The 57225-nt window shown below is 66.7% G+C and carries 50 protein-coding genes (2 of these 50 cut by a window edge); 31 read left to right on the top strand and 19 right to left on the bottom strand.

The window, feature by feature from the left end; translation table 11 throughout:
• On the bottom strand, window positions 1–1696 hold the 5' portion of the coding sequence (gene phaC, locus BM353_RS02625) for a class I poly(R)-hydroxyalkanoic acid synthase (RefSeq protein ID WP_092076296.1). The gene continues 101 nt to the left of window position 1, outside the view; the window shows 1696 of its 1797 coding nt (coding positions 1–1696); the start codon lies at window positions 1694–1696; its stop codon lies beyond the left edge, outside the window.
• 127 nt (window positions 1697–1823) lie between these two features.
• Here phaC and phaZ point away from each other — a divergent pair, with 127 nt between their 5' ends.
• From phaZ to urtE, 7 genes are all read left to right on the top strand, one after another.
• Window positions 1824–3146, top strand: a complete 1323-nt coding sequence (gene phaZ / locus BM353_RS02620) for a polyhydroxyalkanoate depolymerase (protein WP_092076294.1) — start codon at window positions 1824–1826, stop codon at window positions 3144–3146.
• Between the two features lie 2 nt (window positions 3147–3148).
• On the top strand, window positions 3149–3733 hold the full coding sequence (locus tag BM353_RS02615) for a DUF6151 family protein (RefSeq protein WP_092076292.1): 585 nt from the start codon (window positions 3149–3151) through the stop codon (window positions 3731–3733).
• Window positions 3734–4190: 457 nt separating this feature from the next.
• Window positions 4191–5453, top strand: a complete 1263-nt coding sequence (gene urtA / locus BM353_RS02610; RefSeq protein WP_245759542.1) for an urea ABC transporter substrate-binding protein — start codon at window positions 4191–4193, stop codon at window positions 5451–5453.
• A 95-nt stretch (window positions 5454–5548) separates the two neighbouring features.
• Window positions 5549–7555 carry an urea ABC transporter permease subunit UrtB gene (urtB, locus tag BM353_RS02605; RefSeq protein ID WP_092076288.1) on the top strand — a complete coding sequence of 669 codons (2007 nt, stop codon included), beginning with the start codon at window positions 5549–5551 and terminating at the stop codon, window positions 7553–7555.
• A gap of 3 nt (window positions 7556–7558) precedes the next feature.
• Entirely contained in the window at window positions 7559–8821 is a 1263-nt protein-coding gene (gene urtC / locus BM353_RS02600) for an urea ABC transporter permease subunit UrtC (protein ID WP_092076286.1), read from the top strand.
• A gap of 196 nt (window positions 8822–9017) precedes the next feature.
• Entirely contained in the window at window positions 9018–9758 is a 741-nt protein-coding gene (gene urtD / locus BM353_RS02595; RefSeq protein WP_092076284.1) for an urea ABC transporter ATP-binding protein UrtD, read from the top strand.
• Between the two features lie 2 nt (window positions 9759–9760).
• Complete coding sequence (urtE, locus tag BM353_RS02590) at window positions 9761–10456, top strand: urea ABC transporter ATP-binding subunit UrtE (RefSeq protein ID WP_092076282.1); 696 nt, start codon at window positions 9761–9763, stop codon at window positions 10454–10456.
• A gap of 3 nt (window positions 10457–10459) precedes the next feature.
• On the opposite strand, the gene BM353_RS02585 is transcribed toward urtE, so the two are convergent.
• Window positions 10460–11845 carry an FAD-binding oxidoreductase gene (locus BM353_RS02585; protein ID WP_092076280.1) on the bottom strand — a complete coding sequence of 462 codons (1386 nt, stop codon included), beginning with the start codon at window positions 11843–11845 and terminating at the stop codon, window positions 10460–10462.
• Window positions 11846–11954: 109 nt separating this feature from the next.
• On the bottom strand, window positions 11955–12989 hold the full coding sequence (locus tag BM353_RS02580) for a LacI family DNA-binding transcriptional regulator (RefSeq protein ID WP_092076278.1): 1035 nt from the start codon (window positions 12987–12989) through the stop codon (window positions 11955–11957).
• A 232-nt stretch (window positions 12990–13221) separates the two neighbouring features.
• Here BM353_RS02580 and BM353_RS02575 point away from each other — a divergent pair, with 232 nt between their 5' ends.
• The 9 genes from BM353_RS02575 (at window position 13222) to BM353_RS02535 (ending at window position 23160) form a co-directional block, all read left to right on the top strand.
• Complete coding sequence (locus BM353_RS02575) at window positions 13222–14457, top strand: ABC transporter substrate-binding protein (RefSeq protein WP_092076491.1); 1236 nt, start codon at window positions 13222–13224, stop codon at window positions 14455–14457.
• A gap of 153 nt (window positions 14458–14610) precedes the next feature.
• A complete protein-coding gene (locus BM353_RS02570) occupies window positions 14611–15465 on the top strand; it encodes a carbohydrate ABC transporter permease (protein WP_092076489.1) in 855 nt (284 codons plus the stop codon).
• Window positions 15458–16354, top strand: a complete 897-nt coding sequence (locus BM353_RS02565) for a carbohydrate ABC transporter permease (protein WP_092076276.1) — start codon at window positions 15458–15460, stop codon at window positions 16352–16354. The genes BM353_RS02570 and BM353_RS02565 overlap by 8 nt, the downstream gene beginning before the upstream one ends.
• A gap of 2 nt (window positions 16355–16356) precedes the next feature.
• Entirely contained in the window at window positions 16357–17448 is a 1092-nt protein-coding gene (locus tag BM353_RS02560; protein ID WP_092076274.1) for an ABC transporter ATP-binding protein, read from the top strand.
• A 28-nt stretch (window positions 17449–17476) separates the two neighbouring features.
• On the top strand, window positions 17477–18220 hold the full coding sequence (locus tag BM353_RS02555; protein WP_092076272.1) for a sugar phosphate isomerase/epimerase family protein: 744 nt from the start codon (window positions 17477–17479) through the stop codon (window positions 18218–18220).
• 10 nt (window positions 18221–18230) lie between these two features.
• The gene (locus BM353_RS02550) at window positions 18231–19352 is read left to right on the top strand and encodes a Gfo/Idh/MocA family protein (RefSeq protein WP_092076269.1); all 1122 of its coding nucleotides are present in this window, start codon (window positions 18231–18233) and stop codon (window positions 19350–19352) included.
• 8 nt (window positions 19353–19360) lie between these two features.
• Window positions 19361–20968, top strand: a complete 1608-nt coding sequence (locus BM353_RS02545; protein ID WP_092076267.1) for a glycoside hydrolase family 43 protein — start codon at window positions 19361–19363, stop codon at window positions 20966–20968.
• 12 nt (window positions 20969–20980) lie between these two features.
• On the top strand, window positions 20981–22039 hold the full coding sequence (locus tag BM353_RS02540; RefSeq protein ID WP_092076265.1) for a sugar phosphate isomerase/epimerase family protein: 1059 nt from the start codon (window positions 20981–20983) through the stop codon (window positions 22037–22039).
• Window positions 22039–23160, top strand: a complete 1122-nt coding sequence (locus tag BM353_RS02535; RefSeq protein ID WP_092076263.1) for a Gfo/Idh/MocA family protein — start codon at window positions 22039–22041, stop codon at window positions 23158–23160. Before BM353_RS02540 ends, BM353_RS02535 begins: the two co-directional genes overlap by 1 nt.
• A 17-nt stretch (window positions 23161–23177) precedes the next feature.
• Here the strand turns inward: BM353_RS02535 and BM353_RS02530 are convergent, their stop codons facing one another.
• Window positions 23178–23441 carry a DUF2312 domain-containing protein gene (locus BM353_RS02530; RefSeq protein ID WP_092076261.1) on the bottom strand — a complete coding sequence of 88 codons (264 nt, stop codon included), beginning with the start codon at window positions 23439–23441 and terminating at the stop codon, window positions 23178–23180.
• 136 nt (window positions 23442–23577) lie between these two features.
• Here BM353_RS02530 and BM353_RS02525 point away from each other — a divergent pair, with 136 nt between their 5' ends.
• Window positions 23578–23823, top strand: coding sequence for a hypothetical protein (locus BM353_RS02525; RefSeq protein ID WP_245759530.1), 246 nt, complete (start codon window positions 23578–23580; stop codon window positions 23821–23823).
• 42 nt (window positions 23824–23865) lie between these two features.
• A complete protein-coding gene (locus tag BM353_RS02520) occupies window positions 23866–24282 on the top strand; it encodes a protein tyrosine phosphatase family protein (RefSeq protein WP_092076259.1) in 417 nt (138 codons plus the stop codon).
• A gap of 51 nt (window positions 24283–24333) precedes the next feature.
• Here BM353_RS02520 and BM353_RS02515 read toward each other — a convergent pair whose 3' ends face one another.
• From BM353_RS02515 to BM353_RS02495, 5 genes are all read right to left on the bottom strand, one after another.
• Complete coding sequence (locus tag BM353_RS02515) at window positions 24334–25557, bottom strand: FliM/FliN family flagellar motor switch protein (RefSeq protein ID WP_177220436.1); 1224 nt, start codon at window positions 25555–25557, stop codon at window positions 24334–24336.
• A gap of 109 nt (window positions 25558–25666) precedes the next feature.
• Entirely contained in the window at window positions 25667–28360 is a 2694-nt protein-coding gene (locus tag BM353_RS02510; protein WP_092076255.1) for a sensor histidine kinase, read from the bottom strand.
• Window positions 28357–28590 (bottom strand): hypothetical protein, encoded by a 234-nt coding sequence (locus BM353_RS16545; RefSeq protein WP_143104087.1) that lies wholly within the window; start codon window positions 28588–28590, stop codon window positions 28357–28359. Before BM353_RS16545 ends, BM353_RS02510 begins: the two co-directional genes overlap by 4 nt.
• 141 nt (window positions 28591–28731) lie before the next feature.
• Entirely contained in the window at window positions 28732–29103 is a 372-nt protein-coding gene (locus BM353_RS02500; RefSeq protein WP_092076251.1) for a response regulator transcription factor, read from the bottom strand.
• Between the two features lie 87 nt (window positions 29104–29190).
• Window positions 29191–30492, bottom strand: coding sequence for a helix-turn-helix domain-containing protein (locus BM353_RS02495; RefSeq protein ID WP_092076249.1), 1302 nt, complete (start codon window positions 30490–30492; stop codon window positions 29191–29193).
• Window positions 30493–30709: 217 nt separating this feature from the next.
• Here BM353_RS02495 and BM353_RS02490 point away from each other — a divergent pair, with 217 nt between their 5' ends.
• The 6 genes from BM353_RS02490 to acs all read left to right on the top strand — a co-directional run bounded on the left by BM353_RS02490 (window position 30710) and on the right by acs (window position 37959).
• The gene (locus BM353_RS02490) at window positions 30710–32047 is read left to right on the top strand and encodes a substrate-binding protein (protein ID WP_092076247.1); all 1338 of its coding nucleotides are present in this window, start codon (window positions 30710–30712) and stop codon (window positions 32045–32047) included.
• A 103-nt stretch (window positions 32048–32150) separates the two neighbouring features.
• A complete protein-coding gene (locus BM353_RS02485; protein ID WP_092076245.1) occupies window positions 32151–33182 on the top strand; it encodes a branched-chain amino acid ABC transporter permease in 1032 nt (343 codons plus the stop codon).
• Window positions 33183–33185: 3 nt separating this feature from the next.
• Window positions 33186–34388 (top strand): branched-chain amino acid ABC transporter permease, encoded by a 1203-nt coding sequence (locus tag BM353_RS02480; protein ID WP_092076243.1) that lies wholly within the window; start codon window positions 33186–33188, stop codon window positions 34386–34388.
• An 11-nt stretch (window positions 34389–34399) separates the two neighbouring features.
• On the top strand, window positions 34400–35155 hold the full coding sequence (locus BM353_RS02475; RefSeq protein ID WP_092076241.1) for an ABC transporter ATP-binding protein: 756 nt from the start codon (window positions 34400–34402) through the stop codon (window positions 35153–35155).
• Between the two features lie 12 nt (window positions 35156–35167).
• The gene (locus BM353_RS02470) at window positions 35168–35923 is read left to right on the top strand and encodes an ABC transporter ATP-binding protein (protein WP_092076239.1); all 756 of its coding nucleotides are present in this window, start codon (window positions 35168–35170) and stop codon (window positions 35921–35923) included.
• An 86-nt stretch (window positions 35924–36009) separates the two neighbouring features.
• Entirely contained in the window at window positions 36010–37959 is a 1950-nt protein-coding gene (gene acs / locus BM353_RS02465) for an acetate--CoA ligase (protein ID WP_092076237.1), read from the top strand.
• Between the two features lie 38 nt (window positions 37960–37997).
• Here acs and BM353_RS02460 read toward each other — a convergent pair whose 3' ends face one another.
• Genes BM353_RS02460 through araD form a run of 3 tightly spaced genes read right to left on the bottom strand, consistent with a single transcriptional unit; the run spans window position 37998 to window position 41362 of the window.
• Window positions 37998–38645, bottom strand: coding sequence for a DUF998 domain-containing protein (locus tag BM353_RS02460; protein ID WP_092076235.1), 648 nt, complete (start codon window positions 38643–38645; stop codon window positions 37998–38000).
• Window positions 38646–38702: 57 nt separating this feature from the next.
• Window positions 38703–39620 carry a Gfo/Idh/MocA family protein gene (locus tag BM353_RS02455; RefSeq protein ID WP_092076233.1) on the bottom strand — a complete coding sequence of 306 codons (918 nt, stop codon included), beginning with the start codon at window positions 39618–39620 and terminating at the stop codon, window positions 38703–38705.
• Complete coding sequence (gene araD / locus BM353_RS02450; protein ID WP_092076231.1) at window positions 39620–41362, bottom strand: L-arabinonate dehydratase; 1743 nt, start codon at window positions 41360–41362, stop codon at window positions 39620–39622. Before araD ends, BM353_RS02455 begins: the two co-directional genes overlap by 1 nt.
• A gap of 200 nt (window positions 41363–41562) precedes the next feature.
• On the opposite strand from araD, the gene BM353_RS02445 reads away from it, so the two are divergent.
• Window positions 41563–42231, top strand: coding sequence for a class I SAM-dependent methyltransferase (locus BM353_RS02445; RefSeq protein WP_092076229.1), 669 nt, complete (start codon window positions 41563–41565; stop codon window positions 42229–42231).
• 114 nt (window positions 42232–42345) lie between these two features.
• Window positions 42346–43329, top strand: coding sequence for a hypothetical protein (locus tag BM353_RS02440; protein ID WP_092076227.1), 984 nt, complete (start codon window positions 42346–42348; stop codon window positions 43327–43329).
• 10 nt (window positions 43330–43339) lie between these two features.
• On the opposite strand, the gene BM353_RS02435 is transcribed toward BM353_RS02440, so the two are convergent.
• Entirely contained in the window at window positions 43340–44233 is an 894-nt protein-coding gene (locus BM353_RS02435) for an N-acetylmuramoyl-L-alanine amidase (protein ID WP_092076225.1), read from the bottom strand.
• 178 nt (window positions 44234–44411) lie between these two features.
• Here BM353_RS02435 and BM353_RS02430 point away from each other — a divergent pair, with 178 nt between their 5' ends.
• The gene (locus tag BM353_RS02430; RefSeq protein WP_092076223.1) at window positions 44412–45704 is read left to right on the top strand and encodes an O-acetylhomoserine aminocarboxypropyltransferase/cysteine synthase family protein; all 1293 of its coding nucleotides are present in this window, start codon (window positions 44412–44414) and stop codon (window positions 45702–45704) included.
• A 26-nt stretch (window positions 45705–45730) separates the two neighbouring features.
• Here the strand turns inward: BM353_RS02430 and BM353_RS02425 are convergent, their stop codons facing one another.
• Window positions 45731–46471: an SIMPL domain-containing protein gene (locus tag BM353_RS02425; protein WP_245759529.1), complete on the bottom strand. Its 741-nt coding sequence runs from the start codon at window positions 46469–46471 to the stop codon at window positions 45731–45733.
• Window positions 46472–46646: 175 nt separating this feature from the next.
• Between BM353_RS02425 and BM353_RS02420 the strand changes: the two genes are divergently transcribed.
• Window positions 46647–48827 (top strand): ICP22 family protein, encoded by a 2181-nt coding sequence (locus tag BM353_RS02420; protein WP_092076217.1) that lies wholly within the window; start codon window positions 46647–46649, stop codon window positions 48825–48827.
• Between the two features lie 152 nt (window positions 48828–48979).
• Entirely contained in the window at window positions 48980–50878 is a 1899-nt protein-coding gene (locus tag BM353_RS02415; protein ID WP_092076215.1) for a cation:proton antiporter domain-containing protein, read from the top strand.
• A gap of 94 nt (window positions 50879–50972) precedes the next feature.
• Here BM353_RS02415 and BM353_RS02410 read toward each other — a convergent pair whose 3' ends face one another.
• The 5 genes from BM353_RS02410 to BM353_RS02390 form a co-directional block, all read right to left on the bottom strand.
• Window positions 50973–51479 (bottom strand): CarD family transcriptional regulator, encoded by a 507-nt coding sequence (locus tag BM353_RS02410; RefSeq protein WP_092076213.1) that lies wholly within the window; start codon window positions 51477–51479, stop codon window positions 50973–50975.
• A gap of 322 nt (window positions 51480–51801) precedes the next feature.
• A complete protein-coding gene (gene fdxA / locus BM353_RS02405) occupies window positions 51802–52140 on the bottom strand; it encodes a ferredoxin FdxA (RefSeq protein ID WP_092076211.1) in 339 nt (112 codons plus the stop codon).
• A 52-nt stretch (window positions 52141–52192) separates the two neighbouring features.
• Window positions 52193–52573: an RNA-binding S4 domain-containing protein gene (locus BM353_RS02400; RefSeq protein ID WP_092076209.1), complete on the bottom strand. Its 381-nt coding sequence runs from the start codon at window positions 52571–52573 to the stop codon at window positions 52193–52195.
• 4 nt (window positions 52574–52577) lie between these two features.
• Complete coding sequence (locus BM353_RS02395) at window positions 52578–55520, bottom strand: helicase-related protein (RefSeq protein ID WP_092076207.1); 2943 nt, start codon at window positions 55518–55520, stop codon at window positions 52578–52580.
• A gap of 28 nt (window positions 55521–55548) precedes the next feature.
• The gene (locus BM353_RS02390) at window positions 55549–56058 is read right to left on the bottom strand and encodes a tetratricopeptide repeat protein (protein ID WP_092076205.1); all 510 of its coding nucleotides are present in this window, start codon (window positions 56056–56058) and stop codon (window positions 55549–55551) included.
• 125 nt (window positions 56059–56183) lie between these two features.
• On the opposite strand from BM353_RS02390, the gene BM353_RS02385 reads away from it, so the two are divergent.
• The gene (locus tag BM353_RS02385; protein WP_092076203.1) at window positions 56184–56471 is read left to right on the top strand and encodes an SCP2 sterol-binding domain-containing protein; all 288 of its coding nucleotides are present in this window, start codon (window positions 56184–56186) and stop codon (window positions 56469–56471) included.
• Window positions 56472–56475: 4 nt separating this feature from the next.
• Window positions 56476–57225, top strand: the 5' portion of a protein-coding gene (locus BM353_RS02380) for an alpha/beta fold hydrolase (RefSeq protein WP_092076201.1). The gene runs 216 nt beyond the window's last position; the window shows 750 of its 966 coding nt (coding positions 1–750); the start codon lies at window positions 56476–56478; its stop codon lies off the right edge, out of view.

Genomic DNA, 57225 nt, shown 5'->3' with positions numbered 1-57225 from the left:
GCCGCTTGAGCCAGGTGCCCCAGCGGGGCCACCACGAACCCTCGTGGAACTCGGCGGTCGCGCGCCAATCCTCGGCGCTGAGCGACATGTCGCCGTTGGTGTAGTGGCCGTATTTCTTCTTGGAGGGCGGGTTCACGATCCCCGCGATATGGCCCGACTGCGACAGGATGAAGGTCTTGGAGCGCGCGCCCATCGCACAGACGCCGCGATAGCTGTCGGCCCAGGCGGCGATGTGATCGGTCTCGCAGGCGATCGCGCAGACCGGCACATCCAGATCGCGCAGCCGCAGCCGGTGGCCCAGCAGCTCAAACCCGTCCTGGGCAAAGCGGTCCTGCTGGCAGAGGCCGCGCAGGTAATCCATCGTCATTTTCGCCGGAAGGTTCGTCCCGTCGCCATTCCAGAACAGCAGATCGAAGGCCGGGGGCGTCTCGCCCATCATGTAGCTGCGGATCGCGGGCCGGTAGATGAGATCGCCCGCCCGGAGGAAGGAAAACGTCCGCGACATGATGCTGGATTTCAAGATCCCCTCGCGTTCGACTTCGGCCCCGATCCCGTCGACGAAATCGTTCTGCAGGAAGGGCTGGAACTCGCCCTGATCGGAGAAATCGGTCAGCGTCGTGAAGAGGGTGGCCGAGCGCACCGGCGTTTCCCCGCGCGCCTTGAGCAGCGCCAGCGTGAGCGACAGCGTCGTCCCGGCGATGCAATAGCCCACCGCGTTGACCTGCTCCGTGCCGCAAATCGCGCGCGCCTCGCGGATCGCGGTCAGATACCCGTCCTCGACATAATCGGCGAGCCCGATGTCGCGATAGCTTGCATCGGGATTGACCCAGCTCACGAGGAAGAGCGTGAAGCCCTGTTCGGTGATCCAACGGATCAGGCTGTTCTTTTCCTTGAGGTCAAGAATGTAGAACTTGTTGATCCAGGGCGGGAAGAGGATGACGGGCGTCTCTTGGACCTGCTCGGTCGCCGGGGCGTATTGGATCAGCTCGAAGAGATGGTTGCGAAACACCACCTCGCCCGGCGTCGTCGCGATATTTCCGCCCACCTCGAAAGCGCTCTCATCGGCGAGCCGCACGGCGAAATCGCCGTTATTGGCCTCCAGATCGGAGATCAGGTTCTCCAGCCCCTTCACCAGGCTCTCGCCATCGGTCTCCACCGCTCGCTCCAGCGCATCGGGGTTGGTCCCGAGGAAGTTGGTCGGGCTCATCATGTCGATGATCTGCTGGGTGAAGAAGCGCAGCCGGTGCGCGTCACCCGGCTCCAGCTCGTCACAGGCCGCGCCCAGTGCCTGTTCGATGGCCTCGGCATTGCGCTGGTACTGCTGCTTGACGAAGTTGAAATAGGGGTTGGACTGCCACAGCGGGTTGGCAAAGCGCGGATCGTTCGGCCCGGGATCCTCCGGCGCGGCGAGGGTCCCCGACAGAAAGGCCTGTTGCGCCTCGACGTAGTGCCGCAGCGTGCGGCCCCAGTAGTCGAACTGTTGCTCGATGAGCCGCGCAGGGTGGAGCATCGCCTCCTGCCAATAGGCCTGACCCGCCCGCACAAAGAGATCCTGCTCCGGCCCCGAGAGCGCCGGATCGGAGGGCTGGTGCTTTGCAAGTGCAGCAACGAGCCGCTGCGACAGGGTTTCCATCTTGGCGAGATTTTCGTTGAGGCGGGCCAATGCTTCACCCTCTTTGTCACTTATCGTTGTCATAAATGCGTTTTCCCCCTATTCTCGCAGCTGCAGCATTCCCGTCCATCCACTGGAAACGCCGCGCCCCTATGGGCTCTCCCCCGTACGTGTACGCGGGCTATCCCGTGCAACTATAAAGGAGTTTTCCATGAAATACATGGCAACTTATGACCTCATGGAAACGATGCGCAACACCAATCAATGGCTCGGCGCAACAGCCAAGACAATGGCCTCCTACCCCGCGGTTGCCATGGTGCCGCATCCGGCGATCAAGTGGCTCGAGGCCTGGGGCGAGGTCACCGAGCGCAGTTTTGAGCGGATGGTCGCCAAGCCCGATTGGGGCATTCACTCCTTCACCTGCGAAGATGGCAAGGACCACCTCGTCACCGTCGAGACCGAGCTTGAACAACCCTTCGGCGATCTCATCCACTTCAAGGTGCTGGGCCGCGATCCCAAGCCGCGCCGGGTGCTGCTCGTGGCCCCCATGTCGGGCCATTACGCGACGCTGTTGCGCTCCACCGTGACCTCGCTTCTGCCCGATTGCGAGATCTACGTCACGGATTGGCACAACGCGCGCGACATTCCCGTCTCCGAAGGCAAGTTCGACATCGAGGACTACACGCTCTACCTCGTCGATTTTCTGCGCCATCTGGGCCCCGACACCCATGTGATCGCCGTCTGCCAGCCCGCGCCGCTGACCCTCGCCGCCACGGCCTATCTCGCCCAGGAAGACCCCACGGCGCAGCCGCGCTCGCTCACGCTCATCGGCGGGCCGATCGATCCCGACGCGACGCCGACGGACGTGACGGATTTCGGCCGCCGCGTCACCATGGGCCAGCTTGAGGGCACGATGATCCAGCGCGTGGGCTACAAGTATAAGGGCGTCGGGCGGCTGGTCTATCCGGGGCTCCTGCAGCTTGCCTCCTTCATCTCGATGAACGCCGAGACCCACAGCACCGCCTTCACCGATCAGATCCTGCGCGTTGCCCGCGGCGAGGCCGCCGATCACGACAAGCACAACCGCTTCTATGATGAGTACCTCGCGGTGATGGACATGCCGGCCGAATTCTACCTCTCCACCGTCGAGCGCATCTTCAAGGGGCGCGAAATCGCCGAGAACCGCTTCGTGGTCGACGGCGTTCCGGTCGACATCGGCGCGATCACCTCGGTCGCGGTCAAGACCGTCGAAGGCTCCAAGGATGATATCTCCGCCCCCGGGCAATGCGTGGCCGCGCTCGACCTCTGCACCGGACTGCCGGCCGAGAAGAAGGCGAGCCACCTCGAAGAAGGCGCGGGCCATTACGGAATTTTCGCCGGCCGCAGCTGGCGCAACAACATCCGCCCCCTTGTGCTCGAGTTCATCGACGCCAACGCCGGCGCGCCACGCGTCATCAGCGAGACCGGCCAAAAGGCCGACAGCAAGGCCGCGAACAAACCTGCTGGCAAGCCCACCAAGAAGTCGGCCGCCTGAGCATGGCCGTGCGCGGCGGGCGCGATGTCGGGTTTTCCTGCCGCTGCGGTGCGGTGGCGGGGCAGCTCACCGCGATCTCGCCGCGCGCGGGCACCCATCTGCGCTGCCATTGCGGCGATTGCCGAAGCGCCGCCCGGCATTTCGAGACCGAGCTGACCGAGGGCGCCGTCGCGCTGTTCCAGATGTCGCCGGACCGCGTGCGCTTCACACAAGGTCAGGCGAATCTCGCCATCCTGCGCCTTTCGCCCAGCGGGCTCTTTCGCTGGTACGCGGCCTGCTGCAACACCGCGCTGTGCAACACGCTGGCCCGCCCCCGGCTCGCTTTCGTCGGGATGATGGTGGACCGGCTCTACGATCCCGCCCCGCTCGGCAAGATCCGCACCATCGCCTCCCTGCCCGGCCCGCCCGGCAGCGCACCGCGCCACAAGGGGATGCCCAAGTTGGTCTGGGGCCTGATGACCCGCATGATCGCCGCCAATCTCTCCGATCGTTGGCGCGACACGCCGTTTTTCGATCCGGATACCGGCGCGCCCATCGTGACGGCGCAGATCATGCCCAAGGCAACCCGCGACGCGCTCCGCGCCTGACACCGGGCGGACGACTGGCGAAATCACGAGGGGCCGCAGGCGGGTGTCATGGGCCGCCACCCCGGAGGCGTCACGCCCGCGTCGCACCGCTGCGAAACCGCCAAGCAGCACTGCGGTTGCCGAAATTCATACCATTTTAAGCCTAATTTTTAATCACATCACCATTTTCGGCACATTTTTTAAGCATATCGCCCCGCCACCGCAGGCGATCCCCGCCCGCCATTCGGGATTGCCTTCCTCCAATTCCAGACCTGCCGAATAGTCCGGCTGGCTCCGCATGAGAGGTGTGCGGGGTCGGACGTGTGGCCGGGGCCGGAAAGCCGCCCAACACCACACGAGATGCAACATAAGTTGCGGGAGGTGCGGGCCAAGCCCGCGCGGGCTTGTACGCCGAACGTGCGGGTCGCCCGTGGCACAACTGACGGGACTGAAAACCATGTCGAAACTTCGGACACTCATGATGGGCGCGTCGCTCGCGGCACTCGGCGCAGGCGGTCAGGCGATGGCGCAAGACTGCCCGATCAAGGTCGGCGTTCTCCACTCGCTCTCCGGCACGATGGCGATCTCCGAGACCACGCTCAAAGACACGATGGTCATGCTCATCGACAAGCAAAACGAAAAAGGCGGCGTTCTGGGCTGCCAGCTCGAAGCCGTGATCAAGGACCCGGCCTCCGACTGGCCGCTCTTTGCCGAAAAGGCGCGTGAGCTGATCTCCAACGATGGCGTCGCCGTGACCTTCGGCAGCTGGACCTCCTCGAGCCGCAAGGCCGCGCTGCCCGTGCTCGAAGAGCTCAACGCGCTCTATTTCTACCCGGTTCAGTATGAAGGCGAGGAAAGCTCCAAAAACGTCTTCTACACCGGCGCGGCCCCCAACCAGCAGGCCATCCCCGCGACCGACTACTTCCTCGAAGAGCTTGGCGTCGAGAAATTCGCCCTTCTGGGGACCGACTACGTCTACCCGCGCACCACGAACCGCATTCTTGAAGCCTACCTCAAGGACAAGGGCATCGCCGAAGAGGACATCTTCGTCAACTACACCCCCTTCGGCCATTCCGACTGGGCGACGATCGTCGCGGACGTGATCAACCTCGGCGAAGACGGCAAGAAGGTCGGCGTGATCTCGACCATCAACGGCGATGCCAACATCGGCTTCTACAAGGAGCTCGCGGCCGCTGAGGTTTCCGCCGACGACATCCCCGTCGTGGCCTTCTCCGTGGGTGAAGAAGAGCTTTCGGGCCTCGACACCACCAACCTCGTCGGCCACCTCGCAGCGTGGAACTACTTCCAGTCCGCCGACACCGAGGCCAACGCCGCCTGGGTCGAGGAATGGAAAGCGCTGATGGGCGAAGATCGCGTCACCAACGACCCGATGGAAGCGCATTACATCGGCTTCAACATGTGGGTGAACGCTGTCGAGCAGGCCGGCACCACCGACGTGGATGCCGTGCGCGAAGCGATGTGGGGCCAGGAGTTCCCGAACCTGACCGGCGGCATGGCGGTCATGGGCACCGACCACCACCTCTCCAAGCCGGTGCTGATCGGCGAGATCCTCGAAGACGGCCAGTTCGACATCATCTCCGAAACCGATCCGGTTCCGGGCGATGCATGGACCGACTACCTGCCCGAATCCGCGGTGCTCGTGTCGGATTGGAAAGAACTCGGCTGCGGGATGTACAACACCGAGACCGAGACCTGCGTCCAGCTGACCTCGAACTACTGAGGCCGGACGACCGAACCCGGAGGGGCGTTCGCGCGCCCCTCCTCCCCCGCCCAAGGGCGGGCCCCTGCTGACACCGCGCGATCCGCGCGCGCGTCATGCCAAGACAGACCTATTGGGAAGCCGCCGTGACCTTTGGCCTCAAGACCCTGCTCGTCGCCGTGACGATGCTGTTTGCCAACCTGGCATCCGCGCAAGACCTCTCGCCCCTGCAGACGCTCCTTCAGGAGCATCGCGAGATCCTCGAAAAAAGCTCCCGCCGCACGATCGGCCCGGCGATCGACGCCATCGCCGACAGCGGGCTCGACGCCGCGCCGGAACTGCTCAGCCGCTGGCAGAACAAGGAGCTTTGGCAGCGCGAGGAGGACGGGCTCTTCTTCTACACCGAGGACGCGGGCAAGGATGCAGAAGGCGCCGCGCAGCTTCGGCTCATCGACATCGGCGACGGCAGCGAGACCGGGCTCGCCCCGAAATCGGCCATGGACCAGCTCAAGCCCAACAGCGGCATCCGCGGCATGATCGGCGCCGCGCTCGTCCGGTTCCAGCTCTCCAGCCCCGATGCGGCCGAGCGGATCGAGGCGCTTGACGCGATCTCGCGCGATCCCGAGGCCTCCCACCTCGCCGCGCTGTCGCGGGCCATCGACAACGAGCCCGACGCCGCGATCAAGGCCCGCAAGGAGCGGCAGCACCGCCTCCTCCAGATCCGCTTTGCCGAGGACACCGCGACGCGCATCGACGCCATCGAGAGCTTTGCCGGCGATCTCGGCGTGGACGTGCGCGCCGCGCTCAACCCGCTTGTCGTCACCCGCCGCGCCGTGGCCGAGACCCTGCCCGAAGATCCCGACATCGCCGCCACACTGACCCCCGGCAGCGCGCAGCTCACCCGGTTCGAGGCCTATGACATGCTGGTGAAGGAGGGGCTCGCGCCGCCGCTCATCGACCCCGCCGCGCAGAAAGCCGCGCTGGAGGCCAACATCGACGGCGGCGCTGTCGCCGGCATCCCGCTCGAAGAGCTCGACAGCAGCGCCGCGCGCGACCGCGCCTATGCCGTGCTCGTCACCCAAGGCGCCGTCGAGCCCGCCGCGACACTGGCCCAGATCGACGCCATCCTCGGCGCGCATGTCTTCTACGAGCGCTACACCGCCGCCGAGCCGCGCGTCGTCGCTTCCGCCCTCGCCACGCTCGTCTCCATCGACCGCTCCGTCGCCATCAACCAGGTCATCGATCTGGTGCTCGATGCGCTCTCGCTCGGCTCGATCTACTTCCTCGCCGCCATCGGCCTCGCCATCACCTTTGGCGTCATGGGCGTGATCAACATGGCCCATGGAGAGTTCATCATGATGGGCGCCTACACCGGCTACGTGGTCCAGCTCTTCATCCCTGACTACACGCTCTCGATCATCGTCGCCCTGCCGCTGGCCTTCGCGGTCACCTTCGCGGCGGGCGTGGCCATGGAGCGGCTCGTGGTGCGCTGGCTCTACCACCGCCCGCTGGAAACCCTGCTCGCGACCTTCGGCATCTCCATCGCGCTCCAGCAGCTTGCCAAGAACATCTTCGGCACCCAGGCCCGCCCGCTCACGTCGCCGGATTGGCTCGGCGGCGCGCTGGTGATCAACGACGTGGTCTCGATCTCCTACATCCGCATCGCGATCTTCGTGCTCGCGCTGCTGTTCCTCGGGCTGTTCCTGCTGGTCATGAACCGCACGCGGCTTGGCCTTGAGGTCCGCGCCGTGACGCAAAACCCGCGCATGGCGGCCTCGATGGGGATCAACCCCGACCGGATCAACATGCTGACCTTTGGCCTCGGCTCCGGCATCGCCGGGATCGCCGGCGTGGCCATCGGGCTCTATGCCAAGGTGACGTCCGAGCTGGGGCAGGATTACATCGTCCAGAGCTTCATGACCGTGGTCGTCGGCGGCGTCGGCAATATCTGGGGCACGCTGCTTGGCGCGGGGCTCATCGGCTTTTTGCAAAAGGGCATCGAGTGGTTCAACCCGTCCAACACGTTGGCGGCCCAGACCTACATGATCCTCTTCATCATCCTCTTCATCCAGTTCCGGCCAAAGGGCATCATCGCCCTCAAGGGCCGCGCGGCGGAGGCCTGAGCCATGAGCGACGCAACCCTCGCCCCCCGCCGTCCGCGCTTCATGCTGGTGGACAAGCCCTCGGTGCTGATCTTCCTCGCGGCCCTTGGCATCCTGACCCTCGTCGTCACGCTCCTGTCCGACGGGATGGGCACCGGCGCAATCTCGACCTCCTTCGTCAAGACGCTGGGCAAGACGCTCTGCCTCTGCCTCGTGGCGATCGCGATGGATCTGGTCTGGGGCTATTGCGGGATCCTGAGCCTCGGGCATTTCGCCTTCTTCGGGATCGGCGGCTATGCGATCGGCATGTGGCTCATGTACGAGCGCACCCGGCTCATCGTCGAGGAGAGCCTCGCGGGCGCCGTGCTGCCCCCCACCCCGCAGGAGGTGAGCGACGCGATTGCCGTCCAGATCTTTGGCGTCGTGGGTGCGTCCGAATTCCCGCCGATCTGGGCGCTGGCGCATTCCCTGCCGCTGCAACTCGCGGCGGTTGTGGTGGTCCCGGGCCTGCTTGCGCTGGTCTTCGGCTGGCTCGCCTTCCGCAGCCGCGTCACCGGGGTGTACCTGTCGATCCTCACCCAAGCCATGACCCTCGCCCTCTCGCTCTACCTCTTCCAGAACGAAAGCGGGCTGCGCGGCAACAACGGTCTTTCCGGCCTCCAGAACCTCCCCGGCCTCGATGACGTGCCGCAGGCGACGCTCTCGCTGTGGTTCTTCTGGGCCTCGGCTCTGGCCCTCGCGCTTGGCTATCTGCTGGCCAACTGGGTCGTCTCGGGCAAGTTCGGCAATGTCATCCGCGGCATCCGCGACGACGAGGCGCGCGTGCGCTTCCTCGGCTACTCGGTGGAGGGCTACAAGCTCTTCATCTTCACGCTCACGGCCGTCATCGCGGGCATCGCCGGCGCGCTCTACTACCCGCAGGCGGGCATCATCAACCCGGCCGAAATCGCGCCCATCGCGTCGATCTACCTCGCGGTCTGGGTCGCCATCGGCGGGCGCGGCCGGCTCTACGGCGCGGTGATCGGCGCCGGGTTCGTCAGCCTCGTCTCCACATGGTTCACCGGCGGGCAGGCCCCGGATGTGAACCTCGGTGTCTACACGATCAAATGGGTCGACTGGTGGACGGTCCTGCTCGGGCTCTCCTTCGTGCTGGTCACGCTCTTCGCGCCCAAGGGCATCGGCGGGCTGGTGGACTTGATCACCGAACGCCGCGCGCCCGACCGCCACGGCGCGGACCTCGGCCCCGATCAGGGCAGCTTCCGCGAAGATGAGGCGAGCAAGGAATGATGGTCTTGGCGCACGGCTTCATAGATTGGCGAGGGGCGACCAGCCCCGTGCCGCGCCCGACCTGTGCGCACACGGTTGAGCGTTCCGCCCGGCGGCACGCCGGGCAGCCCCCGACCGCCCCCATGGGCGGGGGCTTCTCCCCCGCCCGCGGCCGGGCGCTGCCCTCCCTTCCCCGCACAACCCCGGAGCCCCCCGCATGAGCACGCTTCTCGAAGTTTCCGGCGTCTCCAAGACCTTCGACGGGTTCAAGGCGATCAACAACCTGTCGTTCCAGATCGGCGCGCAGGAGCTGCGCGCTGTGATCGGCCCCAACGGCGCCGGCAAGACCACCTTCATGGACATCGTGACCGGCAAGACCCGGCCCGACGAGGGGCGCGTGATCTATGGTGACAAATCGGTCTCGCTGCTGAAGATGAGCGAAAGCGCCATCGCGCAGGCGGGCATCGGGCGCAAGTTCCAGCGGCCCACCGTCTTCGAGGATCAGAGCGTCTTCGACAACCTGATGATGGCGCTGCGCAACAAGCGCGGACCCGTCGCCGCGCTGTTCTACCGGCTGACCGACGCGGACCGCGCGCGCATCGAGACGCTCGCCGCCGACATCGGCCTCGCCGCCGCCCTGCCGCGCAAGGCGGGTGAGCTCAGCCACGGGCAGAAACAATGGCTGGAGATCGGGATGCTGCTCGCGCAGGAGCCCAAGCTGCTGCTCGTCGATGAGCCCGCCGCGGGCATGACCCCGGCCGAGCGCGAACACACCACGGACCTGCTGAAAGAGGCCGCCAAGACCCGCGCGGTGGTGGTGGTCGAGCATGACATGGAGTTCGTCCGGCGGCTCGACTGCAAGGTCACCGTGCTGCACGAGGGCTCGGTCCTCGCCGAAGGCTCGCTCGACCACGTGACCAAAAACCAAGACGTCATCGACGTTTATCTGGGGCGCTAGACATGCTGAGCACCGAAAACCTGACCCTGCACTATGGCGGCAGCCAGATCCTCCACGGCATCGACCTCACCGCGCAGGCGGGCGAGATCACCTGTGTCATGGGCACCAACGGCGTCGGCAAGACCTCGCTCCTGAAGGCCCTCTCGGGCACGCACCCCCGCTCGGGCGGGACCTACACGCTCGATGGCGAGACCATCGCCCGCGCCCCCGCCCATGCGCTGGCGCAAAAGGGCATCGGCTACGTGCCGCAGGGCCGCGACATCTTCCCCTTCCTCACGGTGCAGGAAAACCTCGAGACGGCCTATGCCTGCCTGCCGAAATCCGAGCACCGGATCCCCGAAGAGATCTTCGAGCTCTTCCCGATCCTCAAGGATTTCCTGCCCCGCCGCGGCGGCGATCTCTCGGGCGGTCAGCAGCAACAGCTCGCCATCGCGCGGGCGATGATCACCAAGCCCAAGGTGCTCCTGCTCGACGAGCCGACAGAGGGTATCCAGCCCAACATCATCCAGCAGATCGGCCGCGTCATCGCCTATCTGCGCGACCGGGGCGACATGGCGATCATCCTCGTGGAGCAGTATTTCAGCTTCGCCTACGAGATCGCAGATTGCTTTTACGTGTTGGAGCGCGGCGCGGTGAAGATGGAGGGCCGCAAGGGCGCGCTGGACAAGAGCGCGCTGCTCGCGGCCGTCTCGGTCTGAGGCTCAGATATCGAAGATCTTGCCCGGGTTCATGATGTTGCCCGGGTCGATCGCGACCTTGATCGCCGCCATCACATCGACCGCGTGCCCGAGCTCCTTGCGCAGGTAGGGCATCTTGCCCTGCCCGATCCCGTGTTCGCCGGTGCAGGTCCCATCGAGCGAGATCGCCAGCTCGTTGAGCCAGCTCACGTACTCCCGCGCCCGAGCGCGCTCGTCCTCGTCGTTCATGTCGATCAGCGGCAGGGTGTGGAAATTCCCGTCCCCCACATGGCCGACGATGGGCGCGACCAGCCCCAGGGACCCGGCCTTCTCCTGCGCCGCCGTGACCGCCTCGGCCAGCCGCGAGATCGGCACGCAGACATCCGTGGAGAACCCGACCGCCCCGGGCCGAAGCGCTATCGCCGCCCAATAGGCATCGTGCCGCGCCTGCCAGAGCGCGCTGCGCGCCTCGGGGCTGGTGGCCTCCTGAAAATCGGTTCCGCCGCAATCGGCGGCGATCTCGGCGAAGGTGGCGGTCTGTTCGGCGACGCCTTGCTCGGAGCCGTGGAATTCGAGAAAGAGCATCGGCGTCTCGGCGAGCGAGAGCTTGGAATAGGCGTTGACCGCCCGGACAAGATCCGCATCCAGCAGCTCGATTCGCGCCACCGGCACCCCCATGAGGATCGTCGCGATCACCGCGTCGCAGGCGGCGCCCACGGTCGGAAAGGCGCATGTCGCAGAGGCGACCGCCTCGGGGATGCCGTGCAGCCGCAGCGTCAGCTCGGTGATGATGCCCAGCGTGCCCTCCGCCCCGATCAGGAGCCGCGCGAGATCGTAGCCGGCGGAGGATTTGCGCGCCCGCGCGCCGGTCCGGATGATCTCGCCATTCGGCATGACCGCCTCCAGCGACAGGATATTGTCGCGCATCGTCCCATAGCGCACCGCGTTGGTGCCGCTGGCGCGGGTCGAGGCCATCCCGCCGAGCGAGGCGTCGGCGCCCGGGTCGATCGGAAAGAAGAGGCCCTGATCGCGCAGTTCGGTGTTGAGCTGCTTGCGCGTGACGCCGGGCTGGACCACGCAATCCATGTCCTCGGCATTGATCGACACGACCGCGTTCATCTGGCCCAGGTCGATCGAGATCCCGCCCCGCGCGGCGTTCACCTGCCCCTCAAGCGAGGTGCCCGCGCCGAAAGGTACAACCGGCACACCCTCGGCGGCGCAGGTCTTGACGATATGCGAGATCTCCTCGGCGCTGTGGGGAAAGACCACCGCATCGGGCGGCTGGGGGGGGACCCAGCTCGTGGTGTGCGCGTGCTGCTCGCAGATGGCGGCGCCGCTCTGCACCCGGTCGCCGTAGACCTCATGAAGACGTTCGATCACCCGCTCGACGGTCTGGCGGTCTTGGCTCATGCGCTGGTCTCCTTCCCTCGGCCGGTCCCGTCCGGCCCGGTCTCTTTAGGGCCGCAACGAGCCGGGTTCCTTGATGAATGTCAAGGCGCGTTGGCGGCGCCCAGGCCGATCAGCGGGGCGCGGCGGTGCTGCGCCGCACGACGAGCTCCGTGCCGACGAGCGCGATCTCCCCGGGGGCATCAGACGGCGCGCCCGCGCGATCCAGCCGCTCTTGCAGGAGCTCGGCGGCGCGCAGGCCAAGCTGGCGCCGGTCCTGCCGGATCGTGGTCAGGGGCGGCTGGCAGTAGGCGGCGATCTCCACATCGTCAAACCCCATGACGGACATGTCCTCGGGCACGCGCAGCCCCCGTTCGGTCAGCTCGGAGATGAGCCCGAAGGCCACCATGTCGGAGGCGCAGAACACCGCGCTCGGCCGGTTCGGCAGCTCCAGAAGCGCCGCAGCCGCGGCCCGCCCGGCCTCCAGCGAGAACTCCCCCGCGATGATCCATTCGGGCGGCAAATCGAGCCCGAGGGCCGCGCATTCCGCCGCCATTCCCGCCCGCCGCGCCTCGGTCAGCACGTTGTCGGCCGGTCCCTTGACGTGGGCAATCCGGCGGTGGCCGAGCCCGTGCAAATGGCGCACCGCCAGCGCCGCGCCCGCGCGGTTGTCACTGCGCACGGAGGCAAAGCTTGGCTCGGGGCTCCATTCACAGGCAAAGACGATCCGATCGGCGAACTGGCTGGCGCGGAACCGCGCGAGGACACCCGGATCGAGCCCGCCGTCGAGACAGATCATCCCGTCGATCCGCCCGTCCATGAAATAATCGAGGTAGTCGTGCCCCGCCGCGGCCGGATCGCGGCTGTCGGTGATGAGCACCGAATAGCCGCTGTTTTGAAACCGGGCGCTGATGGCGGCGAGGATGTGCGAAAAGAACGGATTGCCAAGATTGGGCACCAGCACAAGCACCGCCCCCGCCCGGCGCGTGCGCAGGTTTCGGGCCGCGCGATTCACCCGGTAGCCGGTCTCGCGGATCGCCGCGATCACGCTCTCGCGGGTGCGCTCGGAGAGGATATCGGGGTTGCTCAGCGCCCGGCTCACCGTCGCAGTGGAGACCCCGGCAACCCGCGCAACATCCCGAATTGACGCGTTTTTCTTACCTTCCAACCCTCGTCTCCCAACCCAAGCTGATGGCGGCGATGCCTTGTGTCTTGACTCGATTCACATCGTGAGCCTAGAAATGTAAACGTTTACAGATACGGCGCGCAAGGGTGCAGCGCGTCAAACAGAAGAGTGGAGCCAGAAGCCCACCGAATAATGTAAACGATTACAACGCGGGTTTGAGGAGACCCGTTCGCATTCAATCGGGGTCCCAATGATGGCCCCACGGGAGGATATCATGACACGACTTCGCAAGCTTCTTGCGACATCCACGGCGCTTGTCGTCGGGGGGATGGCCCATGGCGCCGAGATCGAGGTGACCCATTGGTGGACATCGGGCGGCGAGGCCGCGGCGGTGGCCGAATTCGCCAAGGCCTTCAACGAAAAGACCGATCACACCTGGGTCGATGGCGCGATCGCCGGCGGCTCCGGCGCGGCCAACCCGGTGATCTCGAACCGGATCCTGGGCGGCGAGCCGATGGGCGCCACGATGATGAACACCGGGCGCGATTCCGAAGAGATGGTCGACGAGGGGCTGATGCTCGACATCACCGACGTGGTGGAGGCGAGCGGTATCCTCGACGTGGAATCCGCGCCGGGGCTCTTCGAGAACTGCAAGTTCGACGGCAAGTATTACTGCGTGGTGGTGAACATCCACTCCTGGCAGTGGATGTGGACCTCGCGCAAGGCGTTCGAGGATGCCGGCGTCGAGCCGCCCACCAACTGGGATGAATTCGTCGCCGCCGCGCCGGCGCTGGAAGCGGCGGGCAAGATCCCGCTCGCCATGGGCCAGCAGTCCTGGCAATCGTCGGGCGCCTTTGGCGTGCTGCAGGTCGGGCTCGGCGGGGTCGATCACTGGCTCAGCGTCTACCGCGACCGGGACATGGCGGCGATCGAGGGCGACGAAATGCGCCGCATCATCGAAGCCTTTGCCGAGGCCCGCACTCTCGCGGCCGGCAGCACCGTGCAGGACTGGAACCAGGCGACCAACATGGTCATCACCGACCAGGCCGGCGCGCAGATCATGGGCGACTGGGCGCAGGGCGAGTTCTCCGTCGCGGGCGAGGTCGCGGGGCAGGACTACGACTGCCTGCCCGGTCTTGGCTTCTTCGACGTGCTCTCGACGGGCGGCGACAGTTTCTACTTCCCCGTCAACGATGACCCGGAGGTGACCGCGGCCCAGAAGGAGCTTGCGGCGCTGCTGATCTCGCCGGAGGTTCAGGTCGCGTTCAATCTCAAGAAAGGCTCGCTGCCGGTGCGCAACGACGTCGATCTGGAGGCCGCGAACGACTGCATGAAGAAGGGTCTGGAGATCCTCAAGGCGGGCAACATCATGCCCGACGGAGAGCAGATGAACGACCCCGACACAGAAGGGCAGCTCGAAGACCTCTGGGTGGAGTTCTGGTTCGATCATTCGATCACCGCCGAGGACGCCCACGAGCGGTTCATCGATATCATGGCGCGCGCCGAATAAGCGCCGCCACACCGCCAGCCCCCCACCCCGGGGCTGGCGGCTCGACCGACCCGAACCCCAGAGCAGCAACAAGGAGCACGTCGCGTGAGCAGCACCGACAGCGTGCCCGGTGGCCGGCGCCCTGCGCGCCCGCCCCGCCGGCTGACCCGCAACATGACCGCCAAGGTCGCCTCGATTCCCATGGTGCTGACCGCCCTGGTCATCTTCGTGGGCTGTACGGTCTGGAGCATCGTCTATTCCTTCACCAAGACGCGCTCGATCCCCAAGCTCGAGTTCGTCGGCTTCGACCAGTACGAGCGGCTCTGGAGCACCAACCGCTGGCTCGTCTCGATCGAGAACCTTGCGATCTACGGGCTCTGTTCGATGGTCTTTTCGCTGGTAATCGGCTTCGTTCTCGCCGCCCTGCTGGACCAAAAGATCCGCTTCGAAAACACCTTCCGGACGATCCTGCTCTATCCCTTCGCACTGTCGTTCATCGTCACCGGTCTCGTCTGGCAGTGGATCCTCAACCCGAATTTCGGGATCCAGAAAGTGGTGCAGGATCTGGGCTTCGAGAATTTTGCCTTCAACCCGCTGAGCAACGCCGACACGGTCATCTACGGCGTGCTGATCGCCGGGCTCTGGCAGGGCACGGGGCTGATCATGGTGCTCATGCTCGCGGGGCTGCGCGGCATCGACGGGGAGGTCTGGAAGGCCTCACGCGTGGACGGAATCCCGGCCTGGAAGACCTATATCTTCATCGTCATCCCGATGATGAAACCGGTCTTCATCACCACGCTGGTGATCATCGCCTCCGGCATCATCAAGGTCTATGACCTCGTCGTCGCCCAGACCTCGGGCGGGCCCGGCATCGCCTCGGAGGTGCCCGCGAAATACGTCTACGATTTCATGTTCGGCCGCCGCAATCTCGGCCAGGCGCTCGCCGGCTCGACGATGATGCTCGTCACCGTGCTGATCGTCCTGATCCCCTGGGCCTACCTCGAATTCGGGAGCAAGAAACGTGGCTGATCTCGCACTCTCTGGCCCCGCTGGCCCGCGCCCGAAAAATCGCTTCTCGCGGGCCAACATTTTCATCTACGGCACGCTGCTGCTGGTCTCGGTCTACTACCTGCTGCCGCTCTATGTTATGGTCGTCACCTCCCTCAAGGGGATGCCCGAAATCCGGCTCGGCAACATCTTCTCGCCGCCCGTGGACATCACCTTCGAGCCTTGGATCAAGGCCTGGTCCTCGGCCTGCACCGGGCTCAATTGCGACGGGCTCTCGCGCGGCTTCTGGAACTCGGTGCGGATCACGATCCCCTCGGTGATCCTGTCGATCGCGGTGGCCTCGGTGAATGGCTACGCGCTCGCCAACTGGCGCTTCCGCGGCGCGGATCTGTTCTTCACCATCCTCATCTTCGGCGCCTTCATCCCCTATCAGGTGATGATCTGGCCGATCGTGATCCTCCTGCGCGAAATGGGTCTCTACACGACGCTGACCGGCCTCGTGCTCGTCCATACCATCTTCGGGATGCCGATCCTGACCCTGCTCTTCCGCAACTACTTCACCTCGCTGCCCGAAGAGCTCTTCAAGGCCGCGCGGGTCGATGGGGCGGGGTTCTGGGGGATCTATTTCCGCATCATGCTGCCCATGTCCCTGCCGATCTTCGTCGTGGCGATGATCCTGCAAGTCACTGGGATCTGGAACGATTTCCTCTTCGGCGTGGTCTACACCAAACCCGACACCTACCCAATGACGGTCCAACTCAACAACATCGTCAACTCGGTGCAGGGGGTGAAGGAATACAACGTCAACATGGCCGCGACCCTGCTCACCGGGCTTGTCCCGCTGATCATCTATTTCGTCTCCGGCAAACTCTTTGTGCGCGGCATTGCGGCCGGCGCGGTGAAAGGCTGACCATGGCTGACCAGACATCCGTTTCCATCCGCAACCTCGATCTCAGCTTCGGCGCCGTGGAGGTGCTCAAGGACCTCAACCTCGACATCGGCGCGGGCGAGTTCCTCGTCCTGCTGGGCTCCTCGGGCTGCGGCAAGTCGACCCTGCTCAACTGCATCGCCGGGCTGCTCGAGATCAACGCGGGCCAGATCCACATCAACGGGCGCAACGTGACGTGGGAAGAGCCGTCGGCGCGGGGCATCGGCATGGTGTTCCAGTCCTACGCGCTCTACCCGCAGATGACGGTGCGCGGCAATCTCAGCTTCGGGCTCCGCAACGCGCGCGTGCCCAAAGCCGAGATCGCGCGCCGGGTGAAGGAAGCGGCGGAGATCCTCCAGATCGAGCCGCTGCTGGACCGCAAACCCGCCGCCCTGTCCGGCGGGCAGCGCCAGCGGGTGGCCATCGGGCGGGCGCTTGTGCGGCATGTGGATGTCTTCCTCTTCGACGAGCCGCTCTCGAACCTCGACGCCAAGCTGCGCGCAGATCTGCGGGTCGAACTCAAACGGCTCCATGACCGGCTCGGCAACACCATGATCTACGTCACCCACGACCAGATCGAGGCCATGACCCTCGCCGACCGCATCGCCATCATGCGCGGCGGCAGGATCATGCAGCTTGCGAGCCCCGGCGAGATCTACAACCGCCCCGCCAACCGCTACGTGGCCGATTTCATCGGCTCGCCCTCGATGAACTTCTATGAGGGGCACCTGACGCAAGACGCGCAGGTTTTCGAGAGCGGCGACTTCCGCGTCCCGCTCGCCGCCTACCCGTTCGACAGCGCCCAGCCCGGCGGACGGCCCGTCACGCTCGGCATCCGGCCCGAGCATGTGCTCACCGGCCCGATGGCAAAGACCGCCCCCGTGGCGATGGGCGCGACGGTGGAAATGGTCGAGCCGATGGGATCGGACACGCTCGTCTGGGCCCGCGTGGCCGGTCTGCCCCTGCGCCTGCGCATGGATGGCCAGGCCGCCGTCGCCCCGGGCGATCAGCTCGACATCGGCCTCGATCTCGCGCGCGCCGCCCTCTTCGACGCCAAGACCGAGCTTCGCCTCTGACCTCACCACCCGCAAAAGGCCACACCCGATGACCCTCTCTTTCCAACTCTACTCCGCGCGAAATTTCACCCCCTGGGACAGCGTCTTCACCCGCCTCGCCGAGCTCGGCTACACCCAGGTCGAAGGGTTCGGCGCGAATTACGAGGACGCCGGCGCAACCCGCGCGGCGCTGGATGCCGCGGGGCTTTCGATGCCTTCGGCCCATTTCGGGATCGGCGATCTCGAAACCCGCTTCGACTGGGCGATGGACACCGCCCGCACCCTCGGCGTTACCCGCCTCTTCGCGCCCTATCTTGACGCGTCCGAGCGGCCCGGGACGGCTGACGGCTGGCGCGCGTTCGCGCAAAGGCTCGCCGAGATGGGCGCGCGCGTCTCCGAGGCCGGGCTGCGTTTTGGCTGGCACAACCATGACTTCGAATTCACCCCGCTTGAGGGCGGCACGATCCCGATGCAGGTGATCCTCGACGAGGCGCCGCAAATCGATTGGGAGGCCGATATCGCCTGGATCCTGCGCGGCGGGCAGGATCCTCGCGACTGGATCTCCCGGTTCGGGCCCCGCATCACCGCGGCCCATGTCAAGGACATCGCGCCTCAAGGCGAGAACGCGGGCGAAGACGGCTGGGCGGATGTGGGCCACGGCGTGATGGACTGGCCTTCCCTCGCCGCCGATCTGCGCGCCGCAGATGTCTCCCTCTTCGTTCTGGAGCATGACAACCCCAATGATTTCAACCGCTTCGCATCGCGTTCGATCGAAGCCTTCCGCGCATTCTGAGGCCCGCGACATGACAGAGACACTTGGCATCGGCATCATCGGTTGCGGCAATATCTCGGCGGCCTACATGAAACTCGCGCCGCTCTTTCGCGGGCTGGAGATGCGCGCCTGCGCCGACATGAGCCCCGCCGCTGCAGAGGCCCGCGCCGCCGAGTTTGGCCTGCGCGCCGAGACGGTAGAGGGGCTGCTGGCGTCGGACGATATCGACATCGTCGTCAACCTCACGGTGCCGATGGCGCATTTCGCGGTTTCCAGACAGGTGCTGGAGGCGGGCAAACATGTCTACTCCGAAAAGCCCTTCGTTCTGAGCGCGCCGGAAGGGGCCGAGCTGGCAAAGCTGGCCGCCGCAAAGGGGCGCCGCGTGGGCTCGGCCCCGGACACCTTCCTCGGCGGAGCGCATCAACTCGCGCGGCGGCTGGTCGATGAGGGCGCGGTCGGCAAGATCACCTCGGGGACCTGTTTCGTGCAATCCCCCGGGATGGAGATGTGGCACCCCAACCCCGACTTCTTCTTTCAGGCGGGCGGCGGGCCGATCCTCGATCTCGGTCCCTATTACATCTCCAACCTCGTCCAGCTTCTCGGCCCGGTCGCGCGGGTCTGCGCCATGGCCTCCTCGGGCTCGGAGTACCGCACCATCACCTCGGAGCCGCGCCACGGCGAGAAGATCAAGGTCGAGACCCCGACCACGATCCACGCCATCCTCCAGTTCCACTCCGGCGCCCAGATCACCTATTGCGCGAGCTGGGATGTCTGGGATCACGGGCATTCCAACATGGAGCTCTACGGGCAGGAGGGGACATTGCACGTCCCCGATCCGAATTTCTTCGGCGGTGATCTGCGCGTCACCAACCGCAATGAGCCCGCCGAGATCCCGGCGGACTGGTCGCATCCCTTCTCCATCCCCAACGATGGCGAGAACGCGAATTACCGGACGGCGGGGCTCGCCGACATGGCGCTGGCGATCCTTGAAGACCGGCCGCATCGCTGCGGGCTCGACTTCGCGCTTCACGTGGTCGATGTGATGACGGCCATCCTCGCCTCGGGCGAGACCGGCACGTTCCAGACCCTCACCACCCGCTGCGAGCGGCCCGCCCCCCTGGGCCCCGACGCCGCGCGGGCGCTTCTGGCCTGAGGCGCGCGATGATCCGCAACCCGATCCTGCCCGGCTTCAACCCCGATCCGTCGATCTGCCGGGCGGGCGAGACCTATTACATCGCGACCTCGACCTTCGAGTGGTATCCGGGCGTCCAGATCCACCGCTCGGACGATCTGGTCAAATGGGAGCTCTGCGCCCGCCCGCTCAGCCGCGCCAGCCAGCTGGACATGCGCGGAAACCCCGACAGTTGCGGCGTCTGGGCGCCTTGTCTGAGCCATGCGGATGGGCTCTTCTGGCTGGTTTACACCGACGTCAAACGGCTCGATGGCAACTTCAAGGACGCGCATAATTACATCGTCACCGCGCCCAGCATCGAGGGGCCGTGGAGCGAGCCGACCTATGTCAATTCCTCCGGCTTCGACCCCTCGCTGTTTCATGATGACGACGGGCGGAAGTGGTTTCTCAACCTGCGCTGGAAGCACCTGTCGGACTCGATCGGCGGACACCCGACGAACCCGGCCTTTGACGGCATCCTGCTGCAGGAATGGTCGCCCGAAACGGGGCTCACCGGGGATGTCCGCTGCATCTTCGAGGGCAGCCCGCTCGGCCTCGCCGAGGGGCCGCATCTGCACAAGCGCGGGGGCTGGTATTATCTCACCGTCGCCGAGGGCGGTACTGGCTATGACCACGCTGTGACCATGGCCCGTTCGCGCGACATCGCCGGCCCCTATGAGCTGCACCCTGACACGCATCTGATCACCGCGCGCAATGCGCCGGAGGCGCCGCTCCAACGCGCGGGCCACGGGCAGATCGTCGAGACACCAGAGGGCGAGACCTATCACACCCATCTCTGCGCGCGCCCCCTGCCCGGCCGGTTCTCGCCGCTGGGCCGTGAGACGGCGATCCAGAAATGTGTCTGGGGCGCGGATGGCTGGCTCTATCTGGCGCAGGGCGGACAGGTGCCGGCGGTTGAGGTCGAGAGCCCCTCGCCCGCCGAGCCCAAGGCGCCGGTGATCCTCCACCGTGACTTCACCGGGCCTGAGCTGCCGCCCGAATTCCAATGGCTCCGCACCCCGCAGCCCGAGCGCCTCTTTGCCCTCACCGGGAGCGCCGTGCGCCTCTTCGGGCGCGAAAGCATCGGCTCGTGGTTCGAGCAATCGCTCGTCGCCCGGCGGCAGGAACACCTGAGCTACCGCGCCGAAACCACGCTCCAGAACTTCGCCCCGGACAGCTACCAACAGGCCGCCGGGCTCACGACCTACTACAACCGCCACAAGTTCCACTTTGCCGCCGTGAGCCGAACCAGGGAACACGGGCGTTGCCTCATGCTGCTCTCCTGCCCCGGGGTCTGGCCCGACGCGCCGCTGAGTTTCCCTGCCGAGCCGCTTGAGCTCGAAGACGGCCCGGTCCGGCTTGCGGTTGACGTCGCGGGCGCGGTGCAGCAATTCCACGTGGCAGAGCATGGCGGCGACTGGCGGCCCTTCGGGCCTGCGCTCGATGCCTCGGTCATCTCCGACGAGAGCGGGCGCGGCGAGCATGGCTCCTTCACCGGGGCCTTCGTCGGCATGGCCGCCTTCGACATTACCGGCCGGGCCAGCCCCGCCGATTTCACCGGTTTCACCTACCACCCCCGCCCCTACGGGGCTCAATAAGAAAGCGCAGCCATGGCCTCATTGATCAAGGGACCGGCCCTTTTCCTCGCCCAGTTCGCGGGCGATGACGCCCCGTTCAACACGCTGGCGGGCATCACCAAATGGGCCGCGGGCCTCGGCTACAAAGGGGTCCAGATCCCCACCTTCGACGCCCGCCTGTTCGACCTCGACCGCGCCGCCGAGAGCCAGGACTATTGCGACGAGGTGCTCGGCATCTGCGCCGAGGCGGGCGTCGCCGTGACCGAGCTTTCGGTCCACCTGCAGAGCCAGCTCGTGGCGGTGAATCCGGCCTATAACACGGCCTTCGACGCCTTCGCGCCCGAAACGGTGCACGGCAACCCCACGGCGCGGCAGGACTGGGCCGTCGATCAGGTGAAAAAGGCGGCGCTTGCGTCCCGCCGCTTGGGGCTCGATCATCTGGTGGGCTTCACCGGCTCGCTCGCCTTCCCCTACCTCTATCCCTGGCCGCAGCGCCCGGCAGGGCTCATCGAGGAGGCCTTCGACGAGCTTGGCCGCCGCTGGTCGCCCATCCTCGATTGCTACGCCGACCACGGCGTCGATCTGGGCTACGAGGTCCACCCGGGCGAAGATGTCTTCGACGGCGCCACGTGGGAGATGTTTCTCGACGCGGTGAAGGGCCACGAGGCCGCGCGGATCAACTATGACCCGTCGCATTTCGTGCTCCAGCAGCTCGATTACCTCGCCTTCATCGACCTCTACCACGACCGCATCAACGCGTTTCACGTCAAGGACGCCGAGTTCAATCCCGACGGGCGGCAGGGGGTCTATTCCGGCTACCAGCCCTGGACCGACCGCGCCGGGCGCTTCCGCTCGCTCGGCGACGGGCAGGTTGATTTCAAGGCGATCTTCTCCAAGCTGGCGCAATACGGCTACGACAGCTGGGCCGTGCTGGAATGGGAGTGCTGCCTCAAATCCCCCGAACAGGGGGCGGCCGAGGGCGCGCCCTTCATCGCCAACCACATCATCGAGGTGACCGGCAAAAGCTTTGACGATTTCGCCGGCGGCGAGACCGACCGCGCGCAGATCGCCGCCATGCTGGGGCTGGCGTGATGCGGCGGCTCAGGCTTGGGATGGTCGGCGGCGGGCAAGGCGCGTTCATCGGCGGGGTCCACCGGCTGGCCGCGCGGCTCGACGGGCAGTGGGAGCTGGTGGCCGGGGCGCTGAGTTCCGATGCGGAGCGCGCGCGCGCCTCGGCGGAGGACCTCGGGATCGCGCCGGACCGCGCCTACTCCGATTTCGAGGAGATGGCCCGGGCCGAAGCTGCGCGCGAAGACGGGATCGACGCCGTCGCGATCGTCACGCCCAACCACATGCACGCCGCCCCCGCCATCGCCTTCCTCAGGGCCGGAATTCACGTCCTCTGCGACAAGCCGATGGCCGCGACGCAGGAGCAGGCCGAGGCCATGGCCGAGGCGCAGCGCGCGCGCGGCAAGCACCTGATCATCACCTACAACTACACCGCCTACCCGCTCATCCGGCAGGCGCGCGAGATGATCGCCGCCGGCGAGCTCGGCGAGATCCGGCAGGTCATGGTGGAATATGCCCAGGACTGGCTCGCCGAGGATGTCAGCAACAAACAGGCCGACTGGCGCACCGATCCGGCGCGCTCCGGCGCGGGGGGCTGCATCGGCGATATCGGAACGCACGCGTTCAACCTTGCTGGGGTCGTGACCGGCCTCACGGCCACCGAACTGGCCGCCGATCTCGATGCCTTCGTGCCGGGCCGGAAGGTGGATGACAACGCCCATATCCTGCTGCGGTTCAAAGGTGGCGCCAAGGGGATGCTCTGGGCCAGCCAGGTCGCCGTGGGCCATGAAAACGGGCTGCGGCTCCGCGTCCACGGAACTAAAGGCGGGATCGACTGGGCGCAGGAAAACCCCAACGAGATGTGGTTCACCCGGCTGGGCGGCCCGCGCCAACGCCTCACCCGGGGCGGGCCGGGCGCGACCGAGGCGGGCCTTGCCAGCTTGCGCATTCCGCCGGGCCATCCGGAGGGCTATCTGGAAGGTTTCGCCACGCTCTATGCCGAAGCCGCCGCGCTCATCCGCGGCGAGAGCGTTGGCGCGGCCCTGCCCGGGGTGGGCGACGGTCTCGCCGGGATGCGCTTCATCGCCGCCTGCATCGCCTCATCGGCCGCCGGGGGGGCGTGGCAGAGCCTCACCCCGGACTAAACCGCCTCGGGGCGGGCTCACCCCATCCCGAGCGCTTCCTTGTACATCTCCAACACGGCCTCTTCCTCGGCGATATCATCCGGCTCGCGCTTGCGCAGCGCGATCACCTTGCGCATGACCTTGGTGTCATAGCCGCGCGATTTCGCCTCCGCCATGACCTCTTTTTGCTGGTCGGCGATGTCCTTCTTTTCCTGCTCCAGCCGCTCGAAACGTTCGATGAACTGGCGCAGCTCGTCTGCGGTCACGCGGTAGGTCGCGTCGCTTGTGGGGATGTCGTCCATGACGGCCTCTGTCTGAATTTTCTCGAAGTCGTGCTTCGATACCGACCCCGGCCCCGCGCCGCAAGCGCTCCCTTGCCTCCCGGTCCGGGTTGCGCGGAGTTGCGCAGCCCCCCGCGATGGGCTATGGCGCGGCGCGATGGACCACCGGGGGCAGCGCGAGGATGGCATGGACAGTCTGATCTGGATCGGCGCGGGCATTTCGCTTCTGGGGCTCCTCGGGCTCGTCTGGTGCATCCTGCGCGTCTTTCGCGCCCGCCGCGAAAAGCTGAGCGACGAGGAGATGCGCCTGGTTCTGTCGCGGGTGCTGCCGGCCAACATGGGCTCGCTCTTTTTGTCGGTGATCGGGCTGATGGTGGTGATCCTCGGGATCTGGCTCGGCTGATCCGGACTGGACAGCGCCAACCGCACCGGCTACCCCGAAGCCATGGATATTCGACCGCTCACGCCCGACTACGCCGTCTCGCCACAGATCGCGCCCGAGGACCTTCCGGCCATCGCAGAGGCCGGGTTCACGGCGGTGATCTGCAACCGGCCCGACGCGGAAAACCCGCCCGATTGGCAAGCCGCCGCGATGCAGGACGCGGCAGAGGCCGCCGGGCTGCGGTTTCACGTCCTGCCCATCACCCATGACAGCATGACGCCGGAGCGGATCGCGCAGCAAAAGGCGCTCGTCGCGGAGAATGATGGCCCGGTGCTGGCCTATTGCGCCTCGGGCACGCGCTGCACGGTGATCTGGGCGCTTGGCGAGGCGGGGACGCGCGGCGCCGATGAGATCCTGCAGATCGCCGGGCGCGCAGGCTACGCGCTGGAGCCCCTGCGCCCGCGGCTCGAACAGGGCTGAGCAGACGGCGCGCGCGGGGCAAGCCCGCGGCCGCCAGAGTCCTGAAATTGTTCAGATATCGTCGAAGTCGATCTCGACGACCGCCATCGGCATGCCGATGTCATCCTCCGCGCCGCCCGCCGGTGCGGCGCCGGGCATGGGAAGGTCTTCCAGCTCGAAGGGTTCGGCGTCGGGCAATTCGAAATCGAAATCGAGATCGTCGGCCTCTTCGGCCTCCTCGACCGCTTCGGCCTCGCTGGCCAGATCTTCGAGCGGTTCCAGCGCGTCCAGAGGCTCCAGCGCCTCGGCGGGAGCGTCTTCCTCCGGTTCATCCAGCGGGATGTTGGGCAGTGCCGCGGCGGCTTTCGGCCCGTCGAGTTGGGGCAGCTCGCCCGCGGGCTCTCCAGCCTCGGGCGCCTTGACCTCGGGCGCCTGTTTCGCCGTGCCCGGCACGGGGCCGAACCGCAGGGCGCGGTATCCCTCAGCCTGACCCAGCCGGATCCGCGCGAGGACCGGCTCCTGGCCGGAATAGAGGGTCACGTTTTCCAGAGCTTCCGCCGGGAAAGGCAAGGTATCACCGGGGCGAAGCGAGGAAAGCTGCGCCAGCGGCAGGGCATATCGGTGGGCCACCGCGTGCAGCTCGCTCTGCGCCTGACCCACGGATTGCTCCAGACGCGCGGCCCAGACCGGATCGCGCGAACTCGCCTCGTCCTCCCCTGCATGAGCAGGTTTGGCCGGCAACGCGAAAAGGATCCGCCCGATGCGCGCGCCGAGGAAGATATCGACCTCCGCCTCGAAAATCCTGTAATCAAGCTCGGGCAGGTTCAGCCCCATGGACCGGACCGTCGGCACCCGCGCGCCGAACATGTAGCCCTGCGCCCAGAGGCCCGCATCCCCGGGCAGCCACCCGGCAAAGCGCTTGAGCAGATCGTTCAGGACCGGCTCGGCGATGGCGGCGTCGGTCCGGGTGACGGAGCGTGGGTGATTGTTGCGCGGCACGAAGCCCAGCGTCTGCATCTCGACAATGGCGATCGCGAGGCTGCGGTCGAGCATGATGCAGCCCAGAGCGCCGTCGGGCCCATCCAGCAGGATGAGCATTTCATCGTCCAGCAGCCGCTCCATGAGCGCGTGGTAGTTATCGACGATCTCGCGGACCTTGGTCGCGGCGAGCGGCAGGGAGATGGTCTCGTCGAAGGATTTCGACAGCGCAAGACGCAACGCCTTGCGCGGCGCGACCTCGCGATCTTCGAAATCGCGGCGCGCTACGGCAGCCTTTCGCTGCAATGCCGGGTTCACGCTGTTCAACGGTTCAACTGTCCTGATGGGTCCGGATTTTCCGGATCGGTCCTGGCTTTCCGCACCAGACTTCACCGAAATTGGTTACCAAGCGATTTATCGCGGCGATTTACTGCGCCGCCATTTGCGCCCGCAGCGGCAGGATGACGCGAAACGCCGCCCCCTCCTGCCCCGGCAGATAGCTCACCGAGCCGCCCAGCCGCGTCATGATCTCGCGGCAGATCGCGAGGCCGAGCCCCGCGCCGCCCGCCGCCTGGTCCGAGCCGACGCGCGCGAACTTCTCGAAGATCACGTTCTGTTTGTCGGCCGGGATGCCCGCGCCATTGTCGATGAAATCGATGACCACCGCATCGCCCTCGGTATGCACATCGATGCGCAGCTCGGGGCGCGGGGCGGCGCAGTATTTGCGCGCGTTGGCGATGAGATTGATGAAGACCTGCGAGAGCCGGTCGAGATCGGTGTGCAGAGCCACATCCTCGCGCGCCCGCTCGCGCCTCACGCGCAGATCATCGCCCATCGCGGTCGCGGCGCCCTGGGCATGATCGAGGACCTGGCCGAGCCTGCCGTCACGCAGGTTGAGCGTCACCTGCCCGTTTTCGAGCACGCTGAGGTCGAGCAGATCGTCCAGCAGCCGGGTCAGCCGCTGCGATTCGTCATGGATCACGCCCGCGAATTTCCCGGTCTGGCCCGGGTCCCCGTCGCCATCGCGCAGGATCTCGGAAAAGGCGCGGATCGAGGTCATCGGCGTGCGCAGCTCGTGGCTGATCTGCGACAGAAACGCGTCCTTCTGACGGCTCAGCTCGGTAAGCTTGTCATTGGCGCGGCGCAACTGCCGGGCGGTGCGGGCCAACTCCTCGGACTTGGCTTCGAGCTGGGTCGAATGCTCTTTCATCTGCGCCGATTCGTCGGCCACGGCCATCAGGTCCTCGACCGAAACCGAGGCCCGCCCGACGATCTGGGCGATCATGGCATGGGCCGTGGCCGCCCCGACCGAGCCGGAAAGCTCGCGCTCCAACCGGTTGATGAATTCCGGTGTGGTGTCGGGCAGATAGCCTTGCAATCCCTGGCGCGCGGATTCGGCCTGAAACAGGCGCTGCGCCTCCTGCGGGCCGATGATCCGCTGGGCCATGATCAACAGATCCTCGCTCTCGGCCGCGCTGCGCGACCAGCCCGGCGCATTGGCGGAGCGGTCGAAGACCCGCACGAATTGCGCGCCCTGAAGCCGTTCGATCGGATCGGGCGTCGTCACCAGCGAGACCAGCACGAAGACCAGCGCGTTGAGGGTCAGGGCCCAGACCAGCGCGTGGACAAGCGGGTCGAGCCCGCTGATGCCGAAGAGCGCCTGCGGATCGAGCCAGCCCTGCCCCAGCGGCCCCTGATCCAGAAGCCCGGCGACGAATTGCGCGTCCGAGGCAAGGCTCGGCAGCAGCAGCGTGTAGACCCAGAGGAAGAACCCGACCAAAAGCCCGGCGATGGCGCCCGCCCGGGTCGCGCCATGCCAGAAGAGCCCGCCGATCAGCGCGGGCAGGAACTGCGACACGCCCACAAAGGAGATGAGCCCGATCGCCGCCAGCGCCGAGCCGCCGCCCGAGAGCCGGAAGTAGAGGTAGCCGAGGAAGACCACCCCGGCGATCGAGATCCGCCGCGCGAGGAGCACCATGTGGCGCACATCCCCCGACACGCTCGCGCCCTCGCCCTGAAACCGCAGCCAGATCGGCATGACGATGTGGTTGGAGACCATGGTCGAGAGCGCGATGGCGGCGACGATGACCATCGAGGTGGCCGCCGAAAAGCCGCCGATGAAGGCAAAGAAGGCGAGCCCGTCGCGCCCCTGGCTCAGCGGGAGGGTGAGGACGAAAAGGTCGGGGTTGGCGCCCGCGGGGAGCAGGTCGAGCCCGACCACCGTGATCGGCACCACGAAGAGCGACATGGCGAGCATGTAGAGCGGAAAGGCCCAGCCCGCGACGGCGAGGTGGCGCTCGTCGGCGTTCTCCACCACCATGACCTGAAACATGCGCGGCAGGCAGATGAAGGCCGCCGCCGCGACGAAGGTCAGCCCCATCCAGCGGCCGGGGGAGACGTTCCATTCGCTGATGGGCGAGGCCTCGATGCGCGCCAGTGTCGGGCCGATCCCGCCCGAGAGCTCCCAGACCACGAAGACGCCGACCGCGATGAGCGCCGCGAGCTTGACGACCGCCTCAACCGCGATGGCGATGACAACGCCGTGGTGGCGCTCGTTGGCGTCGAGGTTGCGCGTGCCGAAGAGGATGGTGAAAAGCGCGAGCCCGAGTGCGACCATGGCGGCCACCGATTGCGCATCCGGCGCGCCGCGCGGATCCGCCCCGGCCATGATGCCGCCGGTGAAGACCGACACGGCGAGGGTCACCGATTGCAGTTGCAGCGCGATGTAGGGGGTCGTGCCGATCACGGCCATGAGCGTGACGATCACCGCCAGCGCGTTGGATTTGCCGAAGCGCGAGGAGATGAGATCAGCGATCGAGGTGATGCGCTGACTGCGGCCGATCCGCACCAGCTTGCGCAGGCCCCACCACCAGCCCGCGAGCACGAGGGTCGGGCCGAGGTAGATCGTCAGGAATTCAAGCCCCGAGCGCGCCGCGTAGCCGACCGCGCCGTAGAACGTCCAGGCCGTGCAATAGACTGAGAGCGAGAGGGTGTAGACGAGGGGCGAGCGCAACCACCGCCCGCGCCCGCGCACCGCCAGCCGCTCGGCCACGAAGGCAATGAGAAAGAGCAGCACCACGTAGATCAGCGCGATGGCGACGAGCGAATTGAGGATGGTCATGGGTCCGGCGCCCCGGCCTCGGGATCATCGGGCCGCATCCGTCGGCTGGCGATGGTCGAGAGCACGGCGGTCAGCAGGCAAAGCCCGAACCAGCCCCAGAAGAGGTAGATGAGGGCCGTGGCCGTGCCGATCTCCATCCCGCCCCAGATGAGCGGAACCGAGAAGATGAGAAAGCCGATGAGCGGCAGGACCGCGAGCGCATCGGGCAGCCTGCTGCGGCCATGAGCCACCGGATCCTCGGCGCTCAGTCGCGGGCGCGGGCCCTCTCGCGCAGGGCCCGTCGGGCCCGCATCCTGATCCGCTGGGCGCGCCTCGCTCCGCCCGGCGCGTGGGTCATCGGGTGGGGCGCCCCCGCCCGGCTGCGCCACGGCTCAGGCCTCGATGGCCATGTCGCGGATCGCGTCGAGCACGGCCGCGTTGGAAAACGGCTTGGACATGAAGCGCGTGGCCCCAAGCTCGTCGGCAATTTCCCGGTCGCGCGCCTGACCGCGCGCGGTCAACATCATGATCGGCAACTCGGCCGTCGCCTCCCCCCGGCGCAGATCGCCCAGGATGTCATACCCGCTGCGCCCGGGCAGCATCACATCGAGGATGACGATATCGGGCGCATGGGCCGCCACCGCCTCGACCGCGTCTTCCCCGTTGGAATGGGACAACACGTCCCACCCGTCTCGCGACAGGATATAGGTGATGGCCTCGATAATGTTCGGCTCATCCTCGATCAGCAAGACACGCTTGCCCATGGGCACTCCTCCCCTGGCCCCCCGGGACGCCGCGCACGTGGCGCGGCCTCCACTATCGGGCGAGTATTCCCCGGATTGGCGGGTGTGTCAAAACGTGGCGCTGAGTATTGTCGGCTCGCGCCGCGCGGGGCAGTCCGAAATCGGGCAGATCCGGCAGCTCACCCCGACATGGCCGGTCTTGGAATCGGCTGGCCCGGCGGGGGTGAAGAGCATGGCGGCCTCGACGCGTGCGGGCGAGGAGAAGTGCGCGGGGCCGACCGCGCGGGCCGTGGCGTAGACATCGAAACCGCGCTCGCCGCGCCCGGGCATGGTCAGCCGTGCGCGCAGCGGCTGGTGCGGCACCGAGAGCGCCTGAAAGAGCGGCCAGAGCGCGCAGGCCGAGCCGAAACGCGGCAGGGCAAACCCGTCGAGCGGCTTGCGGAAGATGAGCGTCCCGCTGGCGTCGCAGGTGGCAAGCCCGTAGGTCTGGCCCGCGACCTCGGCGGGCAGGGCCGCAAGCCGGCGAAAGAGCGTGAAGAGATCGGCCCCGAGCGCCTCGGCCAACGCCGGCAGCGACGGGCCCGCCCGCGCCACCGCCTCGCGCACCGCGCCCATCGGCATCGCCCGCGCATCGGCCGCGTAGTCGCGCAAGTGGGTCAGCGCGAGCGCGCGCGCCGCTGGAAGATGGGCGGAAAAGCCGGCCTCGGCGAGAACCGCATCAAGATCCCGGTCCGGATCGGCCTCGAGCTGGGGGAAATGAAACCCCTGCGCCGCGAGGAACTCGTCAAGCTCCTCCTGCGGCGCGCTCTTGCCGTCGTGCACGTCCTCGACCCCATCGAGATAGGCCACCAGCGATTGCGAGGTGCCGCTGAGTCGCTCGCTGTCCTCGCCGATGTTGCGCAAGAAACGCCGCTGCCAATCGGGCTCGATCTCCTGGGTGTCGGTGAGGATCCCGGCGGTGGAGCGGATCGCGGTCACGGTGGTGAGGATGTCGTGCAGCGCATCCGACAGGAAGGGATCATGGGCCAGCCGGTCGGTCAGGGTCTCGACCGTCTGTTCCAGCGATGTGACCCGCGTTCCCAGATCGGCCAGCAGCCGGGCCCAGCCGGGAAAGCGGCCGGCAAATTCCTCCAGCCGGTCGATCTCCGGGACGATGTCCGAGACCGTCGCGGCCTCGCGCAGATCGGCCATGAGCGCGACCTCGGCCCCTTCCGTCAGGGCCGCGGATTCGACCTCCAGAACCTGGGCAATCGCCGAGAGCAGCTTGCCGCCGATGCTGCGCCGATTATGTTCGATCAAATTTAGATAACTCGGTGAAATATCGACCGCTTTGGCCAGGCTCGCCTGCTTGAGCCCCAGCACCAGGCGCCGCTCTCTGATCCGTGTTCCCGTGAGTGCCGATCTGGCCATGGCATTTTCCGATAGATTTCAACGCGTTTCTGCGGTCGCGAGCAAATAGATTTACACGAAACCGCGCCCTGCTGTACATTTTTTTACAAAAAAAATGAAGTCTTTAAGTAGGTTGTTGTCTGGTTTTCAAGTCCTGCGCCATACTGATGCGGCACAGCTGTGCGCGCAGTGTCGGGAAGAGGAGCCCGATCTTGCACATATCCAATGGGAGGGATGTATGTCCAAAACTACTCTGACACGTCGTGGTGTCCTGAGCCGTGGTGCCGTTGCCGGCGCCGGCCTCGCGGTCCCCACGATCTTCACCGGCTCGTCCGTTGCGGGTTTCACCAACGAGCCCACCGGCGGCGCCGTCACGCTCGGCTTCAACGTGCCCCAGACCGGCCCCTATGCCGATGAGGGCGCCGACGAGCTGCGCGCTTTCGAGCTTGCGGTTGAACACCTCAACGGCGGCGGCGACGGCGGCATGATGTCGACCTTCAGCTCCAACGCGCTGGAGGGCACCGGGATCCTCGGCAAGAAGGTCGAATACGTCACCGGCGACACCCAGACCAAATCCGACGCCGCCCGCGCATCCGCCCGCTCGATGATCGAAAAGGACGGCGCGGTGATGATCTCCGGCGGCTCGTCCTCCGGCGTGGCCGTGGCCGTCCAGGCGCTCTGCCAGGAGGCGGGCGTGATCTTCATGGCCGGCCTCACCCACTCCAACGACACCACCGGCAAGGACAAGAAGGCCAATGGCTTCCGCCACTTCTTCAACTCCTACATGTCCGGCGCGGCCCTCGCCCCGATCCTCGGCGCGAACTACGGCAATGACCGCAAGGCCTATCACCTGACGGCGGACTACAACTGGGGCTACACCACCGAGGAAGCCGTGCGCACCTCGACCGAAGCCATCGGCTGGGAAACCGTCGCCGCGGTCAAGACGCCGCTCACCCAGACGGACTTCTCGTCCTACATCGCGCCGGTGCTCCAATCGGGCGCGGATGTGCTCGTGCTCAACCACTACGGCGGGAACATGGTCAACTCGCTGACCAACGCCGTGCAGTTCGGCCTGCGTGACAAGATCGTCAACGGCAAGCAGTTCGAGATCGTCGTGCCGCTCTACAGCCGCCTGATGGCCAAGGGCGCGGGCGCCAACGTGAAGGGCATCTTCGGCTCCACCAACTGGCACTGGTCGCTGACCGACGCGGGCTCGCAAGCCTTCGTCAAATCCTTCGGCACCAAATACGGCTTCCCGCCGAGCCAGGCCGCGCACACCTGCTATGTGCAGACCCTGCTCTATGCCGATGCCGTTGCGCGCGCCGGATCGTTCAACCCCTGCGCCGTGGCCGAAGCCCTCGAAGGTTTCGAATTCGACGGCATGGGCAACGGCCCGACGCTCTACCGCGCGGAAGATCACCAGTGCTTCAAGGACGTGCTGGTCGTGAAAGGGAAGGAAAACCCGACCTCCGAGTTCGACCTTCTGGAGATCGTGGAAGTGACCCCGGCTGCACAAGTGACCTACGACGCCTCCATCTTCGGCGGCGATCTGGGCAGTTGCAACCCGGGCGCCTGATCGCCCGGCCGGGGCGGGCCATGCGCCCGCCCCGCACCGTCTCCGCACAAGTTCCGGGCCGCAGGCGGCCCCCGGTATCACTCGAATTCCAGAGGCCAAATCGATGGAAGCGATAATCCTGCAGGTCCTCAACGGACTCGACAAAGGCTCGGCCTACGCGCTCATCGCGCTCGGCCTGACGCTGATCTTCGGCACGCTCGGCGTCGTGAACTTCGCCCACGGCGCGCTGTTCATGATCGGCGCCTTCTGCGCCGTCACCCTGAGCCGTATCCTGACCCTGAGCCACACCATCATCGATGAGACCCGGACCGACTTTCTCGGCAACCCGCTCAAGGTCGATGTTCCCTATGTCTACGGCTGGTTCGGCGAATCCGCCGGGGCCGCGATCATCGACTGGGCGGTGCCGCTGTCGATCCTCTTCGCCATTCCCGTCATGATCACCCTCGGCGTCGTCATGGAACGCGGGCTGATCAAGCACTTCTACAAGCGCCCGCACGCGGACCAGATCCTCGTGACCTTCGGCCTCGCCATCGTGCTTCAGGAAGTGATCAAGTATTTCTACGGCGCCAACCCGATCCCGACCCCGGCCCCCGACGCCTTCCGCGGCTCGTTCGATTTCGGCGCGATGCTGGGGTTTGATCCCAACATCATCATCTACCCCTACTGGCGGATCATCTACTTCGTCTTCGCCGCGATCATCATCGGCGGGGTCTTTGCCTTCCTGCAATTCACCACCTTCGGAATGGTGGTCCGCGCCGGCATGGCCGACCGCGAGACGGTGCAGCTTCTGGGGATAAACATCGACCGCCGCTTCACGCTCATGTTCGGCCTTGCCGCCGCCGTGGCGGGGCTCGCGGGGGTGATGTACACGCCGATCAACTCGCCCAACTACCACATGGGCATGGACTTCCTCGTCCTGAGCTTCGTGGTCGTGGTGGTGGGCGGCATGGGCTCTCTGCCGGGCGCGGTGCTTGCCGGGTTCGTCCTTGGCATCCTCGAGAGTTTCGCCTCGATGCGCGAGGTGCTCGAAGTGCTGCCGGGCATCAATCAGATCATCATCTATCTCGTGGCGATCATCATTCTATTGACCCGACCGCGTGGCCTCATGGGCCGCAAGGGCGTGATGGAGGACTGACCCATGTTCGGACTGAACCCTAAAGACGCCCGCCTGCTCATCATCGTCGCCATCATGGTGGTGGCCGCGCCGGTGCTGCTCAACCCCTTCCCTGAAGGCTCCAACCTCGCGCAGTTCAACGCCGGCTACCCGGACCTCATGCAGCGTTTCGTGATCTTCGGGATCTTCGCCATCGGCTTCAACATCCTCTTCGGCCTCACCGGCTACCTGAGCTTCGGCCACGCGGCCTTCCTCGGGATCGGCTCCTACGCCGCGATCTGGATGATGAAACTGCTGACGATGAACATCATCCCCGGCATCATCGTGTCGGTCATCGTGGCGGGGGTCTTCTCGCTCGCGGTGGGGTGGATCTCGCTGCGCCGGTCGGGGATCTACTTCTCGATCCTGACGCTCGCCTTTGCCCAGATGTGCTACTCGCTGGCCTATTCCGTGCTCACGCCGATCACCGGCGGCGAGACCGGGCTCCAGCCCAAGGTCAACGACCCGCGTATCCTCGATGCCGCCACCAACGACGGCGTGGTCCCCAAGACCAACCTCTTCGGACTGGAGATGACCAGCAGCACCGAGATCGTCATGGGCGGCTGGGTCTTTACCCTCAACGCCGGCTACTACGTCGCCGCGCTGGTCATGCTGATCTCCTTCTACATCTCGATCCGCATCTTCCGCTCGCCCTTCGGCGTCATGTTGCGGGCGGTGAAATCGAACCAGCAGCGGATGAACTACACCGGCCTCAACCCCAAGCCCTACACGCTCGCGGCCTTCGTGATCTCGGGCATGTACGCCGGGCTCGCCGGCGGGCTCATGGTGGCGATGGACACGCAAGCCGGGGCGGACCGGATGTTCTGGACGGCGTCGGGCGAGGTGGTGCTCATGACCATCCTGGGCGGTGTCGGCACGCTCATCGGCCCGGTGCTCGGCGCCGGCGCGATCAAGTACATGGAAAACATCCTGTCCAAGATCAACAAGGACATCCTGCACCAGTGGTTCGCGCTTCTGCCCGACGGGCTGGAGGATGTGATCGTCGCGCTGATCTATCCCTTCGTCGGCAAGGGCTGGCACCTCACGCTGGGGCTGCTGTTCATGCTGGTGGTGATCTTCCTGCCCGGTGGGCTGGTGGAAGGCGGCCAGCGCATCGCCGCGCTCTTCAAGCGCAAGCGCAAACCCGAAGATGCCCGCTCGGGCAAATCCACCGAACCCGCGGAATAAGGAGGCCGACCATGGGAATTCTTGAAGTCAAGAACGTCAACAAGCGCTTCGGCGGCCTCCAGGCCCTGGGCGACGTGAACCTCAGCGTGGCGGAGAACACCTGCCACGCGATCATCGGGCCCAACGGCGCGGGCAAGTCGACCCTGCTCAACTGCCTCGTCGGCAAGCTGATCCCCGACACCGGCTCGGTCATGTTCGACGGCCAGTCGGTGCTCGGCCGCAGCCCGCATGAGATCAACCAGATGGGCATCTCCCGCGTGTTTCAGACGCCCGAGATCTTCGGCGAGTTGAGCGTGATGGAAAACATGATGATCCCCTGTTTCGCCCGGCGCGACGGGGCCTTCCGGATGCATGCCTACAAGGACGCGGGCGCCGAGCGCGATATCATCGACCGCGCCGAATCCGTGCTCGAAGACCTCAACATGATCGACAAGCGCGAGATGACCGCGTCCTCCATGTCGCGCGGCGACAAGCGGCGCCTCGAGATCGCCATGTGCCTCGCCCAGGAGCCGCGCCTGCTGCTGCTTGACGAGCCCACGGCGGGCATGGCGCGGGCCGATACCAACAACACCATCGACCTGCTCAAGCGCATCAAGGCCGAGCGCGACATCACCATCGCGATCATCGAGCATGACATGCATGTGGTGTTTTCGCTGGCCGACCGGATCACCGTTCTGGCACAGGGCACCCCGCTCGTCGAAGACACGCCCGACAAGATCAAGGGCCACCCGAAAGTCCGCGAAGCCTATCTCGGCGAAGCGGCGTAAGGAGACGATCAGATGAACGTCAAACCCGACTTCTCGAAGGGGCACAACTACGCCGAAACCGCCCCCGCCTTCCTCTCCGTGTGGAACATGGAGAGCTATTACGGCGAGAGTTACATCGTGCAGAACATCTCGTTCAACCTGCACGAGGGCGAGATCCTCGCGCTTCTGGGCCGCAACGGCGCGGGCAAGACCTCGACCCTGCGTTCCATCGCCCGGATGGATGACCCGCAGGTCACCCATGGCGAGATCTGGCTCGATCACCAGCCGCTGCACAAGATGAAGAGCCACGAGGCCGCCGCGGCGGGGATCGGGCTCGTGCCCGAAGACCGGCGCATCATCCCCGGCCTGACGGTGGAGGAAAACCTCCAGCTCGCCCAGATCGCGCCCCCCGTGGGCTGGTCGCTGGAGCGGCTCTACGATCTCTTCCCGCGCCTCGGCGAGCGCCGCAAGCAGGAGGGCGTGACCCTCTCCGGCGGGGAGCAACAGATGCTCGCCATCGCCCGGGCGCTCGCGCGCGACATCAAGGTGCTGCTGCTTGACGAACCCTACGAGGGCCTTGCGCCAGTGATCGTCGACGAGATCGAAAAGACGCTGCGCATCATCAAGGAGCAGGGCATCACCACCGTGCTGGTCGAGCAGAACGCCGTGCGTGCGCTGGAGCTGGCCGACCGCTCCGTCATCCTCGACACCGGCGGCATCGTCTTTGACGGATCCGCCGCCGAGGTGTTGCAAAACGACGAGCTTCGGTCTGAATATCTGGCCATCTGAAGTTCGAGGGCCCGCCCCGCGCCGCAGCGCCGCCCGCGGGGCAGGCCCGACCTGACCAAGCAATTCTCAAGATCGTGGGGAAGACCATGTCCGACGCCAAACTCTATCCGCCCACCCCCGAATTCGCCGCTGGGGCCCACGCCGACGCGGACCGCTACCGCGAGATGTACGCCGCCTCGATCGCCGATCCCGAGGCCTTCTGGGCCGAGGAGGCCAAGCGGCTCGACTGGATCACGGCGCCGACCAAGATCAAGAACGTAAGCTTCGCCCACCCCGATGTCTCGATCAAATGGTTCGAGGACGGGGTGCTCAATGTCTGCGCCAACTGCGTTGACCGCCACGTGGAGAGCCGGGGCGATCAGGTCGCGATCATCTGGGAGGGCGACGAGCCCGGCACCCAGAAGGAGATCACCTACATCCAGCTCCATGAGCACGTCTCGCGCTTTGCCAATGTGCTCAAGGGCCTCGGCGTGACCAAGGGCGACCGGGTGACGATCTACCTGCCGATGATCCCCGAAGCGGCCTATGCGATGCTCGCCTGCGCCCGGATCGGCGCGGTGCATTCGGTTGTCTTCGCCGGGTTTTCGCCCGATGCGCTCGCCAGCCGGATCAACGATTGCGGCTCGAGCGTCGTCATCACCGCCGACGAGGCCAGACGCGGCGGGCGCACCGTCCCGCTCAAGGCCAATGTCGACGCCGCCCTGCCCCACGCGCTCGGCGTGGAAAAGGTGCTCGTGGTCGAACACACCGGCGCGCAGGTCGACATGGCCGCCACGCGCGACGTCTGGTGGCACGAGGCCGCCGCGGGGGTGGATGATTTTTGCGATCCCGAGCCGATGAGCGCGGAAGACCCGCTCTTCATCCTCTACACCTCGGGCTCCACCGGGACCCCCAAGGGCGTGCTGCACAGCACCGGCGGCTACCTGCTCTACGCCGCGATGACCCAGCAATACACCTTCGACTATCACGACGGCGACATCTTCTGGTGCGGCGCCGATGTCGGCTGGGTCACTGGCCACAGCTACATCCTCTATGGCCCCCTCGCGAACGGAGCGACGACGCTGATGTTCGAGGGCGTGCCGACCTACCCCGATGCCTCGCGCTTCTGGCGGATCTGCGAGAAGTACAAGGTCAACCAGTTCTACACCGCCCCGACCGCGATCCGCGCGCTCATGGGGGCGGGCAACCAGTATGTCGAGGGCCATGATCTGTCCTCGCTCAAGGTTCTCGGCACCGTGGGCGAGCCGATCAACCCCGAGGCCTGGAACTGGTACAACGAGCAGATCGGCAAGGGCAAAACCCCCATCGTCGATACCTGGTGGCAGACCGAAACCGGCGGCCACCTGCTGACACCGCTCCCCGGCGCCACGGCGACCAAACCAGGCTCGGCCACCCTGCCCTTCTTCGGCGTCGAGCCGGTCATCCTCGACCCGACCAGCGGGCAGGAAATCACCGGCAATCCCGCCGAGGGCGTTCTGTGTCTCAAGGACAGCTGGCCCGGCCAGATGCGCACCGTCTGGGGCGATCACAAACGCTTCGTGAAAACCTATTTCTCCGACTACAAGGGCTACTACTTCTCCGGCGATGGCTGCCGCCGCGACGAGGATGGCTACTACTGGATCACCGGCCGGGTCGATGACGTGATCAACGTCTCGGGCCACCGGATGGGCACAGCCGAGGTCGAAAGCGCGCTGGTGGCGCACCCCAAGGTCTCCGAAGCCGCGGTCGTGGGCTATCCCCACGCGGTCAAGGGTCAGGGCATCTACTGCTACGTGACGCTCATGGCCGGTCAGGAGCCGACCGAAGAGCTGCGCAAGGAGCTCCGCGACTGGGTCCGCAAGGAGATCGGCCCGATCGCCTCGCCCGACCTCATCCAATGGGCGCCCGGCCTGCCCAAGACCCGCTCGGGCAAGATCATGCGCCGCATCCTGCGCAAGATCGCCGAGGATGATTTCGGCGCGCTTGGCGACACCTCGACGCTGGCCGAACCGGCCGTGGTGGATGACCTCATCGCCAACCGGATGAACAAGGGCTGAGACTGCTCCCGGGGCTCGAAGCTTGACCGCTTCGGGCCCTACTCCGGTGGCGACGACACGCTCGACGCCGCGACTTTTCCGATCAGGATGAAGTGCAGATAGATCCACGTCTCAAGCAGGCGTTGGACCAATCCCTGCGCATCTTCGAACACGGCTATGGCGACGAAGAGCCCGACGCCAACCAGTGCGGCGGGCAATGCAACGCGCCTGAGTGGCGAGGCTTTCGGCGCGCTCAGGCCAAGCGTGACCAACCCGATCAAGGCGAGCGGATAGGCCGTTGCGGCGATCGCCATATGGGCGATGTGTGCGTTGGTGTTTGATGCGCCCTCGCCGGCGCTCTGGCAGCCAGCGTCACAGGGCAGGACCGCAGCCGCTATCAGAAGTGCCGCGTATGAAAACAGGCAAATGAGCGCGACGCGCGTGGCTTTGCTGTCCTCACAAGACGCGCGCAGCAGGGCAAGGAACGCCAGCAGCAAAATCTCGGCCGGAATGAAGACGGCATAGTTGGTCCAGGCGGCGAAGGGCGCGCCATCCGCTCCGAGCGCGCTCATGAATTGCGTGATGTGCGAATAGCCCGGGGTCAGCGCCCCGAGGATCCCGACGCCGATCGCCAACCAGAGCCCGCTCAGGATCGGCAAGACAACGAGGCCGCGCGGGCGCGTCTTGACCCAATGATCAGGGCGCAACGCTCTGTCCTCGCCCCGGGGGTATCGTGTTTTCACGGCGTGAGGGTCCTGCGCGGATCAGAAATCGAAAGGCGCGACCGTCTCGCGCCGCCCCAGCAGGAAGGCATCGGCCACGTGGCGCAGCGGCGCGAGGTCCACATTCGAGGCGCCCGCGCGGACCAGCTCGGCCATGCGCGCGTAAAGCCGAGGGTATTCCCCCTCGCCCTCGGGTGCGATGTCCTCGCCGTTCACCGAAAGCTTGCCCCCGCCCTCGGTGAGGCGCAAAGCGCCCGAAGCCGTCTCGACCGCGATCTCCCATGTCTGCGGCCCGGTCTGGCGCCAGTCAAACGCCGCGCTGACCTCCGCCCCGCCGGGGTGGGCAAAGCGCAGATCGGCAGCAATCGGCGTCTGGCGGTTTTGCGGGAACAAGAGCTCCGCGCCGCTGAGATGCACCGGCTGGGCCAAGATCTCCGTCAGGATCGAGAGCGCGTTGATGCCGGGATCGAAGACCCCGAGACCGCCGGGCTCGAAGACCCACTCCTGCCCCGGATGCCAGCGGCGCACGTCCTCTTTCCACGTGACCGTCACCCGCCGGATCTCCCGGCCCGACAGCCAGTCGCGCGCGGGCGCGACCCCGGCGGCCTCCCGCGAATGCCACGTGGCAAAGAGCGACACCCCCGCCTCCGCCGCCATCGCCTCCAGCGCGTGGCATTCCGAGAGCGTCGCCCCGGGCGGTTTTTCGAGCATCAGATGCCGCCCCGCCGCGATCAGCTCGCGCGCATAGAAAAAGCGCGGCACGGGCGGCAGACAGAGCGACACCGTCCCGATATCGGGGTGTGCGGCCAGCATGTCGGCGAGCGAGGTGTAGGCCGGCACGCCCTCGACCGACCCCGCCCGCGAAACCGTCGCGGCCAGCTCCCAGTCCGGGGAGGCGGCAATGGCGGGGACGTGCTGATCCTGCGCGATCTTTCCGATGCCGACGAGCGCGATCTTCATCAGTGGGAATCCTTGCCCACCGGCGCGCCGCGACAGCCGCGCAGGAAGTCGAGATCCGCGCCCGTATCGGCGCCCTGAACATGGGACTGGTGCAGCATGAGATAGCCCGAGCTCGCCACCTCGTGGCGCGGCTCCCAGGCCGCCAGCCGCGCGGCGAGTTCCTCGTCCGAGACCTCAAGGTGCAGCGTCCGGTTCGGCACGTCGAGCGCGATCATGTCGCCATCGCGCACCACCGCGAGCGGCCCGCCCGCCGCCGCTTCGGGCGAGCTGTGCAGCACCACCGTGCCATAGGCCGTGCCCGACATGCGCGCGTCGGAGATACGCACCATGTCGGTGATCCCCTTACGCAACACCTTGGGCGGCAGGCCCATGTTGCCCACCTCGGCCATGCCCGGATAGCCGCGCGGCCCGCAGTTCTTGAGCACCATGATACAGGTCTCGTCGATGTCGAGCGCCTCGTCGTTGATCTTGGCCTTGTAGTCGTCGATGTCCTCAAAGACGACTGCCCGGCCCCGGTGGGTCAGCAGATGCTCGCTCGCGGCCGAGGGCTTGAGCACCGCCCCGTCCGGCGCGAGATTGCCGCGCAAGACCGCGATGCCGCCCGACTGGGTCAGCGCCTTTTCGGCGGGGCGGATCACATCGGCGTTGTGGTTGCGCACGGCTTTGACCTCGTCCCACACGGGCCCGCCGGAGACGGTCAGCGCGTCGCGGTGCAAGAGCCCCGCTTCGCCCAGCTGGCGCAACACGACCGGCAAGCCGCCCGCATAGAAGAACTCTTCCATGAGGTATTCGCCCGAGGGCATGAGGTTGACGATCGTCGGCACATCGCGCCCGCAACGGTCCCAATCCTCCAGCGTAAGATCGGTGCCGACCCGGCCCGCGAGCGCCAGAAGGTGGATCACGGCATTGGTCGAGCCGCCAATGGCCGCGTTGGTGCGGATCGCGTTCTCGAAGGCTTTTTTCGTCAGGATATCAGAGGGTTTCAGGTCGTCCTTCACCATCTGCACGATGCGCCGGCCGGTGAGTTGCGCCATCGCGCGGCGACGGCTGTCGACCGCCGGGATCGCCGCATTGCCCGAAAGCGCCATCCCGAGCGCTTCGGCCATGCTCGCCATTGTCGAGGCGGTTCCCATGGTGTTGCAGGCGCCCGCGCTGCGCGACATCGAGGACTCCGCTTCGAGGAATTCCTCCTGCGTCATCTCGCCGGCCTTCACCGCTTCGGAGAACTTCCACAGATGCGTGCCCGAGCCGACGCGCTCGCCCTGAAAATAGCCGTTGAGCATCGGCCCGCCGCTCACCACGATGGAGGGCAGATCGCAGGACGCCGCGGCCATCATCAGCGAGGGCGTGGTCTTGTCGCAGCCCACCAGCAGCACGCAGCCGTCCATCGGCTGGCCGCGGATGGTCTCCTCGGTCGCCAGCGCCGCGAGGTTGCGGAACATCATCGCCGTGGGGCGGAAGGTGCTCTCGGAGGCCGAAAACACCGGAACCTCCACCGGGAAGCCCCCCGCCTCCCAGACACCGGCCTTCACCTTTTCGGCCAGATCCCGCAAATGCCCGTTGCAGGGCGTGAGGTCCGACCAGGTGTTGAGGATGCCGATGATCGGGCGCCCGTCGAACAGATCGTCGGGATAGCCCTGATTCTTGAGCCAGCCCCGGTGATAGATCGTGTCGCGGCTGGCGCCGCCATACCATTCCTGCGAACGCAGCTTGCGGGGCCATGGGGCGGGCGTGAACGTCATCGGATCTCCTTTGACAACGTGAGCGGGCGTGGGCTGAGGCGCCGCGGGCCGGGTGCGGCGCCTGTGACGTCTGTCCCCCTTGCGATAGCGCAGGTGGGCTTTCGTGTAAAATCGAAAGGGCCGTCCGGCCGTATCGCCCCCGTCTTGCGCGCGCGCCGCGTCGCGGCCACAATCGGCGTCTGAGAACAGGGGCGGGACCGATGTCATCGAAGGCCAATCACTTCACGGCAAACGGGTATCGGGCGCGGGTGGAGCGGCAGGTGCCGGGGTTGAACGATCTGCACCGGATCGTCGGGCTGCTTCTGGCAGAGACCATGGCCGAGAGCGGCAGCGTCCTGGCCCTCGGCGCGGGCGGCGGCATGGAGCTTCAGGCATTGCGAGAGCACCATCCGGGCTGGACCTTTGCCGCGGTGGACCCGTCGGCCGACATGATCGCCCAGGCAACTGAAACACTGGGCGGCGATCTCGACCGCATCAGCTTCACCCATGGCTACATCGATGACGCCCCGGCCGGACCGTTTGACGGGGCGACCTGCCTGCTGGTGCTGCATTTTCTGGAACGCGAAGAGCGGCTGCGAACTCTGCGGGAGCTGCGCCGCCGTCTGCGCACCGGCGCGCCTTTGGTGGTTGTCCATCACAGCTTTCCCACAGGCGATGAGGACCGGTGGCTGGACCGCTACGCGGATTTTCAGATCGCGCGCGGGGCGGATGCGGCCCGGACAAGAGCCGGGATCGCGAGCATGAAGGATAAGTTGCCCGCGCTGTCGCCGTCGGAAGACGAGGCCCTGCTGCAACGCGCCGGGTTTGAGCGGGTCGCGCTTTTCTACGCGGCGCTGACTTTCAAGGGGTGGATATCCTTCGCGGCGTAGCAGTTTTGCCCCCGCGTCCCCTCGCCCCTCTTCCCCTCAGCTGCCGCGCCTTCTAGCGTGGCCCGGCCAGAACAAGACAGGACAGAACAAGACAGGACAGAAAACCGAGGGGCCATGGCCGCGTTCAACATCCTCATCGTCGCCCAGGCGGGGCGGTTGCAATACGAAGCCGCGCTCTTTGCGGCCTCCTTGCGCGCGCGCAGCCCCGGGTTCACCGGCCGGCTGATCGTCGCCGTGCCGCGCGCCGGCCCGCTCTGGCCGAAGGATCCGGGCCTGTCGGACCCGGAGGTCAGCGCGCTGCTGACCCGGCTGGGGGGCGAGATCACCGGGTTCGATGCCCACGTCTTCGGCGCGAGCTATCCGCAGGGCAACAAGATCGAGGCGCTCGGCGCACTGCCCGCGCGCGCGCCCTTCGTCTTTTTCGACAGCGACACGCTCATCCTCGATGAGCTTGCCGATATCCCTTTCGATTTCGGTCGCCCCTCCGCCTCGCTGCGCGTCGAGGGGACATGGCCCCAGCCCGCGCTCTACGGGCCCGGCTACGCGGAGATCTGGCGCGCGCTCTATGAGCGGTTCGGGCTCGATTTCGAAAGCTCGCTCGACCTCTCCCAACCCGATGAGCATTGGCGGCGCTACCTCTACTTCAACGCCGGCGTTTTTTATGGCCGCTGCCCGCAGGAGTTCGGCGCGCGGTTTCTCGACTACGCGCGCAGCATCCGGGACGATCCGCCCGAGGAACTGGCCTGCCAGTCGCTCGATCCCTGGCTCGACCAGATCGCCCTGCCGCTCGTGATCCACGGGCTTGGCGGCGGGCGCGCGGCCCTGCCCGAGGGGTGGATCGACGGGCGCAGCACCTGTCATTACCGGATGCTCCCCCTGCTTTATGCGCGCGAGGCGGATCGGGTGGTGGAGGTGCTCGAAGAGGTGGCCGCGCCCAACCGGATCAAGAAGGTGCTCAAGGGCTGGGAGCCGATGAAACGGATGGTCTATCAGGGCCGGGGCCGCAAGGCGCGCGCGCTTTTTGACCGCGACGCCCTGCCGCGCAAGGAACAGGCGATCCGCAACCGCCTGCGCCGGGAAGGGTTCTGGATGCGCTGAGCCCGCGGGATCAGACCGCGACGAGGTAGCCCGAATAGACCCAGCCATCGAGCTCGGCCCCGCCATCCGCATCGAGCACGGTCACGAACCACCAGCGCCCCTCGGCCTCGTTGAACTGGACCTTGGTGCCGACGGCGAGGTTTTCCTCGCGCGCCTTGGCGTTGGCCTTGCCCGGCCCGGTGCGGATCGCAAGGCCGCCGGGCGTGCCAGCGCGCACCTCCCACAGAAGATCCCCGTCCTCGCCGCGGCCGAACACGGTGCCGCGAAAGCTGTTCATGTCGAAGAGCGGACCGGGATCGGTCTTGCGGCCGGGCGAGATGTCGTCATGGCCGATGACATCTTCCAGATCGTACTGCTCGATCAGCAGCTTGGCGATCTCGATGGCCGCGACGAGCTGATCGCGCGGGTAGATCTCCCAGCCCGGGTTGCTGACATTGCCCGAGCCATGCAGCCAGACCGCGCCGTTCTTGTGCCGCGCCTCGGCGATATTGTCGGGGCTGACCCGGACGCCGAGCGGGTTGGTCCAGGCCCCGCTCGCGGTGCGCACGCAGGCGCCCGCGTTGGCCAGCTCGATCCCGATGGAATGGTGGTTGAGCCCGTCGATGCGCGCGCCGTCCCGCGCGCGCCAGGCGCTCCGGCCAGCATGCCAGGCGCGTTTGGTAAACGGGACGGACTGGATCACCGAGCCATCGCGCTCGATGGTCAGATGCGCCGAGGCCTTGGCGGCCGGGTTGGTGAACCACGAGGCCGAGCTGCGCCCCGAGCTGCCGGCGGTATAGTGCATCACCAGAAACCGTGGTTTTCGCCGGAAATTGCCGGAGTTATGGGGCGAGGCCATGTGTTCCACGCGGCCACCATCGAGATAAAGGAAATCGCCATCGGCGAGATCTCGGATCGAATACATCGGGGGTCTCCCTGAATTTCGCAATCAAAACGTCTTGGTTAATTGACCCAAGGTAACACGGACGCGCGCAATCCTGAAATTCCGGGAATCCATACCCCGCGTCCACTGTCGCTTCCCCCCCTCGCCCCGCTCGGCTAAGCTCCCGCCAACATCGGAAAAGAACGAGGAGGAATTCACGATGAGCGACGCTTCAAAACTCGGCTTCGACACCCTGCAGATCCACGCAGGCAGCGCGCCCGACCCGGCCACCGGCGCCCGCCAGACGCCGATCTACCAGACCACCGCCTTCGTGTTTCGCGATGCCGACCATGCCGCAAAGCTCTTCAACCTTCAGGAAGTCGGCTACATCTATTCGCGCCTGACCAACCCCACCGTCGCCGTGCTGCAAGAGCGCGTGGCAACGCTGGAGGGTGGGGTCGGCGCGGTCTGCTGCTCCTCGGGCCACGCCGCGCAGATCATGGCGCTTTTCCCGCTGATGGGCCCGGGCAAGAACGTGGTCGTCTCGACCCGGCTCTACGGCGGCTCGATCACCCAGTTCAGCCAGACGATCAAGCGCTTCGGCTGGTCGGCGAGCTTCGTGGATTTCGACGACCTCGGCGCCGTCGAGGCCGCCATCGATGACGACACCCGCGCGATCTTCTGCGAGTCGATCGCCAACCCCGGCGGCTACATCACCGATCTCGACGCGATCGCCAAGATCGCAGACGCCGCCGGGCTGCCGCTCATCGTCGACAACACCACCGCCTCGCCCTACCTCTGCCGGCCAATCGAGCACGGCGCGACGCTGGTGGTGCATTCGCTCACAAAGTTCCTCACCGGCAACGGCACGGTGACGGGCGGCTGCGTGGTCGACAGCGGCAAGTTCGACTGGTCGGCGTCGGACAAGTTCCCCTCGCTTTCCGCGCCCGAGCCGGCCTATCACGGGCTCACCTTCCACGAGACCTTCGGCCCCATGGCCTTCACCTTCCACGGCATCGCCATCGGCCTGCGCGATCTGGGCATGACGCTCAACCCACAGGCGGCGCATTACACCTTGCTGGGGATCGAGACGCTGTCGCTCCGGATGCAGCGCCATTGCGAGAATGCGATGCGCCTCGCGACCTGGCTCCAGACCCACCCCGCCGTGGCCGAGGTCACCTATGCCGGCTTGGGCAGCTCGCCCTATCACGACCGCGTCGCGCGGATCTGCCCCAAGGGCGCCAGCAGCCTCTTCACCATCCGGCTCAAGGACGGCTACGACGCCTGCGTCAAGCTGGTCGACAGTCTGGACCTCTTCAGCCACGTGGCCAATCTCGGCGATTCGCGGAGCCTTGTGATCCACTCCGCCTCGACCACCCACCGCCAGCTCACCGAGGAGCAGCAGGTCGCGGCCGGCGCCGGGCCCGATGTGGTGCGGTTCTCCGTGGGGCTTGAGGACGCCGAGGACCTCATCGCCGATCTCGATCAGGCACTGGCCAAGGCGAGCGCCTGATCTCGGCTGAACATGGGGCCGGTGGGCTACTCGCCCGCCGGCTCGTCCTCGCCGATCGCAAAGACCATGCTGACCTCCGCCGAGAGCGAGAGCTCGCCCTCCGCGATGGGCATGGAATCGGCCCGCATCGCGGCCATCTCGCGCATCACCGGCTGCGGCGCGGCGACGCCGCCTTCGGCAAGCTCCAGCAACGCGCCCAGCGACACGCCCGCCGCCTCGGCATAGAGCTCGGCCCGCGCCCGCGCATCGGCCACCGCCGCGCGGCGCGCCTCATCGATCAGCCCCCCCGGCTCGGCGATGCCGAAGGTCACGCCCTGAAACTCGTTGGCCCCGTCATCCAGCATCTCGCCCAGAAGCGCCCCGAGCTGCGGCAGATCCCGCACCCGGACGGTCAACCGGTTGGCGGCCTGGTAGCCGATGATCGCCGGGCTCTGCTGCGCCGGCCCATCGCGCCGCTCATAGATCGGGTGGAGCGACAGATCGCTGGTCTGGATGTCGCGGGCCGCGACGCCGCGCGCCTCCAGCCGGGAGAGCAGCGCATCGACCGCCGTGCTCACGTCGCCCATCGCGCCCGCCGCGCTCTCCGCCCGCTGTGTCACCCCGAGCCGCACCGTGGCCATGTCCGGCTCGGCAAAGACCTCGCCCTGCCCCGCAACCGCGATGCGCCCCGCGGCCTCGGCCAGAGCCGGGCTCAACGCCGAGACGGCCATCAACGCGCCCAGCCCGGCGGACATCACAGCCGCCCCAAGTGTCAAACGGTGTTTCATGCGGGGTCTCCCTTATGCCCGAACAGCTTCGTTACGCCTGCAACATGGGCGCCCCCCGCGCCCGCGCCAAGAGACGGTCCGCTGTTTTCCTTTTCCTAGGCGGGAAGCTGCTGTAAGTTCTTCCTGCCCGCCAAAAACTGCGCGTCACCCGCGCGCCTCTGATAAACCGCAAGACATGACACCGGACCTGGCTCTCATACTGTCCTTCGAGGGAATCGCGCTGCTGGAGCGCGCCGATGACGGGTGGCACAGCCTCGGCGAGGCCGATCCGGCCGATCCCGATCTCGCCCGGACCCTGGCGCGCTTGCGTGGCCGCGCCCGGACCAGTGCGCCCTACCCCACCAAGCTCATCCTGCCCGCCGAGCAGATCCGCTTCTTGCAACACGGTGGCGCGCTCAGCCATGAGGACGTGCGCGCCGCGCTCGAAGGGGCGACGCCCTACCCGGTGGAGGATCTGATCTTCGACTGGCTGACCTGCGGCGGCGAGACCTTTGTCGCCGCCACCGCCCGTCAGACGATCCGCGAAGCGGAGGAGTTCGCGCTGTCGCAAGGGTTCCTGCCAGTCTCGGTGGTCGGCGCGGTGCCCGAAGACGCCCATGATTGGGAGCCGTTTTTCGGCGCGTTGAGCGGGGCGCGGGCGGACGAGGACGAGGACGGGGACGCCGTGGTTGCGGCGGACGGGCTCGAAGAGCTTTCGCAAGCCGGCTTGGAGGCCCCGCAGCCGCCGGAGCCTGAACAGAGCGCGGCGGATGAGGCACCGGGCGCGGATGAGCCCGAAATCTTGCGGGACGGCTCCGCGCCGGAGGAGGACGCCGATCCGCAGGATGGCGCGGCTCTGCAGCAGGATCAGGAGCCCACGGCGCTACCGGAAGACCCAGACGATGTCTCGGCAACCGAGACGGGCACTAGCGACGGTCCGGCTCTGGTCGTCGACGACGAGAGTATCGCAGACCCGGACAGGACCGCCGCCGACCCAGTCGCGCCGCAAGACCCCGAGCCAGAGGGCGCGGGCGACACCGTTCTTCCGATCGCCCTCACCAACCCCGTGGCGACCAGCTCGCAGCGGGTGGATGACGCCGATGACGAGGCCCGGCGGCTAACGATCTTCGGCGCCCGTCCGCCCAGCGGGAGCGCCCCGGCACAGCGCCGCGCGCCGCGCGCGCCGTTGCTCCTGATCGCCGCTCTGGCGATCCTCGGCGTTGCGGGCGCGACCGTTTTCGCTACCGGGGCCGGCACCCCGCTTCTGAGTCGGATCTGGCCCGCCCCGCCGGCGGCGGAGATCATAGAAACCGCGCTCGACACCACCCCGGAGGAGAGCCCTGCCGACCCGGCCGCCGCGCCCGCGCCGGCCACCCAACCGGACGAGTTGCAGCTCACCGAAGACAGCCCCGCCGCGCCCGAGATCGATCTCGAAGCGTTGGAGGCCAGCTATGCCGCGACCGGGATCTGGCCCGCCGCGCCCGCGCCGCTCGCCGCGCCCGACGCGCCGGATCAGGCGGACATCCACCTCGCGGCGATCGATCCCCGCACGGTGATCGGCGATGCCATCGCCCTGCCCGATGCGGGCAGCCTCGCCGCTGACGATCCCGCCGCCGTGCTCATCGATCCCGCCCCGGCGGATACCGTGTTCGATCTCGGCCCTGATGGCCGCGTGCGCCCGACCCCGGATGGCGCCCTGACCCCCGACGGGATCATGGTCCATCTCGGCCCGCCACCGCGCCGCCCCCCGCCGACGCCAGACCGCCCTGATGAGGAGGCCCTGCGCGCAGAGACCTCGGCCGCGTTGCAACAGGCGCTGCTTGCCGCCGTGCGTCCGCTTGTGCGGCCCGAGACGCTTGTCGAGGAAAACGAGCGCGCCCAGTTCGGCGGGCGCAGCCGGGAGGAACTGGCCGGGATCCGCCCCCTCCTGCGGCCCCGCTCGCTTCAGGATGAGGCCGCCGCCAACGCGCCGGCCAATGCGCCCCCCTCGGCCCATGCCATCACTCTCTCGCCCAAGCCCCGCGCGCGGCCCGACGGGTTTGCCGCCGTGGTCGCCCGCGCCCAACCCGCGCCGCAAGCGCCCCAGGCCCCGGCAGTCAGCGCCGCCGCCGCGATCCGCGCCACCGCGCCCTCGGGCGCCTCGGTCGCGCGGCAGGCCACGACCGACAACGTGCTGCGCCTCAACCAGGTCAACCTCATCGGGGTTTACGGTGTTCCGAGCAACCGCCGCGCGCTCATCCGGCTCAGCAATGGCCGCTACGTCAAGGTCGAGGTGGGTGACACGCTCGACGGGGGCCGCGTCGCGGCGATCGGGGATGGCGAGTTGCGCTACGTCAAGAAAGGCCGCAACGTGGTGTTGCGAATGCCCAAAGGGTGAGCCGACGGGCCCCGCTGCCCGCCGCCCTCACCCCGCCCCACGCCTGAGCCCGTCCCGCCACCTCCCGACGCCACGCCCGCGCCCCCAGCCAGTCCCGCCTCGACCGCGGACCCACCCGCGCCGACGGCGACGCGCCACCGAAAAGAGCCCGCATGGAAGCCTTCCTGACCAGCGCCACGATCTACCTCACCGCGGCGGTCATCGCCGTCCCCATCGCGGCGCGGTTGGGGCTCGGCTCGGTGCTGGGCTATCTCGCGGCGGGGATCATCATCGGCCCGGTGCTCGGGCTCGTGGGCGCCGAGACCACCGAGTTGCAACATTTTGCCGAATTCGGCGTGGTGATGATGCTCTTCGTGATCGGGCTGGAGCTGGAGCCGCGCGCGCTCTGGGGGATGCGCGACAAGCTGCTGGGCCTCGGCGGGCTTCAGATCCTGCTGACGACCCTCGTGATCCTCACCGGCGCCTACATGCTCGGCACGGGCTTTCGCACCGGGCTCGCCATCGGGCTGATCTTCGCGCTCTCCTCTACCGCAATCGTGCTTCAGACGCTCACCGAAAAGCGCCTGATGCAGACCACCGGCGGGCGCTCGGCCTTCTCCGTCCTGCTCACACAAGACATCGCCGTCATCCCGATGCTCGCCTTCCTGCCCCTGCTCGCACTCGGCTCCACCGGGCAAGATCCGGCGGCCGCCCACGACACCACTTCAGACGACGCCCACCCCGTCGGGGACGGCCTCTCACTGGTTGACGGCCTGCCCGATTGGGGCGTCGCGCTGGTCACGCTCGGGGCCATCGCCGCCGTGATCCTCGCCGGGATCTATCTCATCGGCCCCCTCTTCCGCTTCATCCACCAGGCCCACCTGCGCGAGATGTACACCGCCGTCGCGCTCTTGATCGTGACCGGCATCGCCTTCCTCATGGGGCTCGTGGGCCTCTCCCCCGCGCTCGGCGCCTTCCTCGCCGGGGTCGTGCTCGCAACGTCCGAATTCCGCCACGAAATGGAAAGCGATATCGAGCCGTTCAAGGGCCTCCTGCTCGGGCTCTTCTTCATCACCGTGGGCGCGGGCATCAACTTCCCGCTGCTCTTCGCGGCCCCGCTGACCATTATCGGGCTCACGCTTTTGGTGATCCTCGCCAAGGGGCTCGTCCTCTACGCGCTGACCCTGATCTTCCGCATTCACGGGCGCGACCGGTGGCTCTTCACACTGGGCCTCGCCCAGGCGGGCGAGTTCGGCTTCGTGCTGATCTCCTTCTCTCAGCAGCAAAACGTGCTGGCCGGCGCACTCGCCGACCGGCTCTTGCTCGTGGTCGCGCTCTCGATGCTGGTCACGCCGCTGCTCTTCATCCTCTATGAATGGCAATCCAGGCGGATCGCGGCGGACGGCAAGGAGCATCACAGCGCCGACGAGATCGACGAAAAAGGCCCGGTGATCATCGCCGGGATCGGCCGCTTCGGCCAGATCGTCAACCGGCTGGTGCAATCGACCGGCTTCCGCACCGTGGTGATCGACAACAATATGGAGACGATCAAGCTGATGCGGCGCTTCGGATTCAAGGGCTTTTTCGGCGATCCCACCCGGCCCGAACTGCTGAGCGCGGCGGGCATCCGCGACGCCGAGGTGCTGGTCGTCGCGCTCGACGATCCCGCCGCGAGTCTGCGTCTGGTGCGGCAGGCGCGCGGCGTCCGCCCCGACATCCACATTATCGCCCGCGCCCGCGACCGGAGCCACGTCTACCGCCTCTATCGCGCCGGCGCCGATGACATCGTGCGCGAGACCTTCGACTCGAGCCTGCGCGCCGGGCGCTACGTGCTGGAGAACATGGGGCTGACGGATTTCGAGGCCTCGGAGGCCGAACAGACCTTCTACAAGCATGACCGGAAGGCGCTGGCCGAACTGGCCGAAGTCTGGGATCCGGACGTGCCCAATTCCGAAAACGCGGCCTATATCGCGCGGACACGGGTGCTGGAGCAGGAGCTTGAAACGCTGCTCATCGCCCAGCTCTCCCGCAGCGATGACGACGACGATGAGGAGGAGGAAAAGAGCGCATAAGCCGCCCGGCCGCGGCACGGAAAAACCCGCCAGCGTCTCCACCGGCGGGTCCTGGATGTCAGAGCACAAAGCTCAGAGCCGTGGCGCGTCGGGCTCAGGCCGCCCGCGCGGTCAGCACTTCGCCAACCTTCCTGGCCGCGGCAAGCTCATCGCCGCCCCCGGCCGCCGCCACTTCGCGCGTCAGCCGCTCCAGCGCCGCCTCATAAAGCTGGCGCTCGGAATAGGATTGCTCGCGCTGATCGTCGGTGCGGTGCAGATCGCGCACGACCTCGGCGATGGCGATCAGATCACCGGAGTTGATCTTCTGCTCGTATTCCTGCGCCCGGCGCGACCACATGGCGCGCTTGACCCGAGCCTTGCCCTTGAGCGTGGTCATCGCCTTGGAGATGACATCGGGCGAGCTCAGCGAGCGCATCCCGATTTCCTCGGCCTTGTGCGTCGGCACGCGCAACGTCATCTTGTCCTTCTCGAAGGAGATGACGAACAGCTCCAGCGAAATGCCGGCGACTTCCTGCTCCTCGATGGAAACGATCTGGCCCACACCATGGGCGGGATACACAACATAGTCGTTCGGGCGGAATTCTGGCTTCTTCTTGCTCATTCAACGTGTCCTTACTGGCATCACAAGACGCAAAAACCACCTTCCAGCACGACATTCACTGACGAACTGCAAGATGGTAGGATTTCAGTGCTGCACATTCGCGGCAGGAACCGCGGCGCTTTTGTGCTGACATTTGTGATTTATTGGCTTCATCCGACGACTATCCTACCACATAATTGCCCCCCCGGGAAGCGCAATGGCGTCAAGCGGTGGATTGCGGTAAAACTTACAACGCGTTAGGCGACGAAGTTCACGTGAACGGCAAAGCGCTTTGAACAGGCACAACCGAATCACGCGGCGCCCGAACCGCGCCCGGGCGCCCTCAGCCGCCTTCGCCGGGCGCTTCGGAGAAATACTTGTCCTTCTTGCCGGTCTCGCCGTCGCGCTCCTCGGCGCCGGGCAGCGGGTCGCGTTTGGTGACGAGCACGGGCCAGATTTCGGAAAACTTGCGGTTGAACTCCACCCATGCCTCCGCGCCGGGTTCGGTGTCGGGCCGGATCGCATCGGCGGGGCATTCGGGCTCGCAGACGCCGCAATCGATGCATTCGTCGGGGTGGATCACCAGCATGTTCTCGCCTTCGTAGAAGCAATCCACGGGGCAAACCTCCACGCAATCGGTGTATTTGCAGGCGATGCAGTTATCCATAACGACGTAAGTCATCGGCGGGGCCTTTTCAGTGTGTTCGGGCGTTGACCTAGTGGACGGGCGCGGATCATTCAAGCGTGGGGGGCAGTTTTGCGCGCAGAATGCGCCCCTCGCGTTTGGTCGGCCGGCCCTTGCCCTCATAGCGGGGGTTCTGCTCCGGCGCGGGGCGCGGCTCGGGCGGCTGGAGGTCTTCGTAGAGCGCGCGGGCCTCGGGGGCCGGGCCGCGCCGGGTGCCGAGCGCTTCGATCCTGATCACGCGCTGCTCCCGCGCCTGGCGGAAGGTCAGCGTATCACCCGCGCCGACCTGGGCCGCGGGTTTGGACACCCGCGCGCCGTTGATCCGCAGCTTGCCCTCCGAGACGACACGGGCCGCGAGGCTGCGCGTCTTGAAGAAACGCGCATGCCAGAGCCACTTGTCGATCCGGAGCGTGTCGCGCTGCGGGCTCATGCCATCAGGACTTGTCGCGCAGCCCCATCAGCGCAGCGGCGAAGGGGTTGTCGGGGTCGATCTTGTCTTTCTTGGGGGGGCGCGATTCGAACTTGCGCGCGCCTTGCGGCTTGTCCCCGCGCCCGCCCTGCGGCTTGTCGCCACCGCGTTTGCCCTTGGGCTTGCCCTTGCCGCGCGGCTTCTGGCCGTCCTCGCGGCGCGCACCACGCGCCGGCCGATTGCCGCGCCAGGTGAAGGTATAGAAGACCTCGACCTCCGGTCCGGCGACCTCGGCATCGGGCGCGGTGCCCGGCGAGACCTCGCCTTCCGACTGCTCGGGGATCGCGGCCGCGACCTCGGGCGCCTCCGTCGGCGTTTCGGCCACGGGCGCGACGCTCTCGCCGGGGCCCGCATCAGGAATCTCGGCGGCGGCATCGGGCAGATCGGCAGGCTCCGGCGTCTGGGGCGGATCGATGATCGCCCCCGGCGCGGCGTCCTGCGCGACATCCATGATCGGGGTGTCTTCGGCGGATTCCGCCGGCGCGTCCTCGGCTTGCACTCCGGCCCCGGGGATCGTCTCGTCCACCGGCTTGACCTTGGTGCGCTCACCCCGCTCGGCGTTGTAGCCAAGCTCCTGCATCATCGCTGCGAACTGCTCCAGCGTGGTGCCAGTAATCGAGAGCATGTCGGGTTTGGCCTCGAAGCCCCCGCGGCTGTCCTCATTGCGCAGCATATCGGCGAGCCGTTCCAGCATGTCGATCCGGATCGCCCGCTCGCCCGCGGCGCGATAGCCCGACATGGTGTGATACCCGTCCGGCGCATCGGTACCCGAAGGCACGGTCACAAGCCCCGGAGGCGGGGATTCGGGGAACTCCTGAAGGCCCTTGGAGAGCGACCAAAGCACGATCCGAAGCCGCGTGGGCGCGGGCTTGAGCAAGAGCGGCATGAAAATGGTGAACTGGCCGAAACGGACGCCATGCTTGCGCAAGAGCCCGCGCGCATCCTGATCGAGCGCCTTCACGTCCTGGGCGACCTTCGCCCGCTCCACCACGCCGAAGGCCTCGACGAGCTGAAACGCAAACCCGCGCGCCAGCCCGGTCAGCGCCTCGTCCTTCTGCATCCCCAGAAGCGGCTCGAACTGGGTGGCGATCTTGCGGTCGATGAAATGCTGCAACCGGCGCTGGACCTTCTGGCCCACCTCCTCGCCCGCTTCTTCATCGACGAAGGCAACAACCTGCGGCTTGAACGCATCGGCGCCGGGCACAAGCTTGCCCACGGCGCTGTCGCCCCACATCAGCCCGCCCTGCTCGGTATAATCGATCTCGGTATCGGGCGCGTTGTAGAACCGGTCCGCGCGCAAATGAAACTCAGGGGCAAGCGCCTGCAGGCTGGCCTGGCGGAGCGTCTTCGCCTCCTGCCCGCTCGCGCTTTGATCCATGGAGAAGCGAAACCCCTCCAGACGACCGACGAATTGCCCTTCGACGGTCACCTCTCCCTTGTCGTTCACCTCGGCCACCATGGACTCCTTTTGCTTGAGCCGGCGCATCAATACGGAGGTGCGCCGATCCACAAATCTTTGCGTCAACTGCGCGTGAAGCGCATCCGACAGGCGATCTTCTACAGTGCGCGTCGCCTCGCGCCAATGGCTTTCCTCCGCAACCCAGCCCTTGCGCTGTGCGACATAGGTCCATGTGCGAATAAACGCCAGTCGTTTGGACAACGCATCAATGTCGCCATCGGTTCGATCAATTCTTCTGACCTGTCGCGCCATCCAGTCGTTGGGCACGGCGCCGCGCTCGTGCAGATAGCCGAAAATCGTCTCCAGCATGCTGGCGTGTTCGGCGTGTGAGATCCCCCGGAAATCGGGCACGCGGCAGACATCCCACAGCAGGCGGACAGAGGCGCCATCGCTCGCGCGGGCCCGCGTCTCGGCATCGGCGGCGAGCGCGCGCAGGGCGACGAGATCATCGGAGTCGCGCACGCGGGTGAGCCATTCATCCGAAGCGGGGCGCTCAAGGCTGCGGATCAGCGCCTCGGGCGTGGCGAACTCCAGCGCCGCATTGCGCCATTGCAGCTTGCGGATCGGCGTGAAGCGGTGCTCCATGATCGCCTCGGCCACCTCATCGCTCAGCGGCGGCGCCTCGCCGGTGACGCCGAACGTCCCGTTGGACATCCCCCGCCCGGCGCGGCCGGCGATCTGGGCCAGCTCGTTGGGCGCCAGCGGGCGCATCCGGCGGCCATCGAATTTGACGGTCGAGGAAAAGGCCACGTGGTCGATATCGAGGTTGAGCCCCATGCCGATCGCGTCCGTCGCCACGAGATACTCCACCTCGCCGCTCTGGTAGAGCTCGACCTGCGCGTTGCGGGTGCGCGGGCTGAGCGCCCCCATGACCACGGCCGCGCCCCCCTTCTGGCGGCGCAGCAGCTCGGCGATGGCATAGACGTTGTCGACCGAAAACCCCACGATCGCGGAGCGCGCGGGCATCCGGCTGATCTTTTTCGAGCCGCTGTAGGTGAGCTGGCTCATCCGGTCGCGGCGCATGAACTGCACCTTGGGCACCATCGCGGCGATCGCCCCGCGCATGGTGTCGGAGCCCAGAAACAGCGTCTCGTGCAGCCCGCGGGCGCGCAGGAGACGGTCGGTGAACACATGGCCGCGTTCGGGATCGGCGCAGAGCTGGATCTCGTCCACCGCGAGGAAATCGCAGCCCATCCCCTCCGGCATCGCCTCGACCGTGCAGACCCAGTATTGCACCCTGTCGGGCACGATCCGCTCTTCGCCGGTCACAAGCGCCACCACCGACGGCCCGCGCACGGCGACGATCCGGTCATAGACCTCGCGGGCCAGAAGCCGCAGCGGCAGGCCGATGATCCCGGTACGATAGCCCAGCATCCGCTCGATCGCGTAGTGGGTCTTGCCGGTGTTGGTGGGGCCAAGGACCGCGGTGATCCGTGGGGCGGTGTTCATCTTTGGCCTGTCCCGCGCAAGCGCTGCGTCAGAGTTCCAGTTCTCCGGTGGCCAGGTCCACCTGCTCCTGAAGCGTGGATAGATCGTCCGACAGGGGATGTATAGTGGCCAGCCGCGCGAAGGCGTCGCGGGCGTGCGCCATCTCGTCAAGGTGCAGCATGATCGCGCCGAAGAGCGTCAGCGCGCGGAAATCGCGCGGCTCGGCGGCAAGCGCCACGGCGATATCCTCAAGCGCCGGGCCGAACCGCTCGGCCATGAAGAACGCCTCGGCGCGCAGCGTGTAGCCATGGGCCCAACCCGGGGCGTGATCGGTCGCGGCAGAAAAATGCTCGACCGCCGCCGCGGTATCGCCCTCCTCCATCGCATCGCGCCCCCGCTCCAGCAACAGATCGACCGACGCCGAGCCCGACTTGCCCCAGATCCGCTCGATTCGCCGCGCCGTCCGGGCCGCATCCTGTGCCGTCTCGGCCGCCCTGAGCTCGGCAAAGAGCGCATCAAGATCGCCCGCGCTGTCCTGCGCTTGGGTTATCCCCGGCAAAATAATCGCAAGTGCCGTTACGATAGATTTGAGGTTTCGCAGAGCTTTCATCATGGTACCCCAAAGGTAACGCACCCTGCGCAAAATGCGAGAGGGTTGATGGAAAAGTGAGAGGAGACCATCACATGAGCGACATCATCGACGGCGCAGTGGCCGCGCTGCAGGCAAAAATCGACGGCGGCTTCGACGGGTCGGCCAAATTCGTCATCGAGGACGAGGGCAGCATCGTGATCGACGGCGCCGGCGTGCGCGAAGGCGATGACGACACCGACGTGACGCTCCGCGCCAGCGCCGAGACGTTTCAGGCGATCCTGTCGGGCGACACCAACCCGACGATGGCTTTCATGTCCGGCAAGCTCAAGGTCGACGGCAACATGGGCACGGCCATGAAGCTCGGCAGCGCGCTCGGCTGATCCCATGAGCGAAGCGCCCTACCTCTCCGACATCGCGGCCGGGCCGGAACAGGCGATCTGCCGCTGGGTCGACATGGGTGGGGCGCTGCGCATCCGCATGGGCGCTTTTCCCAGCCCCGGCGCGCGCGGCACGGTTCTGGTCTTCACCGGCCGCACGGAATTCATTGAAAAATACGGCCCCTTTGCGCGGGATTTCGCGCTGCGCGGCCTCGCGATGGCGACCTGTGATTGGCGCGGCCAGGGCCTCTCGTCGCGGCTCGTGGCCGACCCGTGCGTCGGCCATGTGGAAGATTTCGCCGATTATCAGGCGGATGCCCGCGCGCTGGTGGAATTCGCCCGCGACGAGGGCCTGCCCGAGCCTTACTTCCTCGTCGCCCATTCGCTCGGCGGCTGCATCGGGCTGCGGTCCCTGATGGAGGGGCTGCCGGTCCGCGCAGCGGTATTTTCAGCGCCGATGTGGGGGATCGAGATCAATCCCGTCCTGCGCCCGCTGGCCTGGATGCTGACCGCGCTTGTGAGCAACAGCGCGCTCGGCGAGCGCTACGCGCCGGGCACCGGCCGCGAGACGTACGTTGATGTCGAGCCCTTCGAGGGCAACCAGCTTACGACCGACCAGGCCACCTATGAGTGGCTCAAGAGCCAGACCACCGCCCACCCGGCGCTGCAACTCGGCGGGCCTAGCATCCGCTGGCTGCACGGCGCGCTGCGCGAGATGCGCGCGCTCGCCGCGATGCCCTCACCGGACATGCCTTGC

The sequence above is a fragment of the Poseidonocella sedimentorum genome (genome assembly GCF_900116005.1).
GTDB lineage: Bacteria > Pseudomonadota > Alphaproteobacteria > Rhodobacterales > Rhodobacteraceae > Poseidonocella > Poseidonocella sedimentorum.
This window is presented reverse-complemented; position numbering and strand designations above follow the sequence as displayed.

What these genes read in the sequence shown, in the direction of transcription:
- phaZ (WP_092076294.1), top strand. Translation starts at nt 1,824, where the DNA reads ATGAAATACATGGCAACTTATGACCTCATGGAAACGATGCGCAACACC.
- BM353_RS02615 (WP_092076292.1), top strand. Translation starts at nt 3,149, where the DNA reads ATGGCCGTGCGCGGCGGGCGCGATGTCGGGTTTTCCTGCCGCTGCGGT.
- urtA (WP_245759542.1), top strand. Translation starts at nt 4,191, where the DNA reads ATGATGGGCGCGTCGCTCGCGGCACTCGGCGCAGGCGGTCAGGCGATG.
- urtB (WP_092076288.1), top strand. Translation starts at nt 5,549, where the DNA reads ATGCCAAGACAGACCTATTGGGAAGCCGCCGTGACCTTTGGCCTCAAG.
- urtC (WP_092076286.1), top strand. Translation starts at nt 7,559, where the DNA reads ATGAGCGACGCAACCCTCGCCCCCCGCCGTCCGCGCTTCATGCTGGTG.
- urtD (WP_092076284.1), top strand. Translation starts at nt 9,018, where the DNA reads ATGAGCACGCTTCTCGAAGTTTCCGGCGTCTCCAAGACCTTCGACGGG.
- urtE (WP_092076282.1), top strand. Translation starts at nt 9,761, where the DNA reads ATGCTGAGCACCGAAAACCTGACCCTGCACTATGGCGGCAGCCAGATC.
- BM353_RS02585 (WP_092076280.1), bottom strand. Translation starts at nt 11,845, where the DNA reads ATGAGCCAAGACCGCCAGACCGTCGAGCGGGTGATCGAACGTCTTCAT.
- BM353_RS02575 (WP_092076491.1), top strand. Translation starts at nt 13,222, where the DNA reads ATGACACGACTTCGCAAGCTTCTTGCGACATCCACGGCGCTTGTCGTC.
- BM353_RS02570 (WP_092076489.1), top strand. Translation starts at nt 14,611, where the DNA reads ATGACCGCCAAGGTCGCCTCGATTCCCATGGTGCTGACCGCCCTGGTC.
- BM353_RS02560 (WP_092076274.1), top strand. Translation starts at nt 16,357, where the DNA reads ATGGCTGACCAGACATCCGTTTCCATCCGCAACCTCGATCTCAGCTTC.
- BM353_RS02555 (WP_092076272.1), top strand. Translation starts at nt 17,477, where the DNA reads ATGACCCTCTCTTTCCAACTCTACTCCGCGCGAAATTTCACCCCCTGG.
- BM353_RS02550 (WP_092076269.1), top strand. Translation starts at nt 18,231, where the DNA reads ATGACAGAGACACTTGGCATCGGCATCATCGGTTGCGGCAATATCTCG.
- BM353_RS02545 (WP_092076267.1), top strand. Translation starts at nt 19,361, where the DNA reads ATGATCCGCAACCCGATCCTGCCCGGCTTCAACCCCGATCCGTCGATC.
- BM353_RS02540 (WP_092076265.1), top strand. Translation starts at nt 20,981, where the DNA reads ATGGCCTCATTGATCAAGGGACCGGCCCTTTTCCTCGCCCAGTTCGCG.
- BM353_RS02535 (WP_092076263.1), top strand. Translation starts at nt 22,039, where the DNA reads ATGCGGCGGCTCAGGCTTGGGATGGTCGGCGGCGGGCAAGGCGCGTTC.
- BM353_RS02530 (WP_092076261.1), bottom strand. Translation starts at nt 23,441, where the DNA reads ATGGACGACATCCCCACAAGCGACGCGACCTACCGCGTGACCGCAGAC.
- BM353_RS02525 (WP_245759530.1), top strand. Translation starts at nt 23,578, where the DNA reads ATGGACCACCGGGGGCAGCGCGAGGATGGCATGGACAGTCTGATCTGG.
- BM353_RS02520 (WP_092076259.1), top strand. Translation starts at nt 23,866, where the DNA reads ATGGATATTCGACCGCTCACGCCCGACTACGCCGTCTCGCCACAGATC.
- BM353_RS02510 (WP_092076255.1), bottom strand. Translation starts at nt 28,360, where the DNA reads ATGACCATCCTCAATTCGCTCGTCGCCATCGCGCTGATCTACGTGGTG.
- BM353_RS02500 (WP_092076251.1), bottom strand. Translation starts at nt 29,103, where the DNA reads ATGGGCAAGCGTGTCTTGCTGATCGAGGATGAGCCGAACATTATCGAG.
- BM353_RS02495 (WP_092076249.1), bottom strand. Translation starts at nt 30,492, where the DNA reads ATGGCCAGATCGGCACTCACGGGAACACGGATCAGAGAGCGGCGCCTG.
- BM353_RS02490 (WP_092076247.1), top strand. Translation starts at nt 30,710, where the DNA reads ATGTCCAAAACTACTCTGACACGTCGTGGTGTCCTGAGCCGTGGTGCC.
- BM353_RS02485 (WP_092076245.1), top strand. Translation starts at nt 32,151, where the DNA reads ATGGAAGCGATAATCCTGCAGGTCCTCAACGGACTCGACAAAGGCTCG.
- BM353_RS02480 (WP_092076243.1), top strand. Translation starts at nt 33,186, where the DNA reads ATGTTCGGACTGAACCCTAAAGACGCCCGCCTGCTCATCATCGTCGCC.
- BM353_RS02475 (WP_092076241.1), top strand. Translation starts at nt 34,400, where the DNA reads ATGGGAATTCTTGAAGTCAAGAACGTCAACAAGCGCTTCGGCGGCCTC.
- BM353_RS02470 (WP_092076239.1), top strand. Translation starts at nt 35,168, where the DNA reads ATGAACGTCAAACCCGACTTCTCGAAGGGGCACAACTACGCCGAAACC.
- acs (WP_092076237.1), top strand. Translation starts at nt 36,010, where the DNA reads ATGTCCGACGCCAAACTCTATCCGCCCACCCCCGAATTCGCCGCTGGG.
- BM353_RS02455 (WP_092076233.1), bottom strand. Translation starts at nt 39,620, where the DNA reads ATGAAGATCGCGCTCGTCGGCATCGGAAAGATCGCGCAGGATCAGCAC.
- araD (WP_092076231.1), bottom strand. Translation starts at nt 41,362, where the DNA reads ATGACGTTCACGCCCGCCCCATGGCCCCGCAAGCTGCGTTCGCAGGAA.
- BM353_RS02445 (WP_092076229.1), top strand. Translation starts at nt 41,563, where the DNA reads ATGTCATCGAAGGCCAATCACTTCACGGCAAACGGGTATCGGGCGCGG.
- BM353_RS02440 (WP_092076227.1), top strand. Translation starts at nt 42,346, where the DNA reads ATGGCCGCGTTCAACATCCTCATCGTCGCCCAGGCGGGGCGGTTGCAA.
- BM353_RS02435 (WP_092076225.1), bottom strand. Translation starts at nt 44,233, where the DNA reads ATGTATTCGATCCGAGATCTCGCCGATGGCGATTTCCTTTATCTCGAT.
- BM353_RS02430 (WP_092076223.1), top strand. Translation starts at nt 44,412, where the DNA reads ATGAGCGACGCTTCAAAACTCGGCTTCGACACCCTGCAGATCCACGCA.
- BM353_RS02425 (WP_245759529.1), bottom strand. Translation starts at nt 46,471, where the DNA reads ATGAAACACCGTTTGACACTTGGGGCGGCTGTGATGTCCGCCGGGCTG.
- BM353_RS02420 (WP_092076217.1), top strand. Translation starts at nt 46,647, where the DNA reads ATGACACCGGACCTGGCTCTCATACTGTCCTTCGAGGGAATCGCGCTG.
- BM353_RS02415 (WP_092076215.1), top strand. Translation starts at nt 48,980, where the DNA reads ATGGAAGCCTTCCTGACCAGCGCCACGATCTACCTCACCGCGGCGGTC.
- BM353_RS02410 (WP_092076213.1), bottom strand. Translation starts at nt 51,479, where the DNA reads ATGAGCAAGAAGAAGCCAGAATTCCGCCCGAACGACTATGTTGTGTAT.
- fdxA (WP_092076211.1), bottom strand. Translation starts at nt 52,140, where the DNA reads ATGACTTACGTCGTTATGGATAACTGCATCGCCTGCAAATACACCGAT.
- BM353_RS02400 (WP_092076209.1), bottom strand. Translation starts at nt 52,573, where the DNA reads ATGAGCCCGCAGCGCGACACGCTCCGGATCGACAAGTGGCTCTGGCAT.
- BM353_RS02395 (WP_092076207.1), bottom strand. Translation starts at nt 55,520, where the DNA reads ATGAACACCGCCCCACGGATCACCGCGGTCCTTGGCCCCACCAACACC.
- BM353_RS02385 (WP_092076203.1), top strand. Translation starts at nt 56,184, where the DNA reads ATGAGCGACATCATCGACGGCGCAGTGGCCGCGCTGCAGGCAAAAATC.